This is a genomic window from Kamptonema sp. PCC 6506, from assembly GCF_000180455.1.
Classification (GTDB): domain Bacteria; phylum Cyanobacteriota; class Cyanobacteriia; order Cyanobacteriales; family Microcoleaceae; genus Kamptonema; species Kamptonema formosum.
The window spans coordinates 1-57,671 of sequence record NZ_CACA01000305.1 but is presented as its reverse complement, the minus strand read 5'-3'; the positions used below and the strand labels follow the sequence as shown (position 1 = coordinate 57,671).

General features: G+C 41.6%; 52 protein-coding genes and 1 tRNA gene (1 of these 53 running past the window's edge). 23 read left to right on the top strand and 30 right to left on the bottom strand.

The features are described from left to right. The 5 genes from OSCI_RS18455 to OSCI_RS18435 all read right to left on the bottom strand — a co-directional run. Positions 1-538, bottom strand: partial view of an adenylate/guanylate cyclase domain-containing protein gene (locus OSCI_RS18455; protein ID WP_007356602.1) — the beginning only. 1,850 nt of this gene lie to the left of the window's left edge; the window shows 538 of its 2,388 coding nt (coding positions 1-538); its start codon is at positions 536-538; its stop codon lies beyond the left edge, outside the window. 80 nt (positions 539-618) lie between these two features. Further along, positions 619-2,217: a PAS domain-containing sensor histidine kinase gene (locus tag OSCI_RS18450; RefSeq protein ID WP_007356601.1), complete on the bottom strand. Its 1,599-nt coding sequence runs from the start codon at positions 2,215-2,217 to the stop codon at positions 619-621. Next, a complete protein-coding gene (locus OSCI_RS18445; protein WP_026103735.1) occupies positions 2,214-2,747 on the bottom strand; it encodes a Rab family GTPase in 534 nt (177 codons plus the stop codon). The genes OSCI_RS18450 and OSCI_RS18445 overlap by 4 nt, the downstream gene beginning before the upstream one ends. 2 nt (positions 2,748-2,749) lie before the next feature. Further along, entirely contained in the window at positions 2,750-5,698 is a 2,949-nt protein-coding gene (locus OSCI_RS18440) for an OmpA family protein (RefSeq protein ID WP_007356599.1), read from the bottom strand. A 19-nt stretch (positions 5,699-5,717) separates the two neighbouring features. Next, the gene (locus tag OSCI_RS18435; RefSeq protein WP_007356598.1) at positions 5,718-6,320 is read right to left on the bottom strand and encodes a hypothetical protein; all 603 of its coding nucleotides are present in this window, start codon (positions 6,318-6,320) and stop codon (positions 5,718-5,720) included. A gap of 617 nt (positions 6,321-6,937) precedes the next feature. On the opposite strand from OSCI_RS18435, the gene gatB reads away from it, so the two are divergent. Next, positions 6,938-8,422: an Asp-tRNA(Asn)/Glu-tRNA(Gln) amidotransferase subunit GatB gene (gene gatB, locus OSCI_RS18430; RefSeq protein WP_007356597.1), complete on the top strand. Its 1,485-nt coding sequence runs from the start codon at positions 6,938-6,940 to the stop codon at positions 8,420-8,422. Between the two features lie 82 nt (positions 8,423-8,504). On the opposite strand, the gene OSCI_RS18425 is transcribed toward gatB, so the two are convergent. Then, positions 8,505-11,045 (bottom strand): single-stranded-DNA-specific exonuclease RecJ, encoded by a 2,541-nt coding sequence (locus tag OSCI_RS18425; protein WP_007356596.1) that lies wholly within the window; start codon positions 11,043-11,045, stop codon positions 8,505-8,507. Between the two features lie 279 nt (positions 11,046-11,324). Here OSCI_RS18425 and OSCI_RS18420 point away from each other — a divergent pair, with 279 nt between their 5' ends. After that, the gene (locus tag OSCI_RS18420; RefSeq protein WP_007356595.1) at positions 11,325-12,113 is read left to right on the top strand and encodes a hypothetical protein; all 789 of its coding nucleotides are present in this window, start codon (positions 11,325-11,327) and stop codon (positions 12,111-12,113) included. An 84-nt stretch (positions 12,114-12,197) separates the two neighbouring features. Here the strand turns inward: OSCI_RS18420 and OSCI_RS18415 are convergent, their stop codons facing one another. Then, positions 12,198-13,016: a PD-(D/E)XK nuclease family protein gene (locus OSCI_RS18415; protein WP_007356594.1), complete on the bottom strand. Its 819-nt coding sequence runs from the start codon at positions 13,014-13,016 to the stop codon at positions 12,198-12,200. A 255-nt stretch (positions 13,017-13,271) separates the two neighbouring features. On the opposite strand from OSCI_RS18415, the gene OSCI_RS32060 reads away from it, so the two are divergent. The 4 genes from OSCI_RS32060 to OSCI_RS18395 all read left to right on the top strand — a co-directional run bounded on the left by OSCI_RS32060 (position 13,272) and on the right by OSCI_RS18395 (position 14,327). Further along, the gene (locus OSCI_RS32060; protein WP_026103734.1) at positions 13,272-13,451 is read left to right on the top strand and encodes a DUF6888 family protein; all 180 of its coding nucleotides are present in this window, start codon (positions 13,272-13,274) and stop codon (positions 13,449-13,451) included. After that, positions 13,448-13,660 carry a DUF6887 family protein gene (locus OSCI_RS18405; RefSeq protein ID WP_007356592.1) on the top strand — a complete coding sequence of 71 codons (213 nt, stop codon included), beginning with the start codon at positions 13,448-13,450 and terminating at the stop codon, positions 13,658-13,660. The genes OSCI_RS32060 and OSCI_RS18405 overlap by 4 nt, the downstream gene beginning before the upstream one ends. Before the next feature lie 101 nt (positions 13,661-13,761). Then, positions 13,762-13,989 (top strand): hypothetical protein, encoded by a 228-nt coding sequence (locus OSCI_RS18400; protein ID WP_007356591.1) that lies wholly within the window; start codon positions 13,762-13,764, stop codon positions 13,987-13,989. Continuing rightward, entirely contained in the window at positions 13,983-14,327 is a 345-nt protein-coding gene (locus tag OSCI_RS18395; protein ID WP_007356590.1) for a type II toxin-antitoxin system PemK/MazF family toxin, read from the top strand. Before OSCI_RS18400 ends, OSCI_RS18395 begins: the two co-directional genes overlap by 7 nt. Positions 14,328-14,432: 105 nt before the next feature. On the opposite strand, the gene OSCI_RS18390 is transcribed toward OSCI_RS18395, so the two are convergent. Both OSCI_RS18390 and OSCI_RS18385 read right to left on the bottom strand, forming a co-directional pair. Then, entirely contained in the window at positions 14,433-17,402 is a 2,970-nt protein-coding gene (locus OSCI_RS18390) for a COP23 domain-containing protein (RefSeq protein WP_007356588.1), read from the bottom strand. 122 nt (positions 17,403-17,524) lie between these two features. After that, entirely contained in the window at positions 17,525-18,856 is a 1,332-nt protein-coding gene (locus OSCI_RS18385; RefSeq protein WP_007356587.1) for an AAA-like domain-containing protein, read from the bottom strand. Between the two features lie 650 nt (positions 18,857-19,506). Here OSCI_RS18385 and OSCI_RS18375 point away from each other — a divergent pair. The 3 genes from OSCI_RS18375 to OSCI_RS18365 all read left to right on the top strand — a co-directional run bounded on the left by OSCI_RS18375 (position 19,507) and on the right by OSCI_RS18365 (position 22,765). Next, positions 19,507-19,767: an NfeD family protein gene (locus tag OSCI_RS18375; protein ID WP_007356585.1), complete on the top strand. Its 261-nt coding sequence runs from the start codon at positions 19,507-19,509 to the stop codon at positions 19,765-19,767. Positions 19,768-20,214: 447 nt separating this feature from the next. After that, on the top strand, positions 20,215-22,059 hold the full coding sequence (locus OSCI_RS18370) for a HAMP domain-containing sensor histidine kinase (RefSeq protein WP_007356584.1): 1,845 nt from the start codon (positions 20,215-20,217) through the stop codon (positions 22,057-22,059). A gap of 67 nt (positions 22,060-22,126) precedes the next feature. Next, on the top strand, positions 22,127-22,765 hold the full coding sequence (locus OSCI_RS18365) for a Uma2 family endonuclease (protein WP_007356583.1): 639 nt from the start codon (positions 22,127-22,129) through the stop codon (positions 22,763-22,765). A gap of 18 nt (positions 22,766-22,783) precedes the next feature. On the opposite strand, the gene OSCI_RS18360 is transcribed toward OSCI_RS18365, so the two are convergent. Both OSCI_RS18360 and OSCI_RS18355 read right to left on the bottom strand, forming a co-directional pair. Further along, positions 22,784-24,652, bottom strand: coding sequence for a serine/threonine-protein kinase (locus OSCI_RS18360; RefSeq protein WP_007356582.1), 1,869 nt, complete (start codon positions 24,650-24,652; stop codon positions 22,784-22,786). Positions 24,653-24,729: 77 nt separating this feature from the next. Beyond that, the gene (locus OSCI_RS18355) at positions 24,730-25,689 is read right to left on the bottom strand and encodes an aldo/keto reductase (protein WP_007356581.1); all 960 of its coding nucleotides are present in this window, start codon (positions 25,687-25,689) and stop codon (positions 24,730-24,732) included. 160 nt (positions 25,690-25,849) lie between these two features. Between OSCI_RS18355 and OSCI_RS18350 the strand changes: the two genes are divergently transcribed. Continuing rightward, on the top strand, positions 25,850-26,431 hold the full coding sequence (locus tag OSCI_RS18350) for a DUF1802 family protein (protein ID WP_007356580.1): 582 nt from the start codon (positions 25,850-25,852) through the stop codon (positions 26,429-26,431). A gap of 49 nt (positions 26,432-26,480) precedes the next feature. Here the strand turns inward: OSCI_RS18350 and OSCI_RS18345 are convergent, their stop codons facing one another. Both OSCI_RS18345 and OSCI_RS18340 read right to left on the bottom strand, forming a co-directional pair. Continuing rightward, positions 26,481-27,119 (bottom strand): ABC transporter permease, encoded by a 639-nt coding sequence (locus OSCI_RS18345; RefSeq protein ID WP_007356579.1) that lies wholly within the window; start codon positions 27,117-27,119, stop codon positions 26,481-26,483. Positions 27,120-27,180: 61 nt separating this feature from the next. Further along, a complete protein-coding gene (locus OSCI_RS18340; protein WP_007356578.1) occupies positions 27,181-27,936 on the bottom strand; it encodes an ATP-binding cassette domain-containing protein in 756 nt (251 codons plus the stop codon). A gap of 581 nt (positions 27,937-28,517) precedes the next feature. Between OSCI_RS18340 and OSCI_RS18335 the strand changes: the two genes are divergently transcribed. Further along, the gene (locus tag OSCI_RS18335) at positions 28,518-29,558 is read left to right on the top strand and encodes a glycoside hydrolase family 104 protein (protein ID WP_007356577.1); all 1,041 of its coding nucleotides are present in this window, start codon (positions 28,518-28,520) and stop codon (positions 29,556-29,558) included. Between the two features lie 234 nt (positions 29,559-29,792). Here the strand turns inward: OSCI_RS18335 and rodA are convergent, their stop codons facing one another. After that, positions 29,793-31,046 carry a rod shape-determining protein RodA gene (rodA, locus tag OSCI_RS18330; protein ID WP_007356576.1) on the bottom strand — a complete coding sequence of 418 codons (1,254 nt, stop codon included), beginning with the start codon at positions 31,044-31,046 and terminating at the stop codon, positions 29,793-29,795. Positions 31,047-31,181: 135 nt separating this feature from the next. Between rodA and OSCI_RS30135 the strand changes: the two genes are divergently transcribed. The 4 genes from OSCI_RS30135 (at position 31,182) to OSCI_RS18315 (ending at position 32,481) form a co-directional block, all read left to right on the top strand. Then, positions 31,182-31,325, top strand: coding sequence for a hypothetical protein (locus OSCI_RS30135; protein WP_168371097.1), 144 nt, complete (start codon positions 31,182-31,184; stop codon positions 31,323-31,325). Between the two features lie 253 nt (positions 31,326-31,578). Beyond that, positions 31,579-31,866 carry a DUF433 domain-containing protein gene (locus OSCI_RS18325; RefSeq protein WP_007356575.1) on the top strand — a complete coding sequence of 96 codons (288 nt, stop codon included), beginning with the start codon at positions 31,579-31,581 and terminating at the stop codon, positions 31,864-31,866. A 164-nt stretch (positions 31,867-32,030) separates the two neighbouring features. Further along, on the top strand, positions 32,031-32,222 hold the full coding sequence (locus OSCI_RS18320) for a type II toxin-antitoxin system HigB family toxin (RefSeq protein ID WP_007356574.1): 192 nt from the start codon (positions 32,031-32,033) through the stop codon (positions 32,220-32,222). 13 nt (positions 32,223-32,235) lie between these two features. Next, positions 32,236-32,481: a helix-turn-helix domain-containing protein gene (locus OSCI_RS18315; protein ID WP_019487334.1), complete on the top strand. Its 246-nt coding sequence runs from the start codon at positions 32,236-32,238 to the stop codon at positions 32,479-32,481. Positions 32,482-32,589: 108 nt separating this feature from the next. Here the strand turns inward: OSCI_RS18315 and OSCI_RS18310 are convergent, their stop codons facing one another. The 6 genes from OSCI_RS18310 to OSCI_RS18290 form a co-directional block, all read right to left on the bottom strand. Next, a complete protein-coding gene (locus tag OSCI_RS18310; protein ID WP_007356572.1) occupies positions 32,590-32,928 on the bottom strand; it encodes a type II toxin-antitoxin system PemK/MazF family toxin in 339 nt (112 codons plus the stop codon). After that, the gene (locus tag OSCI_RS18305) at positions 32,915-33,142 is read right to left on the bottom strand and encodes a ribbon-helix-helix domain-containing protein (protein WP_007356571.1); all 228 of its coding nucleotides are present in this window, start codon (positions 33,140-33,142) and stop codon (positions 32,915-32,917) included. The genes OSCI_RS18310 and OSCI_RS18305 overlap by 14 nt, the downstream gene beginning before the upstream one ends. 118 nt (positions 33,143-33,260) lie before the next feature. Then, positions 33,261-33,440, bottom strand: coding sequence for a hypothetical protein (locus OSCI_RS18300; protein ID WP_007356570.1), 180 nt, complete (start codon positions 33,438-33,440; stop codon positions 33,261-33,263). Between the two features lie 3 nt (positions 33,441-33,443). Then, complete coding sequence (locus OSCI_RS18295; RefSeq protein ID WP_007356569.1) at positions 33,444-33,917, bottom strand: type II toxin-antitoxin system VapC family toxin; 474 nt, start codon at positions 33,915-33,917, stop codon at positions 33,444-33,446. Continuing rightward, entirely contained in the window at positions 33,914-34,099 is a 186-nt protein-coding gene (locus OSCI_RS30130; protein WP_148288863.1) for a hypothetical protein, read from the bottom strand. The genes OSCI_RS18295 and OSCI_RS30130 overlap by 4 nt, the downstream gene beginning before the upstream one ends. A gap of 73 nt (positions 34,100-34,172) precedes the next feature. Continuing rightward, entirely contained in the window at positions 34,173-35,759 is a 1,587-nt protein-coding gene (locus OSCI_RS18290; RefSeq protein ID WP_007356568.1) for a choice-of-anchor K domain-containing protein, read from the bottom strand. A 163-nt stretch (positions 35,760-35,922) separates the two neighbouring features. On the opposite strand from OSCI_RS18290, the gene OSCI_RS18285 reads away from it, so the two are divergent. Continuing rightward, complete coding sequence (locus tag OSCI_RS18285) at positions 35,923-37,572, top strand: ATP-binding protein (RefSeq protein ID WP_007356567.1); 1,650 nt, start codon at positions 35,923-35,925, stop codon at positions 37,570-37,572. 60 nt (positions 37,573-37,632) lie between these two features. On the opposite strand, the gene rimO is transcribed toward OSCI_RS18285, so the two are convergent. Beyond that, positions 37,633-38,952 carry a 30S ribosomal protein S12 methylthiotransferase RimO gene (gene rimO / locus OSCI_RS18280; RefSeq protein ID WP_007356566.1) on the bottom strand — a complete coding sequence of 440 codons (1,320 nt, stop codon included), beginning with the start codon at positions 38,950-38,952 and terminating at the stop codon, positions 37,633-37,635. A gap of 128 nt (positions 38,953-39,080) precedes the next feature. On the opposite strand from rimO, the gene OSCI_RS18275 reads away from it, so the two are divergent. From OSCI_RS18275 to OSCI_RS18260, 4 genes are all read left to right on the top strand, one after another. Further along, positions 39,081-39,983 carry a DUF4351 domain-containing protein gene (locus OSCI_RS18275; RefSeq protein ID WP_007356565.1) on the top strand — a complete coding sequence of 301 codons (903 nt, stop codon included), beginning with the start codon at positions 39,081-39,083 and terminating at the stop codon, positions 39,981-39,983. 47 nt (positions 39,984-40,030) lie between these two features. After that, on the top strand, positions 40,031-40,297 hold the full coding sequence (locus OSCI_RS18270; RefSeq protein WP_007356564.1) for a DUF4351 domain-containing protein: 267 nt from the start codon (positions 40,031-40,033) through the stop codon (positions 40,295-40,297). Positions 40,298-40,490: 193 nt separating this feature from the next. After that, on the top strand, positions 40,491-40,631 hold the full coding sequence (locus tag OSCI_RS30825) for a hypothetical protein (RefSeq protein ID WP_007356563.1): 141 nt from the start codon (positions 40,491-40,493) through the stop codon (positions 40,629-40,631). Positions 40,632-40,769: 138 nt separating this feature from the next. Continuing rightward, positions 40,770-42,596 (top strand): ABC transporter ATP-binding protein, encoded by a 1,827-nt coding sequence (locus OSCI_RS18260; protein ID WP_007356562.1) that lies wholly within the window; start codon positions 40,770-40,772, stop codon positions 42,594-42,596. 281 nt (positions 42,597-42,877) lie between these two features. On the opposite strand, the gene ligA is transcribed toward OSCI_RS18260, so the two are convergent. Together ligA and OSCI_RS18250 are read right to left on the bottom strand one after the other, a co-directional pair. Continuing rightward, positions 42,878-44,950: an NAD-dependent DNA ligase LigA gene (gene ligA / locus OSCI_RS18255; protein WP_007356561.1), complete on the bottom strand. Its 2,073-nt coding sequence runs from the start codon at positions 44,948-44,950 to the stop codon at positions 42,878-42,880. A 307-nt stretch (positions 44,951-45,257) separates the two neighbouring features. Further along, positions 45,258-46,238, bottom strand: coding sequence for an Npun_R2479 family HD domain-containing metalloprotein (locus OSCI_RS18250; protein ID WP_007356560.1), 981 nt, complete (start codon positions 46,236-46,238; stop codon positions 45,258-45,260). A 243-nt stretch (positions 46,239-46,481) separates the two neighbouring features. Here OSCI_RS18250 and OSCI_RS18245 point away from each other — a divergent pair, with 243 nt between their 5' ends. After that, a complete protein-coding gene (locus tag OSCI_RS18245; RefSeq protein WP_019487753.1) occupies positions 46,482-48,200 on the top strand; it encodes an alpha/beta hydrolase in 1,719 nt (572 codons plus the stop codon). Positions 48,201-48,517: 317 nt separating this feature from the next. On the opposite strand, the gene OSCI_RS18240 is transcribed toward OSCI_RS18245, so the two are convergent. The 5 genes from OSCI_RS18240 to OSCI_RS18225 all read right to left on the bottom strand — a co-directional run bounded on the left by OSCI_RS18240 (position 48,518) and on the right by OSCI_RS18225 (position 55,386). Then, the gene (locus OSCI_RS18240) at positions 48,518-51,331 is read right to left on the bottom strand and encodes a BPTD_3080 family restriction endonuclease (protein ID WP_007356558.1); all 2,814 of its coding nucleotides are present in this window, start codon (positions 51,329-51,331) and stop codon (positions 48,518-48,520) included. A 168-nt stretch (positions 51,332-51,499) separates the two neighbouring features. Then, on the bottom strand, positions 51,500-52,108 hold the full coding sequence (locus OSCI_RS18235) for a Uma2 family endonuclease (protein WP_026103840.1): 609 nt from the start codon (positions 52,106-52,108) through the stop codon (positions 51,500-51,502). Positions 52,109-52,194: 86 nt separating this feature from the next. Further along, the gene (locus tag OSCI_RS30125; RefSeq protein ID WP_007356556.1) at positions 52,195-52,362 is read right to left on the bottom strand and encodes a hypothetical protein; all 168 of its coding nucleotides are present in this window, start codon (positions 52,360-52,362) and stop codon (positions 52,195-52,197) included. After that, positions 52,340-52,681, bottom strand: a complete 342-nt coding sequence (locus OSCI_RS18230; RefSeq protein ID WP_007356555.1) for a DUF433 domain-containing protein — start codon at positions 52,679-52,681, stop codon at positions 52,340-52,342. The genes OSCI_RS30125 and OSCI_RS18230 overlap by 23 nt, the downstream gene beginning before the upstream one ends. Before the next feature lie 86 nt (positions 52,682-52,767). Continuing rightward, positions 52,768-55,386 (bottom strand): site-specific DNA-methyltransferase, encoded by a 2,619-nt coding sequence (locus OSCI_RS18225; protein WP_007356554.1) that lies wholly within the window; start codon positions 55,384-55,386, stop codon positions 52,768-52,770. Here OSCI_RS18225 and OSCI_RS30120 point away from each other — a divergent pair. After that, positions 55,375-55,548 carry a hypothetical protein gene (locus tag OSCI_RS30120; RefSeq protein ID WP_155523424.1) on the top strand — a complete coding sequence of 58 codons (174 nt, stop codon included), beginning with the start codon at positions 55,375-55,377 and terminating at the stop codon, positions 55,546-55,548. The genes OSCI_RS18225 and OSCI_RS30120 overlap by 12 nt on opposite strands. Before the next feature lie 38 nt (positions 55,549-55,586). On the opposite strand, the gene OSCI_RS18220 is transcribed toward OSCI_RS30120, so the two are convergent. Continuing rightward, positions 55,587-55,660 (bottom strand) — tRNA-Val (locus OSCI_RS18220). 158 nt (positions 55,661-55,818) lie between these two features. Then, on the bottom strand, positions 55,819-56,244 hold the full coding sequence (locus OSCI_RS18215) for a photosystem I reaction center subunit II PsaD (protein ID WP_007356552.1): 426 nt from the start codon (positions 56,242-56,244) through the stop codon (positions 55,819-55,821). Positions 56,245-56,624: 380 nt separating this feature from the next. Here OSCI_RS18215 and OSCI_RS18210 point away from each other — a divergent pair, with 380 nt between their 5' ends. Beyond that, positions 56,625-57,662: a DUF2278 family protein gene (locus tag OSCI_RS18210; RefSeq protein ID WP_007356550.1), complete on the top strand. Its 1,038-nt coding sequence runs from the start codon at positions 56,625-56,627 to the stop codon at positions 57,660-57,662. The last annotated feature ends 9 nt before the right edge of the window (positions 57,663-57,671 follow it).

Here is a 57,671-nt window from a genome sequence, read left to right as displayed (position 1 = left end):
CGGTTTCAGTATATCCGAACAAAATTTGAGCTGCATGATTAACTTTTTTTATTCTACCCGATGGCGTTGTTACTAACAATGCCTCTGCCATTGAAGTGATAATTTTATCAATATAATCTTTGGCACCAGCTAAGGCACTCAATAAAAGATTCATTTCATTAGTAGCCTGGACTAATGTCTGTTCCAGAGTCATCCTGTCTGTTACATCTTCAAAAAAAATAATCAGGATATCAAAATTTTTTTCTTCTTGGTACTGGACAATGTAGAGATCGAAATAGAGAATAGAATTATTGTCTAACACCCGCGTAATTGCTTTCAGCTCAAAACTAGGTAAATTTCCTACTAAAATGTCCGCTAAAATTTCCTCAGTTCCTATAAGTTCAGGAAAACCAGTGCGAACATCATTTCCCGATGTAATATTTCCAGATTCAGCAAATCGCTGCACGTTGGAGGATGTCTCTACAATCGTTAATTCCCGATCCACTGCTAGGTATTCTAGGTGGTGAGGAGCTAAGAGTTTTTTAAAAATGCTCTTCATGAAAGATAGAGTTATAATAAGTTAAGAGGACATAATTAAACGTAAAATACCGATAACTGAAAAGCAGGCGATCTAAGCTTTTATCTCTTGTAGCGAATGCCTTCTGCTTTCTCTCTATCTGATTTCTCTATCTGGCTATTGCCCTTTAAAGGAATTGCAACTCTGAAGGTAGTACCCGCGCCAACTTCACTGCTAAAAATGATGCTACCGCCGTGCAAGTTAACGCACTCTTTGACAATGGCTAAGCCTAGTCCCGTACCCGATATTTTACCCACATTGTGCGCTCTATAAAACGATTCAAATAGTTGTTCTTGGTCGGCAATCGGAATCCCAATTCCTTCATCTTTTATTGTAAAAACAGCCTCTAGAAAGCTTTGCTCAAATTCAAAGTAAACAGTGCTACCTTGAGGAGAATATTTGATCGCATTTAGCAGCAAATTACTAAGTATTTGCCGCATCATCTTCGCATCTAACAATGGTAAAATTTCCGCCTGTTGACCATCTTCACCGGGATTTTGTGCGGATTTTTGAGTGGGTACAAATTGAATTATGTGGTTCCTACCCGCAGCAATTTTTATTTCTTCTACTAGATCTGAGCAAAATTTTGTCAAATCGATGGGTACAGGATTAAACTCTATTTTTCCTAACTCTGCACTGCTGATAAACCGCACGTCATTTAACAGTTCAATCATGTGTTTAGAGGCGGTTTTAATATGAGTGAGATATTGGATTTTTTCTGCTTCTGTTGTTTCTAATTGGTGTTCCTTAAGTATTTCAGTAGACATTAAAACTGTATTCAAAGGATTAGCAAATTCGTGAGCAATCATTGAAAAGAATCTAGATTTTATCTCTCTAAGTTCTTTTTCTTTTGCCAAAGCGGTACGAATTTCAATTTCTTCTCGGTTGCGTTCTGTGATGTCGCGACCAATATAGACAAAATCGTGTAATCCCTGTATTTCTGTCTGAATAGCTGAACAGGAAAACTCTACCCAGATTTCCTGTTTGGTTTTCTTACGACAAAGTAGTTTTATATCAAAATTCGATAGTTCCCCTTGACATAAAATATAACGGTGACGAGCCTGAGATAACAATTTATCTTCATCTGTAATCAGCGAAATCGACTCGCCAATCAATTCACCTTCACTATAACCAAACAAAAATTGTGCAGATTGATTAACTGTTTTGATAGTTCCGGCTGTTGTGGTTACTAACAAAGCATCACCCATTGACTTGATGATTTTATCTATATAATCCTTGGAAGCTGCTAATGCACTTAATAAAAGATTAGCTTCGTTGGCTCTCTGGATTAAGACTTGTTTGGCAACCATCTTTTCTGTTACATCTTCAAACAGAATAATTAATCTATTTTCAATATGGTCTTCCTCCCGATTTTCAAAGGCATAAATATCAAAATATAAAGGCTGACTGTTATCTACAAATCGCGCAATCCCTTTTAACTCAAAATTAATTTTCTGCCCTAAAAGGACGGAGATTAGAACATCTTCAACTCCTATTACTTCGGGAAAGGCAAGACGAACATCTGCACCTATTTTCAACTCCCAGGGACGATCGGCAAAGCGTTCTACTCCAAAAGATTTTTCTAGAATGGTGAACTGTTGATTAATTGCTAAATACTCCATTTGGCGGGGGCCAAGTAGTTTATTTAAAAGATGATTCATGCAGGTTCTACCATTTTGTAAGCTAGTTTGTGAAAAATATCATCAACGTCTTTGCCTGTCTTTGCGGAAGTTGTATAGGTTGCCAATACTCGCTCTGGAGCGGTGGCCTCAGCAATTTCTACCATTTTAGCTAATTTTTCTTCATCAACCAAGTCTAATTTATTTAAAGCGATGACGATCGCAGCTTTGGGATTGACGGAAGTAAAAAGCTGAATATGTTCGATTAACCTTTCAATGGTTTCGGGGCGGCTAACATCAGCAACAACTAATGCACCACTAGATCCTTGGAGGTAAGAGGGTGCGATCGCTTTAAATTTTGTATGACCTTCTAAATCCCAAATCAAAAGTTGTACGTCCTGTTTTGCCTGCTGTTTTACCCCCAACAATTCAATGTTTTTACGGGAGATTTTCACTCCCACTGTAGAAAGATATTGATCGCTGAATTGACGATCTACAAAACGGCGGATTAGGCTAGTTTTACCTACTCCAAAGTCACCCACCATGCACATTTTTTTTGAGATTGTTGACATAATTACTTGGTTTTCGCTCTCTGAGTTATTGGCTCAAAGATTACACATCTACTTAACAATAGGGGTTGACTGGACTCTACATCAGCAGGAGGGTTTAAACTCGCTACAACTTGCAACCGTCTAGGATCGACACCTTGCTGCACTAGGGCAACTCGTACAGCTTCAGCTCGCTTCCGAGCTAACTGTTGATTGATAGCAAGATTGCCTTTGCGATCGCTATGACCGATTATTTTAAGATGTTTCTGAGGGTATTGCTTCAAAAACTCTTTAATATTCCCAATTACTTCTCCGTATTCTGAGTTTAATGTTGCCGAACCCACATTAAAGTAAATGCGCGTTGTAATTTTCAGCGGATTTAATTTCACAGTGCTAATTACAGACTGTACCCCTGGAACTTGCTTCATAGATTGGGCGATTTTCTGAGCATCTGTCATTTGCATTACTGTTCCTTCCACTGTAACTTTGCGCTCTCCATATCGGCTAGAAATAGACACCCCTTCTATCTGATTTAAGACAGCAGTTACTCGCTTGACTTCCGCCGCTACTGAGGCGGGATCGGGAGGTACATCAATGGCGATAATTTTATTATCTACCTTCAGGTTTGGTGCAGTTGCTTGAGCAATTTTTTCGGCTTTAGCGCGTAACCCTTGATTTGGTAAATTTCCTGTGAGTTTTAGGGTATTTTTTTCAACATCTACTCTCAGGCGATATACGGCTAAATCGGGAGCAAAACTTAAAGCTGTGGCTGTATTTGCTTCTACTCGGCGCTCAATTCTCTGGCGATATTCATACATTCCCCAAGGCACTAAAAATAGGGACGAAACAACTAAGGAAATGGCTAAAAGAGCTGTTGGCGGTTTAGACTCTTTCTCCTTTGAAACTTGCTTAAAAATTCTTTCAATCAGTGTGTGAACTTGCTCTGGAATTTTATCGGGATCGCCGTCATAAAACTCTATCGGTCTACCATACTTCATAATAATGGTACTGAGAGTTTCCCGCATTTTGTTGACAAAATCTTGGGGTTGTTCTCCTTTAATCACCACCGCTAAGTAACAGTAGCCTGCAACTTCAAGAATAATCTTAGAATCGCCGTACTCAATCTCGTTGAGTTCAGAAACTTCTCCCGACTGGGCAATACAATCATTAACAAAGCTGCGAATAGCTGTCAGCATCCCCGCCACCATATCCGATTCTAGCTGTTGCTTGTTTGCTGGCTGCACTTCTGCAATCACTAACCCCGAAGCTTTGTGAATTAAAAATACAGCTTGAACCGAAAAGGGAACCGCTTCTTTCAGAATTAATTCTGCTTCAGATACTCCCTGCATTTGAGCTTTAATTTTGCGTTGAACTCCTTCTATGCTAAAGGCATTTGCCACCTTTTCATTGATGGTTTTAATAGCTTCCCCTAGATATTTAGCAATAGTATTACCAATTACAGGGTAGAGAGCATCTACCATTGCGTCTCGCTCTAGTTCAATTTGGGCTTTAATAGCTTTGCCCATTTCTGGCGCTAGAGCTTCAGCAATTGATTCTTGATCGAGGCGAATTTGCTCTCTAATTGCTATTGCTATTTCTGGCGCGATCGCGTTCGCCATTTCTTGCGGAGAATTCTTGATCTGTTGCGAAATCGCCTCTGGTAGCAAATCCGCAATAGCAGCACTCATTGCCTGTTTATCTTGCTGAGTTTTTGCCTTGATCACCTCATCAATGATCGGCACCATTACCTTGATAATTTCTTCCCTTGACTCTGATATTTTTAGACTCAGAATTTCACCAATCCAAGGCAATAACAGAGCAATTAATTCTTGAGGATCGTAAATTTGATGTTCGAGATTTCCCAGTTTGTGTTCAATCATTTTCATCAAATGCCGTACCCCAGGCAAATCACTTTCTGCTAGCAGAGTTTTTACATCGTCTAATTCCGATATTTTTGAGCCGAAAATTAGGTTCTGTAACTGTTCTATAGCTTCCAATGATTCCTCTGAATTTTCTACAGCATTCGGAGCTGTTTCTGCTTCCAATTCGAGGGACTGTTTTTCTTCTAACAGTCTTGGCAAGTCTTCAGGTGAACTGATTAAAACATCTAAATTCTTCGATGGTGGTGATGTTATTAATTCTTGGGATGTGAATTCTTGAGAAATTAATTTTTCGGGGATCTCAGGACTATCCTCTAGTAAGTTTTCTAACCCTGTAACAGCCGTCACCAAAACATCTAAATATTCACCATCTAAATATTCGCTTTGTTTTGCCATCGCTTTGGTGATGGTAACTGGCCGCACAAAATCCTCCCTCTGCGAAACTTTAGCCGCCTCAGAAGGAATGATTAGATCTTCTTTACTTTGCTCCTTGGTAACTGAATCATCTATAAAAACTACGTTAGCGTTACTCGTAACGCTGTCCTCACTAAAGTTTGTTGATGGCTCTAGGTTAGACAGTTCTTGGCTGTGTAAATCCCTGTCAAAGTCCGCCTCTAATTCAGGTGCGGCGCTGGTCGAACTTTCTTTGCTGATGGGCAAAAAAGACAGAATTTTCTCCACATCAACCACATCAGATACAGCAGCTTTTTCTCTAGGAATATGCTGCTGTAAAACGATCGGTTCTGTGAGTTTTTCGAGCTGCAATAGCAAATTTTCTAAAGGATCGGACTCCTCCTTGATAATTCCCGATCTCAAGTTGTCAAAGTTACTATTATTTGGTGCGATTGAAGTCTCTGCTGTTGGGGGACTAGCTGCTGAGCAAATAATATTATCAAAGACAGCTTGAGCTGAATCCTTGGCGGGTTGACCAGGCTGAAGTTTAGATTTTTCAGCCTGCTCTAAAATTTTCAGATCGGTCAGTAGATGCACCAAGGGTTGAAGCTGAGTTGCGGGTTGAGCACGAGCCTTTTTTGCTTCAGAAACAAAACCTGCTTGCTGATTTAGGTCAGCTAGATTTTCTTCCGATAAAGCCATCTGCTTTTACCTCTTTAATTTAATGATGACGGTCTGGCAATAACAATCCTGTATCTAAATTACTATCAGCAACTTCTTTGAGTTCGGGAACAAATTCGCTCCCTTTTAACCTCATGCCAAGTTCAAACAATATTTCTGCCATGTCATCCCTAGAAACTTTAACTTCCCTGAGAACAGAGAAGCGTCTGTCTAGTTCTTCAAAAACTTGAGTTCTTAGGCTACGGATATCTTCTTGGATCTGATCTCTGCTCTGGGAAAAATCATCCCGAATTGCTCCGGTTTGGTTGTCTATCGCTTCATCTAAAGCTTCAATGCTGCTCGAAAACTTTCTATTTACTCTGTCGATTTGTTGCCGAATATCGGTAGTATCTTCTTGGACTGTGCTGTTGATAGATTTGAGCTTTTTTTCAAAGGAGTCAAAGGCCGCCCTTAGCTCAGTTGTCAGCACTGATTTTACCTGTTCTAGGCGAGTTTGGATATCTTGCTGTAACAATGAGATATCGGACTCTATTCTATCAAACCGATTATCGTATTCTCTTAACTGAGCTCCGAATATGATGTCGCGAATTTGATCGATATTACCCAGCCTTTCGCGCATTTCTTCTTTGGTTATTTCTGCCATGTTTGCACCTCTAGTTTCTGGTTATTAAGAATTCGATAAAGTAGTACACCCCTAGAAAACCGCTAGTTGACCTTTTGAAACAGAGTCTTCAAAAGTACCGCGCTAGTTTTACGGTTAATTTTACGGCAATTTCGTCTTTAGTTGGACTTGAGTCCTATTTTGTCACGTTTGTGGAGGTAAATCTGCTTTTGAGAGGGTGATGCCTGTCGCTAGCTACGCTTAAGCGCTTGGAGGCTAAATCTGATGCCTTTGCTCCTTGGGCCTTTGCCGATCGCGGTAGAAAAGCAGCAGTATTACCAACCACTACGGTTGCATTGTAGCAAGAGTAGGAAGCAAGCTGGAAGCATCAACCTTGAGGCTAGGCGAAACCTACCCCGGTTCTGGGATTGCTCGGAAACCCTTGCCATGACAAGCAAACACTAGGTAAGCCCTAGTTAATTATGTCCATTTAGCTAAGACTTTAGCTAAGACTAAGGAAGTAAAATTAGCAGATGTGTGACACACCCCTGACACATCATTGATTCTAAACTCCAAACAATACTAGGTATTCACGGCAAGCGCAAGTCAAGAACAGCTAAAATATAGCAAATAGTTGCTCCCTAAGCTTTGTCTAGCCTATGACCACTGCTGCACCAGTTAAAACTCAATACGAAGCCATTATCGGTCTGGAAACCCACTGTCAGTTGGGTACTAAAACTAAGATTTTCTCTAGTTCCTCTACAGAATTTGGTGGTGTCCCGAATTCCAATATAGATCCGATTTGTATGGGAATGCCGGGAGTGTTGCCGGTACTGAATCAGAAGGTGCTGGAGTATGCTGTGAAGGCAGGGCTGGCGTTAAAGTGTCAGATTGCACCCTATAGCAAGTTTGACCGCAAGCAATATTTTTATCCAGATTTACCCAAAAATTATCAAATTTCTCAGTTCGATTTGCCGATCGCGACTAATGGCTGGCTAGAAATTGAGTTGATTGATGATGGGGGTAACTCTACACGCAAAAAAATTGGGATTACTCGCCTGCACATGGAGGAGGATGCAGGAAAATTGGTTCATGGCGGCAGCGATCGCCTCTCTGGTTCGACTTATTCGATGGTAGACTACAACCGCGCTGGGATTCCGTTAATCGAAATAGTCTCGGAACCGGATTTGCGATCGGGTGCGGAAGCTGCCGAATATGCCCAAGAATTGCGCCGTATCGTCCGCTATCTCGGTGTTAGCGACGGTAATATGCAGGAAGGTTCGCTACGCTGTGACGTGAATATTTCCGTGCGTCCCGTTGGCAGAGAGGAGTTTGGCACTAAAGTCGAGATTAAAAATATGAACTCCTTTAATGCTATCCACCGGGCGATCGACTTTGAAATTGAACGGCAAATTCAAGCTTTGGAAAATGGCGATCGCATTTTCCAAGAAACCCGGCTCTGGGAAGAAGGCAAGCAGTGTACTGTGAGTATGCGGCTCAAAGAAGGTTCTAGCGATTACCGCTACTTCCCAGAACCTGACATCCCCCCGATTGAGGTATCGCCGGAACAGTTAGGGCACTGGGAAGCGGAACTTCCAGAATTACCAGCTTCTAAACGCGATCGCTACGAAAATAAAATCGGTCTTTCTGCCTATGATGCCCGCGTATTGACGGACGATAGAGCAGTGGCTGAGTATTTTGAAGCCGCGATCGCAGCAGGTGGTAATCCTAAGCAAGTCGCTAACTGGGTAATGGGTGACATCACCGCCTACCTGAAAAATGAAAAGCTCAATATTACCCAGCTACCTTTTAAACCCGACGGTTTAGCGGAACTGATTTCTTTAATTGATGCTGGCACGATCAGCGGCAAAATCGCTAAGGATTTGTTACCCAAGTTATTATCTGAGGGTGGTTCTCCGAAGCAAGCGATCGAAGCGGCGGGCGTTACCCAAATCTCCGATGCTGCAACTCTAGAAGCTGCGATCGATCGCGTCATCGCTGAGAATCCCAAGGAACTAGAACAGTACCGCAGTGGCAAAACTAAGCTGTTGGGCTTTTTTGTCGGCCAGGTAATGAAACAAACTGAGGGACGTGCCGATCCCAAGCTTACTAATCAATTGTTGAACAAAAAACTCAATGGTTAGGTGAATTCTCAGTAAGCTAACGGGGCGATCGCTCCTTTAAACTTAAGAAAGCGATCGCTCTATAGATAGCCCCTAGCCCCTCTTAGAAAGGAGTAGCTGAGGAATCGAGGTCATTTAAAAGGGTTTCTTGGGCCATAGCCTGAATGGTAGCAAAGGAAACTTCGCAGAAATAGCGGCGGCGAAATTGTTCTTCTGAAACTACAGCTAAGAATCGTTCTATGGAGTGGGAAAGCGCTTCAGAATGGGACATTGAGACTTGGTGAGAATGGGTTGGGTGAGATAAAGTTACTGATGGTTTTTCTAGGGGATGTCTGGTGATGTGAAAGGCGCGATCGCGGTAAGTGACTTGGAAACCGAGATGGGTTAAAGTTTTGAATCCCAGTTGTAGGGATACGTCGCTGATGCCTAATTTCTGTCTTAGTTGTCTGCGGGTAACTATTTGGTTGGTACGACTGAGGTATTTGGCAATTCCCACTAGCTGTTGCCAGATTTGGATAGGGGGCGGGGATGGTGGGAGACTGTAGGCGATCGCCAGTTTCTGTTGTGAGTGGAGTCCCCGCCTAAACCATGCTTGTAATTCGCCCCAGCTAGTGGGACATTCTGCAATTATCAGGGGTGAAGGAGAGAGGGCGATCGCTGACTCGTCTTGGTTTTGGCTATTGCGCCAGTCTAATATCCAATCAATTTGGGCAGGAATGTTTACGGGCGCATTTTCGCCATTTGGTCGCAAAGCAATCAGCCGCACTTCATAGCGTTTTTTATAAGTATTGAAGTCAAGCTCGACTATAGCATCGCAGGGCCCTGTGGGAATTTCATCTTTGTAGTGTCCCCACCAAATCCCAGGAAATGCGCGATCGCTAGATTCGTCTCTAATTTCAAAATCGGTTTTGATATATTGTACTTTATTACCTCTTAAATCCTTCTGGTTGCAGTGCCATGTATTTTCAAACCAACAGTTTTGAATCAACAATTTAGGCGCAGGATTCCCCATGCCGCAAGGTTCGAGGAGTTTAAGTTCTTGAAATAACTCTCGCCCCAATTCAGAGACTGTAACAATCAGGTCAGCTTGGATAGTTGGGGAAGGTAAACCATTAACCATTTGCCCTCGCAATTGTTGATTAATTGCATCTGTAAATAAAGAAATATTTTCAACGGGCAAACTTAATCCAGCAGCAAAGGGATGACCGCCGAAACGGTGTAATAAATGAGCTTGACTTTTCACCAATTGGTAAAGGTCAATTTGGCTAACTGAACGGGCAGAACCTCTGGCTAAAATTGGGTAATTGGTAATTGGTAATTGGTAATTGGTAATTGGTAATTGGTAATTGGTAATTGGTAATTGTTCCCCATCTCCCCCGCTCCCCATCTCCCCCGCTCCCCATCTCCCCTGCTCCCCCGCTCCCCCGCTCCCCATCTCCCCCGCTCCTTCTGTACTGAGTAAAATGGTAGGGCGACCGTATTCTTGCGCGACTTGACCTGCTACTAATCCTAAGACACCGACAGGCCATTGGGAGTCCGCTAAAACAATTACACTGGTAGTTGACAAATCAAGTTTAGCTAATTTTTCATTGACATCTTTAGCAACATCTTTCTGTATAGATTTGCGGCGAGTATTAGCTAATTCAGTTGAAAGTGCTAGTTGGTCGCAGCGTTTTCTATCCTGGCTAGTCAACAATTCCACGCAAAAACTAGCATCACCTTGAATGCGGCTAACTGCGTTAATTCTAGGGCCGAGTCCGAAAGAAATATCTGTAGGGCGATCGCCACTTCTTTTGCACAATTCTAATAGTTTAGTAATCCCTGGTCGAGTAGAATTTGTGATTTGTTTCCCTAGACATTCTATCCCCTTTTGTGCTAAGTAACGGCAGTCACCTGTGAGTTGCACTAAATCAGCAATTAAACCAATAGCTACTAAAACTAATAGGTCTTCTAAAGGGCGTTGAGGAACATTGGGCAAACTTTGATAAAGTGCTTCAATTAGCTTGTAAGCAACTGCTACACCAGAGAGGTGAAAAAGTTGGTGGGTCGAGGGTAAATAGCGGGGATTGATGATAGCTACTACTTGAGGGCGTTCTTCTGGTAGCGTATGATGATCTGTGACAATAATATCTATTCCTAAACTGCGAGCATAGTCAATTTCTGCTAAATTTGTGCTGCCCGTGTCGCAGGTGATAATTAAAGTAATTCCTGATTTGGCTAACGCATCAATTCCAGGGTTATTGAGGCCATGAGATTCAGTGAGACGATTGGGAATATAGTAAGTAAGTTGTTCATTTTGAGAGAAAAACTGCCCTAAACCATCCCAAAGAACAGAAGTTGAGGTAATACCATCTGCGTCAAAATCTCCCCAAATAGCAATATTTTCTGCATTATTACGTGCTTGCAGAACTCGCTCTACGGCAAGATTCATTTCTTGCCCAAATTCAAAAGGACTTGCTGGTTGATAAAGATTGGGGTTCAAAAAACCAGCTATTTGTTCGGGGTTTTGAATTCCCCTTGACATTAATAGTGAGGCCGCATAATGCCCTGGCAATTCAGGGGCGTGACTTTTGACGGCTTCAATTAACCAAGTTGGCGGGTGAATTGGGGGCTGAATTTGCCAATTTTGAGGTTGTTCCGGCATTTAGGAATATCCAAGGACTAAATGATTCCTACATTTCTATTTAATCTTATTTTATGTAGTTTTTTTTGCTAGCAAGCTAATTCTATTCCTTTGGTGGTACTCAAAGGATCACTCTAAGGGTACAGTCTGCTTATGCGCCGATCAGTTAGAGTGAATACAAATGAAGAAAAAAACCAAGGTTCTTCAAATGTCCTAACAAGGAAACTTTTAACTCAAGTTTTCAAATAAGGACATCTCCTACAAAGAAATATTTTTTGAATAGTTGTGACGAGGATAATTATGAAACCTAACGAAGAAAATAGCTTTAGCCGTGAAATTCATCAAGAGGTTCACACCGATGGAACTAATGGTCACGTCAGTACAACGCGAACTACTTCAACAGTTCCCAGTACAACAGCAGCTCACCATAAAGGTTATGTAGAGGGCGAAGTTGCAGAAAGTCACCGCAAAAGAGAAGTTCAAAAAGTTAGAGATAATGATAATGCTGCTCGCGGGTTGCTGTTAGGAATTATTCTGGCTTCTTTAGTCGGCTTGGTTCTCGGAACTGTATATTACTTGAATAGACGTGATGAAGCTCCTATTCCTGCTCCTTTGATTGTACCTGTACCGAGAGCAAATCAGCCTTCAACACCACCTGCTCCGACTAGGACTATTGAGAGAGAAAAGACAATCATTGAAAAGATTGTTCCAGCTCCTCAACCGTCTCCAGTTCAAAGAGCTACGCCTGCTCCTCAACCAAGTCCAGCTTCTCAACAACCAGCGCCTAATATTAATATTACTGTTCCCAATTCCCAGCGTCAAGATCCACCCGCTCCGCAAGCAGCACCAGCTCCATCTTCGCCATCAAATAATATCAATATTACGGTTCCAAGTCCCCAGAGGGAGCCAGCTTCAGCCTCGCCAATTCCAGCACCTCAGAGTTCAACTGCTCCATCCTCCAATCAAAATGATAGCGGTTCTGGAGTAGGGACAGGCAGTGGAAGTAATACAGAAAGCGGCACTGATTCTAATCCTAGTAATACGGCTACACCTGGTAGTAATTCTGGTGCAGATGGTTCACAGCAATAGAAGTCTGATGTTTAATTAGTATCCAGGGTTCAAATCGCTGACTCATAATAGTTAAAGTCCTCTAAGGGGGACTTTTTTTATGGTTTAAATAGATATTTCTTCAATCATACCTAGATTCGGTAGCCAATCTGGGGGTGCAGTTACCGTAATGTTGCTTAAGGTATTTTCTTCAGTTTCGGGACTGCGATCGCAGCGAGTGATAAACTGACAAAAATCGCAATTGTTAGATGTAATTTCTACTTGGGGAAAGGGTTCGCCTTCTTCATGATATAATTTCAACCATTTTGTTAGTTGGTTTAAGATGCTAGTTAAATCATTTCTAGTTTGTTCATGCTGTATATTGTTGTAAGTAAATTTGAGGCTTTGCGGTTTATTTTCACCTTCTAATTGTACGAACCAATAGGTCATAGAAATTTGTTCAGGTAAATAGTTGCTCGTTTCTGCTAAAACATATAAATAAAGACGAGTTTGCCAGTTTTGTGCTAATAATTTATGGTTTTGAGGACGGGGGTAGGTTTTCCAGTCAAAGATTTGAGCTTGTGTTGCTTCGGCTATGAAGAGGTCATAAATTACGGTAATTAAATAGTCTTGGAAGATGAGGGTACGAGGATGTTCAGCTTGGCGGAAAGTGAGGTTACTATTTTCTGGGGGGGGAAAAAGTTCGGGTGTGGCATTTATAAAGGCAGTGAGGCAATTGTGCATTTCTGCGTCTTCTTCAATCAAGGCTTCGATTGGTAATCCGATTTCTCGCTGCTGCATTAACAGGTGAAATTTGCTACCCCAGGCGAGTTTTTCTTGTTGTTCTGGGGTATAGGGGGTTGCTAGTTGTTCGAGGTAGGTGTGTTGAAATTTGCGGGGGCAGGTTGTGAGTAGGTTGAGTTGGCCTTGGGAGAGTCTAAACATTGTGTTTTTTTGTTTGGTGTTTGTTAAATTGTAGGCGATCGCGCTTGGTAAATGATATCAAATTTGGTTTAAAAAATCGAATTTCCGGGCGATTAGAAATCGCAGCTATACAAACAAAGTCCGCCTACGCGGACTAAAATAAAAAGAGGGAATAAAGCCAAATTTGGTATGAGGCGATCGCGCTTGGCTAAGTTGTGCTAATCTAATGTCAGTAGTATATAATTACACTCAAATAATTATTTTAAAGGAGGAACTATTCTTCCAACAGCAGCGCAAGGGTTAATTTGCATCAGCTTATGTCAATCTTTGACTAATTTTTACCACTCAGTCGAAATATTGCGTTTTGATGAGCGCGATGGCACGATTTTTATTTTTGCAGGGGAAGAACTGCAAATCCAAGTTTACCGTGATGGCACATGGGAGTATTTAATATGAAACCTGATTTTGAGACGATGAGCAAGGCTGAGTTACGAGCTTATTTCCTCGCTCACAGGGATGATGATGATGCTTTCTATACACTTGTTGACCGTTTGAAGGCGGATAATAAAGATGCTGTAAGGTATCCGTTTCCCGATACTCCAGAGTTGCTGAAAGAAATGGAGGAGAATATTCGCGATCGCATTAAGAAGCTAAAGGAATCATAGTTTTTTGGGTTGGGGTTGAGAGGGCGATTGTGCTTTTTTGGGGAGGTGCGATCGCCTGAGCATTGGGTATAATATTGGTAGTATTTAAGAAGGAATGAAAAATGAGTGTTCGAGACGAAACTATTGCGAAAATTCATCAACTGCCAGAAACACTTGTTCAACAAGTAAATGATTTTGTAGATTTTTTGATGAAAGATGATAGGTATGAGGTTAATTTGTGGAGTCAATTTACTGAAGGGAGAGATCTGGCTGAATTAAATTTTTCTGATTATTTGCAGAATTTAGAAGCTTATGAAGAACGTTTGGCCAGAGGTGAGATCCAATGGTAGAGATTAATCGAGGAGATGTGGTTTTATGCGATCTTAATCCAGTAGTAGGGACGGAACAATCAGGCATTCGGCCGGTTTTAATTCTACAAATAGATCGGGCTAATGCCGTCAGTCTGCACACGATTATTGCTCCGTTTACGACAAAAATTAGGCGTGTTTTATTATCTTCTCATGTGTTTGTTCCCGCAGGTATAGGGGGATTAAGTCAGGATTCGGTACTGCTTTGTGAACAGATTAGAGTTAGTGATAAATCGAGGCTAATTAGGGTGCTTGGCAATTTGGATGATATCTATATGCAGGAGGTGGCTAAGGCTGTGTGTGCAATTTTAGGTTTATAAGGGTGGCGAAGTTCAATCTTCATTAATTTATAGAGTGCGATCGCGCTTTCAATTTCACTGATGACTAGCACTCTTCCTTTTATCAGGACAGTAGCTACCATCGCTTCATAAATATAGTGGTCTTGAAGAAGCTCCAACTCTTATATTTAATAGATGATTAAGAGCTAAGTTAGCATCAGTACCAGAAGGGAGAGCTACTAACACATTATTTGACGAGCATAAACTCTCCCTGGAATCTGTACCGCATATAACAGATTGACCACTAACCGTCCCGGCTTTAAGATATTTTAATTGACCAGATCTATTAAGTCTTTCAAATCTAGCAGAAATTTCCTTGCAGCGACGCTCAGGAGTCCAGCCCGATGCAGTATATTCCTCATTAGTCCAGATAATAACTGTCATCGGCCCTCTCACAGTACGAACAAGGGTTGCTGGGTTTCCCTGACTCATCCCGCATAAGAATATCCTATTGCTGATATTTGATGGTTGATCAGATAAAGGAACTGGAAGTAATGTTACAGGTGTTGCAGTAGATAGCTGTTGTGCTTGTAATTTCTCAAATGTTTTAATCGGAACGCCGTAAATTCCTACCATTTGCTTGGTATTTTGATTTATATTAGCTTTCCCAGAAATTCCTACAACCCTACCCTTAGTATCGATTATCGGACCGCCAGACATTCCTGGTATCCCAACCCCATTAAATGCTAGTTCATAACCGTTTGTCTGCATTGGCAAACGCTCAGTAATACGAGCGCTAAGAAAATAATAAAGGCTTTCTGGAACTATTAATCCTGGGCTAGAATAGCCTGCATAATAAATCCTTGTACCTTCCTTCAATTCGTCAGAATTGCCTAATTCAGCAACTCGATATTCTTGATTGCTGGTAAATGCTAATACTGCTAAGTTAACCTCTTTTAGCACATGACCAGAGTAAATAGGATAGCGTTCTCCATCAGGTGCCTGAATTTCAAATCCCCCAGGTTGAAAAATTACATCGTAGGCTGTGAGTACAAGATAAGTGTCATCTTGGCGGCCAATAATCACCCCTGACCCACGACCATCTTCTGTACCAATTAAAACCGTAAATTCTCTAGCATTTAGTTCAATCTGACCCGAATTTAATTCTATACTTAGCTTTTGTAATTCTGTCTTGGCAAGAGTAGCTTCTTTGCTGAATTTTGCTATTTTTTGCTCGTATTCTTTCTGTTTCTGAGTTGCCTCCTGAGTTTTTTGCTCTGCCTTAGCTGCCTGTTGTTGCGCTGCAATTGCTTGTTCTTCTGCTATTTTCTGACTTTGAGCTGCTTCCTGACTGAGCTGCTGTGCTTTGACAGCTTCTTGTTGAAGATTAACTTTTTTTCCCTCCGCAATGCTCACTCTTTGCATCGCTTCCTGACGCTTACGTTCTGCATCTTCTCTAACTTTTTCTAGTTCAGTTTTGGCAGCAGCTAGCTCCTGATTAGCTTTTTGCATTTCCTGCTGAGTTAATTTTGACTGTGCCTCTGCTTCTTTTAATTGATCCTCAGCAAAACTTCTAGTTTTTTCTGCCATTTTGACTTGTTTCTGCGCCTCAACTGCCTTTTGGTTAACATCAGCCATTTTTTGCTCAGCTTGCTCAGCTTTCTTGATTTGTTGCCACGTCTGTGTAGCTGCGATAGCGGCAACAATTAACATAATTAATAGTACAGCCGACCCAAATCCTATGCTGATATTGGCTCTTTTAATTTTTCTATTTGCTTCCTCATTAGCTTTAGCTAGTATGCGACTTTCTTCTTCTTTTAAATCTAAAGCAATTTGAATTTCTCGCTTATCCAAGGCCTGACTAGCAGCTAAAAACTGATAATCATGATCGCTCAAACTTTTACCAGTTCCCCAGACAAGTGCATCCTGTAAAGCCTCCCCTCGCAACAACCGCGATTCATCCTGACAACTAGAAGCCAACCAAGCCGAGATTGCCTCACTATAGGGACGTAAATTAGCTAATGCCTTCTCTACCCAACTCGCATTAAAAACAGATTGATAAATTAAATTATAAACCCTTAACTTACCCTGATGTTTAACCACTAATCCCGATAACTGCAACTCCATTTGTTCAGCACAATAACTAGCTTCTATTCCTCCCCGCTGCAAAATTTGCTGATACAATCCCAATAACCTACTGGTGAGTTCTTTACTATTCAGGATGCGATCGCGTATTGTCCTCAAATGCTCCGGTTCATCCTGCGATTCCCAATTGTCAATAATATATTGTGTAACTAAACTCTCAATATTCGGCATTCTACTTTCTGCCTTATCCACAACCAGTTTACACAACTTTTGAGTAAGAAAAGGTTGCCCTCCCGTCCAATCTAATAACTCTTCTAAAATCATTTCAGGATAATCTACTTTAGCCGCTAACCCCTGAGTTAATGATAATTTAGCTTCCTCTAACTTAAACCCTGTCACCTCAATTGCTCGACCAATATTAAACGGCGTGCGTCTCTTATCAGCAATTAAATCTGATGGCGTTGCTACTCCTAATAAACAAAATGCAAGGCGATGGTATTCAGGATTATCTACCCGTTGATTATAACACCATCGAATCAAGGCAAAAAAATCATCAAGACAAAAATTTAAACTGAGAACGCTATCAATTTCATCCACAAATATAATAACTCTTTCGCCGGGAACTTTGACAAGTAGCACATCTTCAATAAACCGACTCAATTGCTGAACTGGCGATAGCCCCTCTTGTTCGCTTCTCCAAGTTTTTAAATTGACTTTGCCTAATAAATCTAACCCTCGGATCAACTCAGAAATAATCCCTTTATACCACTGATTTGCTGTAACTTCTTTGCTGCCAATTTTCGTCATATCGAGGGCTGCACAGGCAAATTTTTCGGTTTTCAGGCGTTGCATAGTTCTAACTCGTAGAGAAGATTTACCCATTTGTCGCGAGTTCAAAACATAGCAAAATTCACCAGCTTTCAATGCTTCTAATAATTCAAAATCAGCACGGCGAGTTACATAACTGGGAGCATCCGGTGGCAAACTCCCACCAACTTTATATTCATATTCTACTTTTTGTGCTGTATTCATAATTATTTCCTTACATCTTTATACCAAACTTGGCTTAAATATGCCTCTTATTTCTTAGTCCGCGTAGGCGGACTTCGTTTGTGTAGAAGCGATTTCAATCGCCGAGTAAAATAGCTTTAGTATTACAAGCGATCGCAAAAATATCGACGATACAATTCACAACTTGACATCACCTCATCTCCCTTCAATTTCACTAGCCCCATACTCTCTAATTTATAGGCTTGCCTTGACTCTAACTGTACACTTTTGTCTGATTCTACAACTCTTTTCATCGCCGCTATCAATTCCGGCTGCTTTTGAAAATATCCTAAGTGTCGTCGCAAATGATCGCTATAAATTCCTGCTTGGGTAGCAGCTTCAGACAGCAACTTTTCTAAAGTTAGATCCTGACGTTGCAGGTGATAAAAAGCTAGTCTTACTAAAAAAGGATGTCCGCCAACTATCGCCATTAATTGTTTAATTTCCTCGCTTTTTAACTCAAGTTTGTGAATTTTTGCTAAATCCTCTACTTGCTTTTCTGTAAATTCTGGTAACTTAATAGGTAGCCCGACATTAAAAGGTGAACGATTGATATTTAATGGGATATAAACTTCTGTCGAGTGCGTTACTACTAATCGTAACCGCCGCCATATTTCCAGATTATTAGCTTCTTCGTGAAACTCTCGCAATAGTGGCAAAAAATCCCCGGCAATATCGGGATAATGAAAAACTCGATCGACTTCATCGAAAGCTACAACTAAGGGACTATCTATTTTTTGTAACAAATGAGCTTGGAAATATGTAGTGCAGCTAATTTTACTCCCAATTTCTTCATCCCAATAATCATCTAGCATTGGTTGTAGCCCTAATTGCCGACTAATATTGGCACAAAGCCACCGCAAAAGTTTATCTAAGTTAGTAAAAACAGTAGCTTCTGCTTGTTGTAAATTTAATCGCACAGTTCGATAGCTATATCTCTCAGCATGAGCTAAAATTCTTACCATTAAAGATGTTTTCCCCATTTGATTCGGGGCTTTAATCCGAATTAGGGAACCGGCTTTTAAAACCTCTTTATAGCAGTCATATTCGATGGGTTGACGCTCAACATAAAATCTTGAGTTTAGAGGTACTTGACCATCTGGATATTCTAGGGGTTCTTCTAATGGAAGTGGTGAGTTAGGTGCGTGCTTTCGCCGTTCTGATTCTCTCTTTAAGGCTTCTTGAAATTTCTTTTTTGTTACCTCTTCTGCTAACGCATTAGAAAGTTTTTCCCATAATTTACTACCCACATCAGCTCTGATGTAGTTTACAGAATAACCAAATTTTTCGGCGATTTGCTCGTAACTGTCACTATCCCAAGCACCCCGCAGCACTTTGACCTCGATATCACTAAGGTGGTTGCCAGTTTTTTCATATACGGCTGCATCGGCAACTTTTAGCGCTTCATCCCAGGTGAATTGTGATTCTGAATTCATCGTCTTTCCCAGTTTCACTACTTACATATCATATATCAATGGTTAATCTCAGACTAGAGCTTGAGAGCAATCCTGACTTTTCCCTACTTTTTTGGCAAGCCACCTAACTAAACCTGACTTTTTCCTGTTTATTTTAGGAATACTAGATGTTTCAAGTTGGAAATATTACCTATTATTTCAACTTTATCGCTTGATAATTACCTGAAAAAATATACAGTATCAAGAAAAAAGTTAGCGCTAACTGGCTTTTCTATTACTGAATTTATCGGGGAAACGAGCATGAAACTTGCTATTTCAATTGTATTGCTGTTGATGCTAATCGCGGCGATTAAATCTACCTTCAGGATGCCAGTATCTTTAACGAAAATTGATCGGGAACATAACAAATACGCTAGTTGTAAGGTATGTGATAGCCCAGACGGTAAAACTTGCTGTACGCAATAGACATTAGAAAGATGAACCCTACTCTTGAACAATATTTCTGATACTCAGCGTATAGGTTCTGACAATCCCGAACTTACAAAATTCTAATGTAGTGCGTTAAGAAATGTGTAGATGTAGCCAGCCGTAGGCATCGCACTCCTCAATCTGCATAAAAACAGCCCCTCACCCCAGATAGCTTTATAGAACTGCTCAGGAGTCATCCACTAATGTTTAACCTAGCCAACCTTTTCCGTATCAAAACCACTGGCACATCCTTCTCCTGCCAAAAGGTAGTTAACCACGATTTCAATGAAGAAGCGATTGTTGATGAACCGATTTATGCTCGCCGAACAGGTCGAGTCTATTTCCAAAGTAGCTGGTGGCCTGCTCGGTGCGACCAAGAAATTACCTTAGAAACAGGTGATATTGTTTACGTTATTGGTATTGATAATATTACTCTGTTGGTTACACCTGCTCCTTTTTTATAAGGGTGACATGACTTACGCAAAAATATCTCTAACGCGACCAAATGTCGCGCTAAAGTCACCGTTTTTCTGATAATATTCGGTGGGATTGGTGGGGATCTGTCAAAGACGGGCAATATCTGCCCTAGATATGGTTACAGCAAAAGAAATTTGAACTATACTAAATGAATAGTGATTAAAGGAGGGATGGTATCAGAAGCGAATACCTTGCTGTAAGAGTGGAGATAGGCTGACAGATACACAGTAATTCTAAGTGCGATTCGTTGAAGAGTGAATTACGGTGAAAGTCCGTAGATAACTCCTCCAGCCACAAAACTGAACTCTCGGTCTATCGGGGTGCAAGCGCCTTTTACCAGACTCAGGTATAATTCCCTATTTCTCTACACTAACCAAGCTCAATGTCCCTTCAAAAGCTAATTCTGAAGCTAAATAGATCGCAGCTTTGCTCCTATGAAGCCTGAAAATCCCAAAAAATCTTTCCCAAATGCTGTTCCTACTTTAATAGAGCCTCAGCCGACTTCGTGCCGTCATCTAGGCGTTTCAGGTAGTCTCTTAGAAAAGCTTGCACAGAGGTTTAGCAACCTCAGTATCCGCAGCAAGATTCGTGGCGGCTATACAGTTGCTATTGGCGTTGCTGTTGGAGGAATAATAACGGGGCTGACATTAAGCAATTATTATTATCATAAAGCGGCACAGGAAGTAGATATCGATTTGGAAAGTCGCCGCTTAGGAGATTTACAAACAGCTTTGCTGCGGACGCAAATTTACCAGCAGCGCCTTGTTTATTGGCTACAGCAGCCAGAATTGTTAGCTCAAAAATATAAGCAGCTAAAACAATATACTGACACCTTGAAAAATCTGTTATCTGAACTTCAATCTGAGGTAGATATAGCACAGGTAGAAGGAGTCAAGCCTTTTATGCAAACTTACGAGCAATCGCTAGAAGTTTATATCCAAAAACTAGAGATAATTCTCGAGCAAATTGCAGTTTTGAAAAAGAGCAAGGCTGGGGTAGCTAAAGCTGAGAAATTGCTATCGGATTTCACTAAGGATAAAATCGGATTTGAGCTAGATAATCTGGCCGATGATTTAGCAGCACTTATTGAGGTTGCTGACAAACAAGAAGATGTAGTACAGGCGGCTTCAGTTGAGGCAGAAATGCTGCGATCGCAGATACTTACTTACAGTATGATACTATCAGTTCTGATGGCAGTGCTGTTAGCTAACTACACTAGCTACGCGATCGCACGTCCCCTGAAAGCAGTAACTAAAATTGCTCAAAGGGTAACTGAAGAGTCTAATTTCGACTTGCAAGCACCTGTTACGTCAGAAGATGAATTGGGAGTTTTGACAATTTCGCTTAATCAATTAATTCTTAAGGTAAAACATCTTTTAGCAGAATTACAAGCTGAAAAAGAATCCCAATTGCTTCAGAGCGAAAAAATGGCGAGTTTGGGGCGAATGTTGGCGGGTGTGGCTCACGAAGTTAATAATCCTATTAACTTTATCTATGGTAATATAGATCCGGCTAAAGATTATATTGATGACCTTTTCTCACTGCTAGCAACCTACGAAGCAGAAATTCCTAAACCATCTCAAGCACTCACAGAGCAGGCTGAAAGAATTGATATCGATTTTTTGAAAGAAGATTTGCCCAAAATCTTACAGTCGATGAAAGTAGGTACAGAACGAGCAACGGCTATTATCTTAAGTCTCAAGGACTTTTCTCGCCTAGATCAGGCGATGCCTCACCCTGTTGATATTCATGCTTGTATTGAAAGTACACTGCTCATTCTTAACAACCGGGTTAAAAAAGGGATTAAAGTTATTCGGAATTATGGCGATATTCCTAATATTGAAGGGTACATGGGTTTACTTTATCAGGTATTTATGAATCTCCTAAGTAACGCTCTTGATGCTTTAGAAGAAGCCGAAGAAAGAGGGGAATATAACTTAGGTGAAAATGTCAATAAAATCCAAAATTCACAAGAAAATCTCCAGAAAAATAGCTTTTTGCCTACAATTACTATCACTACAGAATCTATGGATCTAGATTTTGTACTGGTGAAGATTGCGGATAATGGTACAGGTATTGCAGCAGTTACTCAAGAGAAAATGTTTCAAACTTTTTTCACGACCAAACCTAGAGGCGTGGGAACTGGGTTGGGTTTGGCAATTAGTCGCAATATTATAGTAGATAAACATGGGGGTACAATTAATTTTTGGTCGGAAGTGGGAACAGGGACAGAGTTTATAATTGCTTTACCTGTTAAACCTGATACCAATTTAATATGAAGCTGTATAGAATAAAGTTTCAAAAATGAAATTGAAGGCATATAATCAGTTAGGAGGTATAAATTTTATGTTTGCAGTTGTCACACCAGAAAAAATACACTTGCCCCCCGGAACAGTTATAAAATTGCCGGGAAACTGGCAATTTTACCAAACACTCGTACAACAATTGGGAGATCGTCAAATTCCACGCATTAAATATCGACCAGGAGAAATTTTATTAATGTCCCCTTTACCCATACATGGAAAACAAGCAAATATTATTGCTGATGTCGTCAAGGTTTTACTAGATTACTTAGGGGTAGATTATGAAGCATTTACCCCAATTACGATAGATTTGCCGGAGGTAAGAGGGATTGAACCAGACTATTGTTTTTATATTGATAATTGCGCGGCAATAGTTGGCAAAGATAGAATTGGTTGGGGTGTTGAACCGCCGCCGGATTTGGTAATCGAAGTCGATGTAAGTAGCTATACCGATGTAGATGATTATTTGCCTTATCAAATCCCGGAAGTGTGGCTATTTAAAAAGAATAGGTTAATAATTTACTCCTTGCAAGATGACCGATACAGCGAAAGTTTAACCAGCCGTTATTTCCAAAATTTTAATGTATCAGAAATTGTGGCGGAATGCTGGCAAATGTTGCGCGATCGCAGTACAAGTGCTGTAATTCGAGAGTTACGGCAAAAATTAGAGAAAGACAATTAAATTACTTCTACCATCCTATCAATCGCACTGCCAAAGCTTAATCGTCTTATCACTACTCCCACTGGCTAGATATTCCCCATCAGGACTAAAAGCTACAGAATAAACTGAATTAGCATGGCCAGTTAAATTACAAACTTCTTGACCATCTTTTACCCGCCAAATCTTGATAACTTGATTACTACTACTCGCTAAAAATTCTCCATCGGGGTTAAAAGCAATAGAATCAATATACCAGGAATGCCCACCAATTGTCAAAACTTCTTGCCAATCTTTTACCCACCAAAGCTTAATAGTATTATCGTGGCTACCACTAGCAAAAAACTCGCCATTGGGACTAAAAGCCACGCAGCGCACGCAATCTTTATGAATGGTAATAGTGCTAATCAGCTTCCCGTCTTTTACTTGCCAAACTTTAATAGTTTTATCCCAACTGCTACTAGCAATAAGTTGTCCATCGGGACTAAAAGCCACAGAGTAAACTAAATTAGTATGACCCATTAAAGTGCGAATTTCTTGACCGTCTTTCACCCGCCAAATCTTGACACTTCTATCCCAACTACTACTTGCAATTAACTCTCCATCAAGGCTAAAAGCTACAGAGTAAACTGCATTAGTATGACCTAGAAATCTGCGAATTTCTTGACCATTATTAACTTGCCAAAGTCTAATCGTTTTATCGTGGCTGCTACTAGCAATATTTTTTCCATCAGGACTAAAAGCCACACAGTAAACTGAGTTATTGTGTCCATGAAGAGTGCAGATTTCCTGCCCATCTTTTAATTGCCAAAGTTTGATTGTCTTGTCATCGCTACCACTAGCGATAATATCTTCATCAGGGCTAAAAGCCACAGAATAAACTAAGTTTTTATGACCGATGAGGGTGTTAGTGCATTTCCAATTCTGTATTTTAGGCTGAGATTCAGCAATCATTTTATCTTCTGTAATTTGTTTGTAAATTACTTGCGAATTAATAATGACTTGTGGAGTTTCTAACTTGAATGCGGCTTGAGGATTTAAGTCTTTTAATACTTCAGTGGCGGATTGATAACGGCGATTAGTAGCATTTTCAATCATTTTATCGAGAATTTGCCCTAGCTCGTCGTTGATTTCATTGTTTACTAAATATTGTCGCCAAATCCAGCTATTTTCACCAGGATCGAAAAGATCGAACGGAGAAACTTGAGTTAACAAATAAATACAAGTTACTCCTAAACTATATAAATCACTAGCAAAAACGGTCTTACCTCTTGCTTGTTCGGGGGCAATATATTCGGGGCTGCCAATACTTGTTCCTGTTTTCAATAAGGCTGTACCTGTGGCAAATTTAGCTGCACCAAAATCGACTAAAACTAATTCTCCATTTTGGCGACAAATAATATTTTCTGGCTTAATATCTCGATGAATAACATTATGGCTATGGATAAACTGAAGTAGAGGTACTAAACTATTTAGTAAGTCGCGAATCTGAGTCTCGTTGAATGTTCCTTGCATTTGTATAACTTGAGCTAAGTTATAGCCGTCGATAAATTCCTGTACTAAATACTGGCGATTGTTTTGAGTAGTATAGGCGAGGAGTTCTGGAATTTGAGAATGTTTTCCTAATTCATCAAGGCGTTTTGATTCTTGTTCAAATAGTTCTGATGCTTTCTGGGAATTATTTCCTCTAACGTGGTTTTCTATTGGTAAAAACTGTTTGATTACGCAGCGAGGTTTAGATGGCTTGTCTTCGTCAATTGCTAAGAATGTTCTGCCAAAACCACCTTGTCCAATTGGTTTTAGGGCGCGATATCGATCTTTTAACAGTAGTTTCGATCGACAAGTTTGGCAAAGTTTAACTTTGGTAGGATTTTGTGGCTTCTGGCAATCAGGATTTAAACAGTAACTCATGGAATTATTGATTATATTTTACGTTGTAACGCCGCCCTCTGGACGGTATTTAAACCGCTTAGAGGGCGGCGTTACGATTAAAATTCCCACATAACGGGGTTTTCATCTAAATAATCGGTGACAGTTAGACCAATTTTGTCAATTTCTTTGAGTTCTTCTACACTCAGTTTAATCTCAGCAGCTTTGGCATTTTCTACTGATTGTTCAACATGACGAGCCCCGACAATTGCATTAGTTTGGGGTTGAGCAATTAACCAAGCTAAAGACAAATTACCCAAGCTTACTTGATGTCTTTCAGCAATGGGACGCAGTTGATTTAATGCTAACTGTACCCGCGCATAATTTTCTGGCTTAAATAGCTTGCTTTTTGCTCGATGATCGCCTTCTTCAAATTTATGATCTGCCCCAAATTTACCTGTCAATATCCCCTGAGCTAGAGAAGAATAAGCAATTATGGTGATATTATTTTCCACACAGTAGGGCATTGTTTCTTTTTCAACCCATCGCCAGAATAGAGAATAAGGAGGCTGTAAACTATCAATACGTCCATATTTTGCAGCTTCTTCTATTTGAGCGCTGTCAAAATTAGAAACACCGATCGCTCTAATTTTACCTTGTTCTTTCAATTTGTTAAGTGCGCTCATGGTTTCTTCTATGGGAACTACTTCACTATTCCAGTTACCCGATGGCCAATGGATTTGATAAAGGTCGATATAATCAGTATTGAGGTTTTTGAGGGAGCGATCGCACGCTTCTATTACTTGGTCATATTTCAAATGGTTGGCAAAAACTTTAGTCGCATATACAGCGCGATCGCGTACATCAGACAAAGCTTGCGCTACAATTTGCTCAGAATGTCCTTCGCCGTAAACCTCAGCCGTGTCAATGGTAGTAATACCAGCCTCAAAAGCTGCTCGTATGGATTTAATTGTCTCGGAATCCTCAATTCCTACCCACATCCGCTTACCAGCTTGCCAAGTCCCCATAATAATCGGGGTGATGGCAATTCCAGATGTGCCTAGTTGTCGGGTTTCCATATTGACCTCCTGAGTTTGATTGCTACCCTTACCATTACATATTATGCAACAATTTTAAGATGAAAATATAATATTTTCCCCTTATTGGCGGTAATATCGCTATCAAATATTTTTAAGATGACCAGATTACGACTAACTTTAAAATTGTAGGAAAAATACTATGGAATCAACTGTTAGCGCTTTGAAAGAATGGAATGTTGCTATTAATGCCTTAGAAAAGGGCAAAACAATTATGCTGTTGAGGAAAGGCGGTATCCGCGAACAAGGGGGACATTTTAATCTGATTCACAAGCAGGTTTTGCTATATCCTACTTTTGAACATCAACAGCCGGATTTACTAAAACCTGAGTATGCAAGTCAGGTGAAAGTTGTAGCATCAGGTTGGCATCCTGAAACGGTTAGAATTGGTAGTTGGGCCAACATAACTGATGCTTTTTTACTCGCTTACGAACCTGCGATCGCGGCTTTATTTCCTTATCATATTTGGAATCAGAAATTTGTCAACGATCGGCTAAAATGGAAATCTAATCAGCCTATTTACATCTTATTACTGCGAACTTATCAGTTAGCGGAACCACAGGAAATTCTCTACCGCCAAGAATACGGAGGCTGTCGCTCGTGGATTGATTTAGCCGAACCAATTGCTATTGATAATTCTCTACCAATTTTAAGTGATAGAGATTACCTTCAAAAGGCTAATGAAATTCGTAATTCGATCGCAAGTTCGGAAAGTTTTTCATAGTCATAATAGTCATAAAAGGAGATTTTAATTAATTGAAATTCCTAAATATTTAGCTATTCGTGTGCGTTTTATTTAGATAGAGTTCGACCCAACCCAGAGCAAAATCGGCAGCTAATGCCATCATTGCTGCTGGAATTGCACCCGCAAAAAGTAACTGATTATTCCCTGTAGCCACACCCCGAAAAATAAATACTCCTAACCCTCCTGCGGCGATAGCAGCAGCAATAGTGGCTAAGCCAATTGCAAATACTGTCGCCACTCTAATCCCAGCTAAAATTACACTCATTGCTAAGGGAATTTCAACCTGAAATAGAAGTTGCCAATCTGTCATTCCCATCCCCCGCCCAGCTTCGCGAATAGCTGGATCTACACCTATAATCCCAGTATAAGTATTGCGGATAATCGGCATTAATGAATAGAGAGTTAGAGCAATAATTGCCGTTCTTGCTCCTATTCCGCCCACAACAGGAACAGGAATTAACAAGCCAAATAATGCTAAACTGGGGATAGTCTGCATTACATTGGCAAAACCTAAAATTGGCTGGCTAAATTCAGGTTTTCGCGTGACTAAGATACCGAGAGGAATACCAATTAAAACAGCGACAAAAATTGAAATTGACACTAAAATTAAGTGCTCAATTGTGTGCTGAATCATTTCCGATCCATAGCGATTTAGGAATTCATTCATTGGTAATTGGTAATTGGTAATTGGTAACTGGTAATTGGTGATTGGGAATTGACAATCACGATCAGGTGTTAGAAACTAATTGCAAACATTCAATAAAAGCGCGAGCTTCTGCGTTTTGGGAATTTAGAAATTCACCAGGTGAGTTTAACTCTACTAAACGCCCATCTTGCATCAAGCCAATTCTAGAAGCTAGAAAAAAAGCTTCTTGAATATCATGGGTGACAAAAATCACAGTTTTGCCTAATTGCTGTTGTAATTGCCGAAATTCCCGCTGCAATTCTAGGCGAGTAATGGGGTCTAGAGCACCAAAAGGTTCATCCATTAATAATATAGGAGGATCGGCGGCAAGAGCTCTGGCGACACCGACTCGCTGCCTTTGTCCGCCGGAGAGTTGATGGGGATAGCGTTTGGCAAATAGTTGAGAATCTAGCCCAACTAATTCTAACAGTTGATGGACGCGAGATCCAATGCGATCGCGTTCCCAACCTTCTAGTTTTGGCACTAAACCAATATTTTGCTCAACCGTGAAATGCGGAAATAAGCCAATTTCTTGAATTACATAACCTATTCGTCGCCGTAGTTGGATTGGGTTCCACTGTGTTGTCAGTTTTCCCAATACAATCACTTCCCCACTGGTTGGTGTCAGCAGATTGTTAATCAGTTTCATTGTAGTAGTTTTACCGCTGCCACTGCGTCCTAGTAATACTAAAATTTCTCCTTTTAGCACTTTAAAATTAAGTTTATCTACCAAACAGCGTCGGTTTAGGCGATAAGTAACATCTAGGCATTCGACAGCGCTCTCGTTATTTGATAACATGAAAAATTGCACAGGTTGTAGTAGAAGCCATAAATTTACTATAATTGATTTATTCAATTTAATTTGGCGACAGTAAGCTCGGCACTATCGGAAATTTCCCCAGTAGGCAAAGTAGTTTAAATATTCTTTACCTGGTCAGTTAACCCCTTGTTACTCGATCGGGACTTACGCAAGTCGAGGTCAGGAAGTGGGTTTCTTCATAGCTATCTAGCTGATAATCTTCAATTTTTCTAAGAAACCCGCGTCAAGGTCAGAAACCGGGTTTCTTCATAGCTATCTAGTTGATCGTCTTCAATTTTTCTAAGAAACCCGGTTTCTACGTAGATATCTAATCAGGACAAAAGCTTGACGGAGTGACCGCTTAGTATGAGGATTAACGATGAGGTATTTTCCCCCCTCTACCTTTCTCCCCCTATGTATCTATCCCCTCTCCAAGTCCCACTACGATCGCTCAACCAAAAACGATCCCCTACCGCCTAAATGCCTAAAGAATCCAAGTCAGACTCAAGTCAGTAAAATGCTTGCATCGTTTAGGGGTTCATCCATTGTTTAATTTTTAATTGCTTGTGAGGAGAGCTGTGATGTACGCACAACATCTAAAAAGCCAACGGTATCAGGTTTCTGACATAGAATTAATTCACCTGTGGGTGCAACGAAAAGCTCCCGCTCTTCAGCGCTCTTGCTGGCTGGCGGCTAACGAATTTCGACTGTTTGCAGGAAAACCTTTGGCACAAGTCACTCCGGGGGATATTAGAGCCTTCGCGATTTGCCTCAAACACCAGAAACTTGCATCCCAAAGCTGCAAGCAGAAGCTATCAGCAGTGAAGTCCCTCCTCACTTACGGCAGAAAAATGGGGATGTTGCCCACATTTCCCTGGCAAGCGAGTTCAACTCATAGCCAGAAGATGCGATCGCATTTGGTAAAATTTCTAGACTCACCTGTTGGCTTCGGATGTTCGTGGAGTTTGTGCGTTGGCTTATTTTTCACCTTGGGTTTGATGACGGTGCGACTCTTCGGTGAAGTTGCTCTTACAGCAAGTCCTCTTACCAAAAAAGAGGGAGAACAGCTAAGCTCAGTTCATCCCTCCGATCGCAAAGAAGAGGTTTTGAGCGTCAATTCATCAGGAAAAACAGTATCTCCCCTTTATCTAGCCCGCACTAAAGCTTTTCTCCACACGATAGCTGTAGCTGAAGGCACAGACAGTCCCAATGGCTACCGAACTCAGTATACAGGTGCTCAATTTTCTAGTTTTCGCGACCATCCCAGACAAGTCAAATGCAGCCGTAGGTACGGAAAAAAGCTGTGTTCAGACGCTGCGGGCCGATATCAATTTCTCAGCCCAACATGGGATCGCTTTGCCAAAAAACTTGGTATCAGGGATTTCACTCCCGCTAATCAAAACCGCGTGGCTTTAGAATTAATTCGCGAAAAAGGCGCTTTACAGGATGTCAAAGCGGGGAGATTTGAGATAGCCGCGAGCAAAGTTGCTCCTGTGTGGCCGTCTTTGCGGCGTTTCGGTAACGGCTCTCTAGAAAAGTCGATGCCTAAACTCAAACAAGTTTATCAAGAAAGGTTAGAGAACTCTCAACTAAACACGGGGCATAACTGGACAACCAGGTAAGTAGAAGGAAGAAGGAAGAAGGAAGATGGAAGATGGAAGATGGAAGATGGAAGATGGGGAGATTTTTACCCAATTATACCAAATCTGATTTTGATATTTCTTTATGCTTCGGCGATTGAAATCGCTACTACAAAAACGAAGTCCGCCTGCGCGGACTAAGAAATAACGGGGATATTTAACTCGGATTTGGTATTACCAGTTAACAATTAACAGTTAACAGTTAACAATTAGCAATTAAAACTTCAACCTCTGTCGATGATTAGCCACAGACTCCACCAGTCCCAGAGCAATAAAATTGCTCAGTAATGCCGCATTTCCATAACTGAGGAAAGGCAGCGGAATCCCGGTAACAGGAGCTAAACCGATGTTCATACCAATATTTACGAACACCTGAAAAACCAACATTGCTAGCATTCCAATCGCCAACAAAGAACCGAAGTTATCTTTAGCAGTTTGAGCGATAATCACCAAACGCAAGCAAATAAACCAAAAAAGTCCTAAGACCAAAATACAGCCAATAAAGCCGAGTTCTTCACCAATCGCTGAGAAAATGAAGTCTGTATGTTGTTCAGGGATAAAGTTAAGTTGAGTTTGAGTTCCCTGAAATAATCCCCGCCCGTGAACTCCCCCGGAACCAATAGCAATACGAGATTGGATGAGGTGATATCCGCTACCCAAAGGATCTTTCTCTGGGTCTAAAAATCCCGTCAGCCTAGTTTTTTGATAGTCTTTTAAGAGATTCCAATAGAAGTGTCCGACCTGACCAGAAATCACATTGATCGCTACAGCAGTAGGGGCTGTCAACCAAGACCAGGGTAATGTCCGCCAAGCGATCAAACCCATGCCTACTACCCAGAATAACCAAGTGGGTAAAAATACGTTGTTGAGGAGGGCGGAGATAATTGGAGATATTAGCAAGATTAGCCAGCCGGGATTAACATTACCCCAATAAAGCATTCCCATTGCGATCGCACCGAATACCAGCGAAGTTCCTAAATTAGGTTCCGACAACACCAACGCCCAAGGTACAGAAACTACTGCTAGCATCTTTAACATATCCCCAAGGGATGGGGAAGGTCGCGCTTGCAGAAGGGCTGCTAAGGTGATAATCACCCCTACTTTGGCAAATTCTGAGGGTTGAACGTGAAAGCCACCAATGTTAATCCACCTCTGCGCCCCCAAAGCTGTAATACCGATCGCGCGCACTGCGATTAGTGAAAAATTAATGAAGGCATAGATAATCCATTTCCACTGAATCAGCATCTCATAACGGCAGCGGGCGATTAAAATTGCCAGTACCAAACCTACGCCGCCAGTGGCCCAGTGCCGCCACCAGTCAATGCGCCCTTGGTTTAATTCGACGCTGTGAATCATTATCCCCCCAAACACGGTGAGACCGATACAGGCAGCGAATAGTGATAGGTCTACTTCCTGCCAAGGCTGCACTATGGATTTCCAGCGATTTCTGACCAGTAGTTTGTTCAACATGAAAATTTTAGATTTTAGATTTTAGATTTTAGATTATGGGGCGCTTTGCTTAAGTTGAAAGTTTTTGATGACCACCAACTATCCTCAATCTAGACGATTGTAGATTTTAGTTTAAATTATTCAGACTTGGGCGTGTTGCTTCCGGCTTACCTGTGCGATCGGATTTTTGGTTGGCGGGAGTTTCTACTTTGCGATCGTAACTTATCGCTAGGGGCTAGGGCGTGTTTTCAAACTACGATCGCCATAAAATGCAGGCGCTCGCGATCGGCGGCTGTATAATTTGCTACCAACGTGGGATGGTAAAACGGATACCTTGCCCCTGTGAGATATAGCAGGAGACAGGAGGCTCTTATGTAGGAGGAAAATGCGATCGGAGAAAAGATTTGGGCGAGCTAGAACGTTTTCTCCGCTTATAAAGCTAGTCGGAGGCTTTTGTTCATGCTCGAAATTTGTTTAAAGCGATCGCCCTCGATCTGTTTGTGCTAAAGTTAAAGAACTATAAACATTACCAATTAAAAGCATTTCACCTTTTATGTCTCAACAATCAGTCATCACAGAACATATTGAAATTACACCTGGGGTACTTGGTGGTAAGCCACGCATCGCTGGTCATCGAATTTCTGTAGCACAAATTGCTGAGATGTATCTGAAGATGGGAGAGTCTATAGAAGAAATTGCGAGGGACTATAATTTATCACCAGCCTCGGTTCATGCGGCGATGACTTACTATTACGATCATCGAGAAGAAATTGACCGCCGCACTTCTGAAGCAGATGCTTTGATCGAAGAGTTAAAACGTAAAAGTCCACCATCTCCTTAAATCATTGAAGCTTTGGTTTTGATTTATGAAGTGTATAGGCCTGAAGAAATGGTTGGGTGTGTTGAGTTTTTATGAGAAAGGGAAAGGGCGATCGCTATTTGCGCTTGACAAAATAAATTGGTTTAGCTAAGATAAAATTTGGTTAAAATTGCCAAATATAGCAGATGCACATAATCAGCTATCGGCGGATGCGTGAATATAGCGAAAGTCATGCTGATTGTCGGGAAGTCTTAGATAACTGGTTTAAAATTGCTACCAAAGCCAAATGGTCAAATTTAGTTGAGGTGCAATCTGTTTTTCCTAAAGCTGAAGCGGTAGGAAATTTTACAGTTTTTAACATCAAAGGTAATAATTGATGAGTTATATGAATTGTTGATTGTATTAATTGAAAGATTTGAGAAAGAATACTATGCACCTATAGTTACAGTTACACCTCATTCATTGTTACTATTTTTGATGGAACAGCGAGCGCTAAAACCTGCGGATTTGGTGGGAATTATTGGCGATGAAGCAGGAGTTTATGAATTGGTTAATGGCCAGCGAGATATCAGCAAAGAGCAGGCCTTGATTCTGGGTAGTTTTTTTTATGTGGAGCCGAGTTTGTTTACTAATTAATAGCTTTTTAACGGCAGATAAACGCTGATTGACACGGATGGAGGAGGTGCGATGCCTGCGGCTGGCTACGCCTACGCGCTTTTGGGGAAAGAGCGATCGCGAGGGAATTTAATCTAACTTTAAGTGGAGTTTGAGAGCCGCATCTACCAATTGCATGACTTCCTGACTCAAGTTTCCTAGTACATCCGCATCAATCCGTTGTTTAGAAATTGTCCGCACCTGCTGCGCTTGTACTTTGGAAGGTTTGGGTAAACCGCTATCCTCTGGATTGATTAAAACCTCAAAAGGGTAAACGCGAGTCACATTAGAGGTGATTGGCAGAATTGTAACTGTATCGGCGGCGCGGTTATTTGCATCGTTGCTTACCAATAGCACAGGACGGCGTTTATCCATCTCAGATCCAATCGCAGGGCTGAGATTTGCGTAGTAAATTTCACCACGTTTCATCTGTTAATCCATCGGCAATTGTTATATCCCAAGCGGAGTCAATTTCACTAGATGCTTGTCGATAAGCGGATTCTAGTTCCTGATTCTGCAATAACTCCAAAGCTACTTCAATTACTTGGGAGGGTGATTGGCATCCTTTAGTAATTTTGTAGGTTTCAATAAATTTTACTAGCGATGTTGGTAAGGAAATAGAGATTTTTTCAGCTTGCGTCATCTTAGCAATTGATAATTACGAAGATTATTGGTTGATTATAGCACGAGGGTGAAACAAGGGTCAATGCTACTATTCAGAGGGCGATCGCACTTTTTGGGGAAAGAGCGATCGCACTTTTTTAACCACAGATCGACGTGGTTTGAGTGCGTGGCTTGAGTGATTTTGAGATTATTTCCCTTCCACTTTCAGCCTGCTTCTTCTGCCAATCTGCAAACATGGCATCCAAGTCGTAGTTGAACGACTTGGCGTGTTCTTCACGAATTCGGTGGATTTCTTCCACGATCTCATCTTGCCACATGAATTAACCTCCTAGTAGTTCGTAAGGCGTACAAATTAGCGGTAATTGGTATCCGAAATCAAGACTAATTTCTGCAAGTTTTCTCTGAATTTGAGCGTTAGCGATATGCTTACAGTTCCATGTTAGCAGGTAATCTAAATCGTGAACGGTAGCTGTTGCAATATGAACTGCATCATCAGCAGCTTTGGGAGGAAGATTGCTGCGTGTGAGAAATTGTCCTGCTAAGTCTCGTACAGCTTGATTGAGTTCAAGCAATGGAAAGTCGCGAACTATCTCCAAACGTTGAGCCGCAATCTCTGAATCCCCTTGTGCTATTTCATCCAAAACAACTTGTGAGATGTAGAGATTGAAATTGCTTCGCCGAAATTCCCACCAATCTCGTGTTACCTCCATGTTTGCAGCTAGAATCAAGTTTTTGGTGTTTCTGGCGGTGAGGTAGCCTAAGATACTGGTTTCGATGTAGACAGTTTCACTCATACATAATGGATTGTGACAAATTCTATATTAATCATACCATGTTGTTTTTCTATTCTAATTTTAAGCGCGATCGCACTTATTTCGTAAGGGCGATCGCACTTTTTAGCAACTGCATATAGAAGCGGAGGGATGAAGGGCGATCGCGCTTTTTGGGGAAAGAGCGATCGCTCTTTTTTAACCACAAATAGAGGTGGATGGGGAAAAGGCGATCGCTAATATTGATGTGACGAACTATGGGGTAACTTTCCTACAGCGTCATCCTATCTGAGTGATTGGATCGTTTAGAGGAATAGTAAATAAGGCATTTTTCACAACATCTGGCTGCGTGTTGATGACGACACCAAAAATGTTTGTATAAACACCTATAATTTCGTTGGTTTCTGTGTACTGAATAATGGTGTCAGCAATACCATCTTGATTGACATCAGTAGGGCTGAAGGTAAGAATGTCAATTGGTACGCCTCCATTGATGCCAATTAGATCGCCTTCACTTGCATTGAAGTCAAGTAACCAATCAGCATTAGCAGGATTGGTTTCTTCTATACCTGTATCTGTTCTAAGGATAAAGATATCGCTTCCACCTCCACCAGTAAGGCGATCAGTTCCTCTTTCACCGATTAAGATATCCTCTCCATCATCACCAAAGATTTGATCGTTGCCTTTTCCTCCCCTCACTAAATCATCAGCAACACCACCTGAGACGAAATCATTACCTTGATTGCCTGAGAGAATGTCATTACTATCTTCTCCTAAAATGCGATCGTCACCTTTTCCTCCCAGCAAATAATCGCCATCACCAGCACCTTCAAGAGTGTCAGCACCCTCCGCAGCTAATACTACATCTGTCGCAGGTGAACCGATTATGTTATCGTTACTTTCAGTTCCCAGTATTCCTCCGGGATATTGATCCATTACTGCTTCAGTAATCTGAAAAGTTGAATTTTGCTCGGCTGACGCTTTTAAGTTTTGTGCAACTCGTTGCTGAGAAAGACCGCTAGGTAGACCCGTAAATTTAATGTACAGACCATCTAAAAAGCCTTTACTATAATTTGAAAGTCTGGTATTAAAATCATCAACCGTCTCTCCTATCTTATTTTTTATATTGTCCGGTAGCTCTTTTATTGCCTCAATCGTTCCTTCCGCTGCTTCTTCGAGAATAGATACGGGTTTAATTTTACCAATCAATAGAGCATCAGATAAACGTTGTTCTGGGGTGTTAAAAAGCCCTAGTGTTGTTTTGCCACCATCCGCCGAAAATCCTACTAACTCAAGTCTATATCCTGAAATTCCGGTTGAACCTGGGAACTTAATTATCTCTTGAGAAATGCCAGAACCAGAAAAGCGAAGAATATCTCCATCTTCAACAGGATCGCCAGTTGTATTTTTTGTAGCCGTCAAGTTAAATGAAAAATTGAATGTCTGATCGCTAGGCACAGGATTAGTGAGAGATAGCCTGACATTGAGAGGAAAATCACCTTCAGGTTCCGAACCGAAAACAGTAAGTCCATTGCGATAATTCAAATTGCCAAGGCTGAAAGGAATGTCACTGGCTGTACTAATTCCCTTGGCTTGACTAAATTCCTGTTCGTCACTAAATTCGTTGCTGTCACTTCTCCTGCCGTCAAACCGCACATAGCTTTCACTGTCTCCAGCAGTAGGAGTTCCTAAAGTTTTCTCATTTTCGCCGTTGTCAAAAGTGCCGGAAGTAGATCCTTCAAAGAAAACTTTAGTGGTGTCTACATCAATTCTCCCAGTTTCTGAAGAGTTTAACCTTGAATAGTTGAAGTTTGATCCATCTGACTGAGGAAATACATTTCTGTAGGTGAAAGCCTGACTCATCATTTCAGAATACTCCTGAATCCTTAGCTCTATATTGGCTCAACGGCTCAGCATTTGGCTCAACAAAAAAGGCTCATTTGTCTCATTTAGCTCATTTGTCTCATCTTTCGGCTCTCCAACCTAAGCTATACTTAAACTCGATCGCAATTGTGCTAAAGGACTAACAATGGCCGGCTTACTCAGGGCATCCGAAGAAGGGCTAAAAATCATTGATATGGTAAGACGCAATCTCGGATGGAATAAAACTGAGGATACTTGGTGTCTCGCAGCCTTAGTTTCAACAGCTACCTTAAAGCGGTTTTGGGCGAGAATAGGAATTAGACGAGAGAACTTTATCAATATTTGCAAAGCAGTAGAAATAGAAAACTGGGAATACATTGCTGAAGGCTACAAAATTAAGCAAACAGAACCACTTTTAGCCGCCGCGATCGCAGATATCCCCCTAGACTCTCAAAACGATAAAAACTTCCCCCTCCCTGAAAATTTACCCCCCGTGAGAAATTGGGTAAATCGAACAAAAGAAATTGACATCTTAAAAGCTACACTGATTAACTCAGATATCGCCGCCATCTCAATTGTCGGCTTACCAGGAATCGGAAAAACTGCCCTCATTAGCCAACTAATTCGTCAAATCCACACAGAAAATACCCCCTTCACCGCCGTTGCTTGGCAATCATTACAATCTGCAACAGGCAAAGCACTTCCTTTTGATTGGACGATAGACTCCCTACTATTCACCCTATCCAACGGCGACATCACAACAGCCGTCACTACTCAAGATGACTCTTTAAAAAAGATAGAAAAACTGATAAAAATTATCAAGACTAAACCTTGCTTAATTGTCTTCGATCGCACCGAAACACTCCTCAAAACTAAACAAGCACAAACCGCAGGCTACTTCGCAGACGACAGTGCCGAATACCCTTGGTTATTCCAACAACTATTAGAAACAGAACATCAAAGTAAAATCCTATTCACCAGTCGCGAAAGCTTAGCCGAATTGCCGCCAACTGTCACCCGTGAAATCCAGTTAAACGGACCAAACCAAGATGCCGCAATTACCCTATTGCAATCTTTAAATCTGACTGCAAACCAGGAAGAATTAGCCGAACTTTCCCATCGCTATCAAGGACATCCTAAAGCTTTACAACTGGTCGCTGCATTAATTCGCGATGATGACGAATTTCAGGGAAATGTCGGAAAATTCTTGCAGGATAGAGATTGGCTACTCATTCGAGACATTGAAAACTTAATTGATGAAATGATCCTCCGCCTCAGCGAATTAGAACAAACTTGCCTCAGCCGAATTTCAGTGTACCAAACTTCAGAATATCCCCTATCTTTTGCTGCAATTGCTACTCAAATGCCAGAAGTAAGTAAATATGAACTTAAAGAAAATATTATCCTTGCCCTCAAGCGCAGGCAACTGTTATATTATGATTACCAATGCGAATCTTATCAATTGCATCCGCTAGTCAAAGAAAAAGGCGATCGCTTATTAAATCAAAACTATGAAAATGTTCGCACTGCAAATTGTCAAGCTTACGATTATTTTATCAGCATTCCCCTCAAACCTGAATCTGAATGGCAAGATATTGAGGATATTAAACCACTAATCAGAGCGCACTATCATGCGTCTCAGGCAGAAGATTTAGATGCTGCAAAGGCGATAATTGCTGAAGTTTACAAGTATATGCAACAATGGAATTGCACAGAGAATTTAGGGGTAAATCTACTGTCACCATTATTGACTGAAACCCATAAACTTAAAGCTAGTGTAGATGAATATAGCGACCACTTCACGTCAAACTCTTAGTCCGACAGGGGTTAAAACCCCTGGCGGCTTAAGCCATTGCTAGGGGTAGTTTCCGCCCTCTCAAACAGTAGCTACGCTACCATAAAGATCGTAAATATCAGCATTAGTAATGTTTACGCGCACCATAGCCCCTAAAGAGGCCTCCCCCTCAACATAAACCAAGCCGTCCACATCAGGGGAAAAACGAGCCGATCGCCCGATTAATTCTCCTGTCTCTGGATTTTCCTGTTCCAGCAACACATCCACCACTTTACCTACAGACTTTTGATTATTCTTCAGCGAAATCGGTTGCTGCGCCGCCATCACTGCTTCCCGTCGCGCTTCCATTACCTCTTGCGGCAATTGATTGGGTAAATCGTGGGCGGGTGTTCCCTCTTCTGGAGAAAATGTGAATACTCCAACGTGATCGAATTCGTGACGCTTGACAAATTCTAATAAATGTGCTGCGTGTTCCTCTGTTTCCCCAGGGAAGCCGACGATAAAAGTTGTCCGCAAGATAGCATCAGGCATAGAGGCTTTAATCCGCTCAATGATGCTATCATTTACTCCTGCTTGAAATGGCCGATTCATGGCCCGCAAAATTTCCGGGTGGGAGTGTTGCAAGGGTAGATCCAAGTAAGGCAAAATATTGGGTGTTTCCTGAATTGCTGCCATTACTTTCGGGGTTAAACCGGTAGGATAGGCGTAGTGCATCCGAATCCAAGGTATATCAACTTTACCTAATGCGTGTAACAGTTCGGCTAATTTGGGTTCGCCGTAGATGTCTTTGCCATAATTGGTAGTAATTTGGGAAATTAAGATAATTTCTTTTACGCCTTCGGCAGCTAATTGTTCGGCTTCGGCGACAATAGATTCGATGGTGCGCGATCGCTGATTTCCGCGCAAATGAGGGATAATGCAAAATGCACAGCGATAGTCGCATCCTTCGGCAATTCGCAAGTAGGCGACAGCTTCCGGTGTAGTGCGGTAGCGAGGGGTGTTTTCATCGGCGATGTAGGTAGGTTCAGCGGAAACTAAGGTAACGCGATCGCCTTTTTCCACTTGTTCAATTACACCAACAATTTGATGATAATCCCCAGTGCCAACCAATGCCACTGCTTCTGGCAATTCATTGAGTAAATCTTGTTGAAAATGCTGTGCCATACAGCCAGCAATCACAATTTTTTTATTAGCTTGAGCTAATTCTACCAAAGTGCGGACGGATTCTTCCCGCGCTGCTTGGATAAAACTGCAAGTATTAACAATAACGTAATCGGCTAACTCTTCATTGGCATCAACTTGATAGCCTGCTTGTGCCAATAAGCCAATCATGTGCTCGGTGTCTATGCGATTTTTTTCACAACCGAGGTGAGTAAATGCGATCGTTGGCTTAGTTGCCATATAGGATTTATCTTTAGGAGATTTCTACAAACGTTTTAGTATAGCACACAAGTTGACAATTGACAATAAATGAGGGAAGATTACCTGAAAAATCTATATTAAGTGCAAAACTTTTTAAGCGATCGCCTGTGACATACGATAACATTTGTAAATATCTAGCAGAAGAGTATCCTGTTTCATTTGTCCGCTGGCTACTCCCAACTAACACCGAGGAAATTCAGGTACTCAAAACTGAACTCAGCCTCGAACCTATTAGAGCAGACTCGGTGACATTCTTGCAAGTAGCAAACCAAATTCTACACCTAGAATTTCAAACTGAGCCTGCTTCCGAGCCACCAATGCCGCTCAGAATGTTAGACTATTGGGTGAGGCTGCATCGTCAATATCGGTGCGACATCGAACAAGTCGTGATTTTTTTAACGCGCACGAGTTCCCAAACTGCCTTTACTAATCAGTTTACTGCTCGTAATACTCAGCACCGCTACCGAGTAATCCGAATGTGGGAACAAAACCCCGCACCTTTACTGGCAAATCCTGAACTTTTACCCTTAGCTGTGTTAGCGCGATCGGATAATCCCAATACTTTGCTACAACAAGTAGCAGAACAAGTTGCTAGCATTGAAGCACCGGATGAGCGGCAGAATCTTTCAGCTTGTATAGAGATTTTAGCAGGTCTGCGGTTTAATACAACATTGATTCGCCAACTATTCAGAGAGGAGATTATGCGTGAATCTGTAATTTATCAAGAAATCATCCAGCGAGGAGAGCAACAAGGACTACAACAAGGACTACAACAAGGATTGCAACAAGGATTGCAACAAGGATTGCAACAAGGATTGCAACAAGGATTAGGAGAGGAAGCGTTAGCATATACTATGCGCTTGCTAAATCGTCGTATTGGTGAGATTAATACTCAGCTACAAGCAAAAATTCGTCTGTTATCTGTTGTGCAATTAGAAAATTTGGGTGAGGCGTTATTGGATTTTTCTGATGTTAGTGATTTAGTTGCTTGGCTAGATACTAATCATTAAGAATAACCAGTTTTTCAGTTGTTCACCAATGATTCAGAGAGGACATTATGCGTGAGTCTGTAATTTATCAAGAAATCATCCAGCGAGGAGAGCAACAAGGTCTCCAACAAGGACTACAACAAGGACTAGGACAGGAAGCGTTAGCATATACTATGCGTCTGCTAAATCGTCGTGTTGGGGAGATTAATGCTCAGCTACAAGCAAGAATTCGTCTGTTATCTGTTGTGCAATTGGAAAATCTGGGTGAGGCGTTATTAGATTTTTCTGATGTTAGTGATTTAGTGGCTTGGTTGGATGCTCATCAGCAAACATAACTAATTTTTTGAATATATTGTAGGGTAGGCAAAGCCGACAATCATTTATAACTATTCAATCTCAGCTTGTTGTAGCTTTGTCTACCCTATATTTAACAAAATCTTAATTATTATTTTACAAATATACTCCAAGTTAGATGTTAGAAAATAGAGTGTTTGCTACAATCAGCGTAAGAATTAGGACTACTGTACTATGTCTGACTTAAATCGCGGCATCATGAAATTTAAGGGAGCCGATAGCCCAACGGCGATCGCAGTCTCAGCGATCGCGATTCTGGGTGGTATCAGTTTCCTGATCTGGTGGGCACTACAATCAGCCTACGCTTTAAGCTAATCACCCAGTCGGGTGAGTCATCTGGATGAAGTTGGACGCTCCCAGCGGTAATACTCTTGTAATATAGTTGTAGTAAAGACGCGCAATGGTGCGTCTTTACTTTTGATGGCCCGATGGGCCGTATTACAAGTAAAACCTATGGCAAGCTTTCGGGACATCCTCAAATATTACGAGGGCTATTGGAAAACTTCTGTCCTCAGTATAGGAGCATCCAGCGCCTTTGAACTAATCGATCTGATTGTTCCCTACGCAATTGGTCAAACTTTAAACGTTTTGTCGGGTAAACCGCCAGATGCGATCGCGCAAAATTTAATAAATGCGATCGCCTCCGCCACTCAACAACCCGTCAATCAGACATTATCCCTATCAGTATTGCTGGGCTTAATTTTCCTAGTCACCGTCTGTAAAGCCCCTGTACAGACTTGGCTTGGCCCCTGGTTTCACTGGGTAATTGCCTTAAAAGCGCGTCGGGATCGCACGCAAGGCGCGATCGCCAAAATCCTCACTGTACCCCTAGAATTTTACGACGAAAACAACCCTGGACGCATTGCCAGCCGCATTGCCAAAGGACTAGCAAACCATACCTGGACATACCCAGAAATTGCCGGTGAACTAATACCCGAAGTTGTGCGATTAATAGGCATCTTTGCCATAATTTGGCTAATAGAATGGCGGATTGGCTTATTAATTTTGGTTTCTTTCCTATTTATCCTGAGTATCACCCTCAAAAGTCTTAAAACCCTGACTGATAGAGAAGAAATACTCGATAAATATAGCGAAGATACCGAAAGTCGCAATTCAGAAATTATCACTAATATCAAAACCGTCAAAGCTTTTGCCACCGAAACAGTCGAACTACAACGACAAACAACACGGCTTAACCGCGAGTTAAAAGTTGTCATTGACCGCATCCATCGAGGATATGTGAACTTGGGAGTATATCAGAGAACAATTACTCAGTTTTGCCTGTTCTCAGTTCTAGGTTTTAGCCTAGCAGCAACGGCTGACGGTCAGATTTCTCTGGGATACTTCGTTACGACTTATACATTAGCAAGCATGGCTTATTCACAAATAACTCCGATCAGTAATCTTGCGGAAGTATTTGCTCGCCGCTATTCTTCAATGATGCGGTTTCACGAGTTTATACAGTTGCCAGATGGTGCTGATGGGGTAAATTTGGAACAGGAATTTACAGCCGAGTTAATACGTCCATCATACAAATTTACTGGCAAGGTTGAGTTTTCTCATCTTACTTTTGGGTATGACCTCGAAAAACCGGTGTTACAGGATATTGATTTGTTAATTCATCCCTGTCAAACTGTAGCTTTAGTAGGTAAATCGGGCTCCGGTAAGTCTACTTTGGTGAAGCTATTATTTCGGTATTTTGAACCGAAAGCAGGTCGCATTCTCATTGATGGTGACGACATTCGCACATTAGATGTGACTGCTTACCGCCAGCGTTTGGCGATCGTTCATCAAGAAGTTGATGTTTTCAATGGTACTTTGTTGGATAACTTGATTTATGGCAATCGGAAAGCTACTTTTGAACAAGTTGAGGATGCTTGTCGGATTGCGAAAGTAGATGAGTTTATCCATCAATTGCCCCAAGGTTATCATACGGTTGTCGGCGAACGCGGTGTGCGGTTGTCAGGTGGTCAGCGACAGCGGTTGGGAATTGCGAGGGCGCTATTAGTCGATCCAGATGTGCTAATCTTTGACGAAGCTACTTCTAGTCTGGATTATGAATCAGAGCGATCGATTCAGCTAGCAATGAAAAATATCTTGGGGACGCGGACGACGATTATTATTGCCCATCGGCTGAGTACGATTCGCGAGGCGGATCGGATTGTGGTTCTTGACCAAGGTCAGATTGTGGAAGTTGGTACTCATGAGGAGTTGTTAAGCCAAGGAGGGATTTATCGGCGATTACACTCGCTACAAGAAACAGGCGAACTAATTGCTTAGGTTTTTCTCCCTGGGTTTGCAGGTTATGTGTCTACAGGAGTATAGGATGCAGTTGAGCTAGAGTGCTATTCAGTAAGGATAGCACTTCTGCCTGTTGAGTCTGGGGAAAATCTCGTTATATCAACCTTCTTGGTAGTTAGGACGTTCTGAGTTACTGAAACTCGCTGATTCTATTCCCTTCTTTCCCACTTCCCCATCTCCCCCATCTCCCCCCTCTCCCCATCTTCCCCTCTCCCCCACTCTCCCTAGCCCCTAGCCCCTAGCCCCTTCTTTTCTTCTTTCTACTTAATCATTTCTAATAATTGAGCTTCTGAAAGTTGCACAATTCCCAATTCTTGAGCTTTTTCTAACTTAGAACCGGCATCTTCACCTACAACTAAATAGTTAGTTTTAGCACTAACAGAATTTGTAACTTTTCCCCCAGCTTTTTGAATCAACTCTTTCGCTTCATCTCGCTTTAGCGTTGGCAAAGTTCCCGTAATTACAAAAACTTTACCTGCCAACAACAAATTTTTACCTTCTACCTTGTTGCTAGTTGCTTCTGACTTCAGTTGTAACCCCGCAACTTTCAGACGTTCAATTAAATTCTGATTTGCAGGTACTTGAAACCATTGATATACAGACTGGGCAATTTCTGGGCCAATACCATAAACTCCCTCAATAGTCGCCGCAGATGCCGCTGCTAACTGTTCGACATCGGGAAACCTTTCTGTTAACAATACGGCATTAACACTGCCCACATGACGAATGCCTAAACCGTACAATATCCTTGACCAAGGTTGAGTCTTAGAATTAGCAATTGCCCCAACTAATTTATCGGCTAACTTCTTGCCCATTCTTTCTAAATTCATCAATCTTTCCACAGTTAAATCATAGATATCTGCCACAGAATGCACTAAATTACTATCAACTAACTGCTGCACTAATTTTTCACCAATGCCATTAATATCTACTGCATCTCGGCTACAAAAATGAATCAGCGCACCCCTTAAAATAGCTGGACAAGATGTATTAATACAGCGAGTAACCGCCTCACCTTTTTCTCTGACAACTGGTTGGCCGCATTCTGGACAGCAACTAGGCATTTGAAAGGATTGAGCACCTTCCGGGCGCAGTTCAGGTAAAACCCGTACTACTTCCGGGATAATTTCACCAGCTTTGCGAACAATTACTGTATCGCCAATGTGGATATTTAAGGATAAAATGCGATCGCTATTGTGTAGCGTCGCCCTGGAAACAGTTGTACCCGCTAACTGCACCGGTTTTAACTCTGCAACTGGCGTTAGCGCCCCGGTTCTCCCTACGGAAACTGCGATTGACTCAACTAAAGTAGGGGCTTCCTCAGCGGGATACTTGAGGGCGACGGCCCAGCGGGGGAATTTCTGAGTAAAACCTAGTTGTTTTTGCAATCGTAAGTCATTAATTTTAACAACAACTCCATCCGTCATATAAGGCAAGTTTCGCCGTTCGATATCCCAATATTGGTAATATTCCCGAACTTCATCCAAAGCAAGACAAAGTTGCCGATTGGGATTGACTTTAAACCCCATTTGTTGCAATAATTCCAAAGATTTACACTGAGTATCTGCGACCTCAATATCTTCTTTACCTGGTATTTGTAGCGTATAAGCAAAGAAATCTAAACGGCGTTTAGCCACAATTTTTGAATCTAATTGCCGCAATGTACCTGCGGCGGCATTGCGAGGATTAGCAAATAGGGAATCGCCAGATTTTTCTCGTTCTTGATTGATTTCTTCAAACACAGCTAAGGATAAAAAGGCCTCTCCTCGAACTTCTACCAATGGTGGACAATCTTCTAATTGTAGTTGTAATGGTATCGAGCGAATTGTCTTGACATTTTGGGTGATTTCTTCACCAGTAACGCCATCTCCGCGTGTTGCACCTCGGACTAAAATGCCATTTTCATAAGTTAGGGCTAAAGCAGAACCATCAATTTTTAACTCGCAAACATATTTGGAGACTGGGGAGGTTTTTTGACTTGATTCCAGAGTGTTTCCTGTTGCCAATTCCCCCTCATTAGTCCCGATTCCCCTCTGCCAACGTTCCTCCCATTTGATAAATTCCTCAATATTGAAAGCGTTTTCTAAACTGTAGAGAGGGATATTATGTCTAACGCTGGAAAAGTGGGTGGCTGGTTTTTCTCCAACTCGCTGAGTGGGACTTTCCAGGCTGATTAATTCGGGATGTTGGGTTTCTAGTTCTTGTAGTTCGCGATAGAGGCGATCGTACACCTCATCTGGCATAATTGGCGTATCCAGAACATAGTAAGCATAGCTAGCTTCCTGTAATTGTTTTCTCAATTGTTGGACTCGTTGCTGAACTTCTGGCATCATAATCAATTTTAGATTTTAAATTAAATAGATGGACACAATGAAGCGTAGGGTGGGCGCTCGCCTCTCTCAAGAATTAAAAATGTAAAATTAAAAATTAAAAATTTAATTGATTTCCTTTTTGATTTTTAACTTTTAATTTTTAATTGGATTTAGCTATGATTTACAGGCTGGTTGCGGCGAGCGCCCACCTTATGTTTAATTATGTCCGACTACTTAAGGAATAAATAAGGAGTCAGAAATCAGGAGAAAGTATTTCATCCTAAAATTGACTCCTCTTCTTAGTTGAATCTAAATTCTGACTAATTCCTCACAAATTCAGATTCGAGAAGTCACTAAACTTACGGGTTTCAGTGGCGACACTCGCAAAACCATCACCATTTTCACTGTCACCATTCAAACTGCCATTAGTTTCCGGTTTAAAGAGTTCTTCAACAGCCGCACGTTTCAAAGCTAGGGGTTCTGCGTGTTCTACCTGAAATACATTCGCGTAGAGATTGGCGATAATTTGTTTTCCTCCTTGAGTCAATTCTAAGTAACTCAAAGCGGCAGGGATGTAAGGAAAAACGCCGTTCCAGTAAAATTTGGCATAATTCCGCCGCAAATCTCCGGGGGATTTATAGCCTAAGATTTTATTAGTGCCGACTTCTTCAAACTCGTAGAAAAGAGCACTAATTTTTCGCAAATAATTCGGATCGCTAAGTTGGCCAATTAAGTCAGCGGCGCGAGCAAGTCCCGAATAATTATGCCGATCTTGATGAGTTTCACCAGCAGGTACAGGGAAGCGAGTCAGTTCAATATTGCGTTTAATTTGTTCGGCATCAATTAGTTTGTGGCCACCAAAACGCTCATCGATTACTAATTTACCTCGGTCAACATGATAAGGTGTGAGACTGGCAGAAGTTGCACCAATTGGTATCGAAACCATTCCTCCATCAATGCCAGTGGCGTAGAGTCCAACAGCTTCTTGGTCTTGGCGGCAAACACCTTTGACATAACCGATGTCGTGAGACAACAAAGAAATGATATAGTGTAGCCAGTCTTCAGGGGAGACACCCCCTTCGCGGATGTGTTTGCCCCGGAGGATGTCCTGTCCTACTAGGGCAACTAACATACTGTGTTCGACATTGTGATAGAGAGCGTCGCAATTAGCGATGTTTTCCAGAGCCATGTTCCCCGCCCAGGCAATGATATCGGGGTAATCCGGCTTATATTTACCGTAGGTACGGCGGTATCCAGCCTGTAGCTCTTGCACGAAAGCGTCAATTAGGATCGCAGTTGCATTAAACATTGTGATTTCTCTCACTCAAGCTTTAAGGGCGAAAATCAATCAGGAAGTTTTAGGTAGTTGCATAAATAATAATTGGCGATCGCGTATAAGTTGACATAAATCGGATTGAGTAGTATTTGCGAACTACCGATGCACCAGAGAATATTTTTAGAGTTATATACTCACCATAACCTAAATCCCACAGAATCTCATCTGGCTCTGTACTATTAGATGATGGTGAGAGAACTGCTAGGTGTCAGAGTTATGAACCGTCTGTTAAGGAGTCTGTCTGAAGGAGCAAAACGCGCGGTGCGGCCGATCGCCCTGAGATACTTGGGGTTGTGCAGCATTGCGGTTCTGGCTGCTGCCCCGGCCTTGGGAGCACAGCGAGTTTACGTGACTTATGGCCCCCTGGAAATTTCAGTGCCCATAGAGTCTTTAGAGCTGTTTGTGCAGACAGGCGTAATCGATCACACTTGGGATGGCTTCGCTCAGTACGCCAACCAGCAGCAGCTAGCTCAGTTGCGACAGGCACTGCAAGCAAAGGCCGAAGTCAGCCCCGTGACTATTTCTCAGTTCCTTTACACCCCCCAAGGTGAAGTGTTGCTGGAACGTTTGGGGCGAGTCGTGCAGACAAAGGGGCGACAGCCTGGTTTTTATGCAATTCGAGCGGCGTTAATTCTAGCAGCGGCAGATGCAGAGGGTTTGACACCGATCAATGTGCTCAAAAAATTTCCGACTTATGGGATTCGGATCGATATTGCACGGGGGTTAGAACTGGTTAATCAGCTAACGGCTTTGGTAAATAGGTCAAACCGAGCGATCGCAGGAGTAATCGAGTTGGCAAACGCCCAAGCTGCATCGGAACCAGCAGTTAACCTTTCCGAGTTCCAAACTCCAGACCGACGGGGGGCGCTGAGTTGGGAAAAAGTTTCTCTGACAATGATGAGTAAAAACCGCCAGGGGCGTAGTTTTCCCTTCGATCTGTATTTGCCTACAGGCGGGTCATTACCGGCACCATTAATTGTCATTTCTCACGGTTTAGGCTCAGACCGCTACTCCTTTGCCTATTTAGCCGAACATTTGGCCTCTTACGGATTTGCCGTTGCTGTCCCGGAACATCCCGGTAGCAGTTCTCAACAGTTGCAGAACTTGGTGGTAGGTAGAGCAAGTGAGGTGGCCCAACCTACAGAATTTGTCGATCGCCCTCTAGATATTAAGGATCTGCTCGATTTCCTAGATACCCTTCCTGCATCTGACCCCAAATATCAAGGAAAAATGGACTTGCAGCGAGTGGGGGTAATCGGTCAGTCTTTCGGCGGCTATACAGCTTTGGCTTTAGCGGGGGGAGGGATTAATTTTGAGCAACTAGATAAGGATTGCGAGCAAGAGTTCGATACTTGGAATATTTCGTTACTGCTTCAATGTCGCGCTCAAACTCTGCGCCGTCGGGATTACAATTTGAGCGATAGCCGGGTTAAAGCTGCGATCGCCATCAATCCGATTGTCAGCAGCATTCTAGGCGAATCAAACCTCAGCCAAATTCAAGTCCCTGTAATGATTTTAGCTGCCACTGCCGATACAGTTGCACCAGCGGTGCTCGAACAGATTCAACCCTTTACCTGGCTAACAAACCCTGAGAAATATCTCGTACTGCTCAACAACGGCACACATTTCTCGACGATCGATGAATCCCCTGAGAGTGTTTTCCGGGTTCCTACTAATGCTATTGGCCCCGAACCGGCCTTAGCTCGTCGCTATCTTAACGGATTGAGTGTGGCTTTTATGGAAACCTATCTGGCTAACGACCAAAATTTCCGCCGTTATCTCCAACCTTCTTATATCAAAGGAATTAGTAAAGATGTGTTGGGCCTAAGTATTTTGCGATCGCTGAGTAAGGAGCAGCTCGAGCAGTTGCTCAGCGGTAAAAGCAGCCCCACTCTTCCTGCATCTCCACCTCAGCCGGCCCCTGCGAAGCCTTGAGGGTCAAGGTATAGCAACCGCCAGGGCGGTTACGATGCTCAGGGCTAGGGGCTAGGGGCTAGGGAAAGAAGAGAAAGAAGGGAAAAGGGGGAAGAGAGTCAATGGTTTGAGCCATGAGCAAGTGTCCTAACCGTTGTGGCGGTTGCTATATTTGGAATTAGCTGACACTACTTTACAGATTAAGTGGGAATTTTAGCGATTTTGGTGGGATGCGATCGCTTTAGGTGCGGTGATTAAGCGGATGAACAGGTTTATAACCGCTTTAGGTCAAGTCATCAGTTTGGGAAAGATAATATTTTCCCCAAAAACAAGTAAATTTATCTCGACTGAAATGCAGTTTTCTCCAAAATTAGCCTAACGTCAGATGGATTTCTTGAGACTTCAAGTTGCCAATAACCAAAGCCACCATGCTGATTAACAGCTTGAATCCACCGATCTAAAAATCCCCATTTAGCCTCATCTTGGCGAGTTGGTTGTCCTTTGGTTTCCAAAATCAAGAAATTGCCATTTTTCAGTCGGATAATGAAATCGGGGCGATATTTACGCACAATTCCATCAAAAATATACAAAATTTCAAATCCCAGATGATCGTTTTTCACCCAAGCATCAACATAGTCATTCCGATCCAGTTCAAAAGCTTCGCTGGCTTCCCATGTACTATCAAAAATGCAACAATTAATATGGGATTTTTGGGTATACTCGCAAGGTTTACCTGTATGCCAGGGACGCATATCAGATGTAGAACGGATGGGATGTTCTGGATCGAATACTGGTTCAATTACTTCTGTATTTTCTAAATAAATAGCTTGCCAAATGTGCTGAACAATTTTACTCATATTGAGAGTAATCAGAATCCGCCGTTTAATTTCATCCAAACTAAATAATGGTGGATTAATTTCGATGAAATCTGACTGGATAAATTCTTCGACTAATCGAATCAGTTTGGCTAGTAAGTATTCTCGATTACCTTGCCAACCAGGTTTCATCTGGTCAAAAATATCTCTGGCAGCTTCAAAAGCAATTTTTTGCATCCGAAATTTTTCACCCAAATCTTCTAAGTTGATCGTCTCAATTCTGGTCACATCCGGTTTACCATCCAAAATAGCGGCGAGATCTGCTTGTGTGCTATTGTCATAGGCATCTAACTTTAAAGGTTTAATCTGACTCAAATCGAGTTTTAGTTCTGGTTTATAAATATAATCAATGCGGACAATATTGGGAAACCTCATTTCAAACTGCTGTTTTTCAGGATCGGGTTTAATTTCAGTTTTAGGATTAGGTGGTGGGGGTGGAGTTCCTTCGGTAGATTCGTGGGGAAGAAAGGTAAAAGGAACACCAAAAATATTAACATATTCGGCTTCAAGTAGGTTTGTTTCTGGGTTGATGTCGTAAGTAGTTCTCCGTAAACCTCTACCTACGACTTGTTCGCAGAGAAGTTGGCTGGTGAATGCGCGAATCCCCATAATATGCGTTACAGTTTTAGCGTCCCAACCTTCAGATAACATCCCAACAGAAATAACATTTTGAATTTGTTCCCCAGGCTTTCCAAGTTGACCAACTGTATCAACTGTTTTTCGTAAAAGTTCTGCTTGTTCTTTCTTTGAAAGTTTGCGAATAGGTTCATCCTCAGAGTTATCATCTTCGCTATTTTCTGCGGCTGTATCTTGGATTTCGGTACTTTCTTCTTGGGATTCTGCCATTTTTAAAACATTAGAATCAATGTGTAAAGTGCGTTCTGAGTTACAGAGTTCTTCGATATGAATTTTGTGATGATCGAAAGCATATTTAATTCTAGCCGCAGTTTCGGTACGGTTAGCAATAGAAATCATGGCTGGTGGAACTTTATGCCCCGATTCTTGCCATGATTTCGCCGTTTCTAGCCAATCTTTTCCGAGTAAAAGATAGCCGTTAGCCAGCAAATCCGGGAGGGATTCATCAGGTTTAGCTTTACGATTGATATCATCATAAACTTCGGGATCTCGATAGAGATGATAAAGGCGAGATTTATAGTCTTTTGTTAATTTGCTATCGTCACGAATCACCACGCGAGGAGTTTTAACTAAGCCAGATTCAATGGCATCATTTAAGCCAAAATCGCTAACAATCCAGCCAAATAAAGCTTCTTCTGAACTCTTTTTACCAGAGGGTGCAAAGGGTGTGGCAGAAAAGTCAAAACAGGTGAGAATTTTTCTAGCTTGATGAATGCGATCGAGTCCACCAACCCATTTTGTAGCCTCGTCTAATTCTTCTTTACTAATACCTTTAATTTTGGATTCAGCAGGTATGCGCCATGCGTGGTGTGCCTCGTCGTTAATAACAATAATGTTGCTAGAATTGGCAACTTCTCCTAATACTTCTCTAGCGTAGGCTTCGTTACTTTTTGCACCGCGTTTATCAACTCCTTTCTTCTTTTTTATTTGTTCTTCAGTTTCCCAATTCAAGGCGTGCCAGTTGCGGATTAAAACTTTCCCTTGACGAATTTTATCGAATAATCCCAGAGGCACAATATTGAATATTTCATAGTAGTTATTTTCCGCAGAGGGAAGCAGAACTTGTAGGCGATTTCTAACAGTTAGTCCAGGTGCAACAATAAAAATGGCTTTAGAAAAACGGGGATCTTGGGGATAGGTAACTTTATTGATAATTTGCCATGCAATTAACATCGCCATAACGATAGTTTTGCCCGAACCTGTTGCCATTTTGGAACACAGGCGTTTGAAGTTTCCGCCATCGTCAGGAATATCAATACCAACTTTTGCAGAGGGTGGGGATTCTGTTAGCCAGATTAGGGTTTTTATGGCTTCTAACTGACAGAAAAAGAAGGGAAAATCCCGTTCTTCTGATTTGTCCCAGTGTTCTAGCAGACGCTTGGTAACGCCTGTGACACCGGGGTATCCATCATCGCACCAAGCTTTGACGCGGGGACGAATTTGGTTAACTAAAGGAATCTCGACAAATTTACCGGCATCGTCGGAAGTTTTAGAGTTTTCGGAAGCAATAATATAGCCTGCGGGTCGTCTTCCTGCTGCTAGGTTGAATAGGCGAGAAGTGCGATCGTAGTGCCAATATTTTTGCGGTTCTTCGTAGGGAGAATTGATAATGAGTTGATCGATCGTAGTTTTTGATGACATAATGCTTCAATTTGTTGGACGTATCAACCAGATCGCATAATTGGGTAACTGCGGGACAAAGTTTGAGGTTTTCCTGTCTTATGTTATTCCAGTGAAATAAGACGGCTGGATCGAAATCTTATTATAGTAAAACGCTTTTTAGTATAATAAGATTGATCGTCTGAATACTTACTCACCATTAAAAATCTGCACGGCGGTCAAATTCAACCCAGGAAACACTAAAGACTCAACTCTTTCATCTCCTCGAAATAACTTAATTTGATACTCACCATCTACTAGCTGATAAACTGATAAAGTAGGCTGTTTCGGAGAACCTATATAACGGCTACCACCTAAACCTAAATAATCGACTATCCAATATTCGGGAATGCCTAATGCTTCATAATCAATCATTTTATGTGCATAATCATCCCGCCAATTTGTGCTGACAACTTCAACAACTAACTTTATGGAATTTCCTTGAGTAATAACGGATTCTTTTTCCCATCGAGATTCATTGGCTGCTACGGCTTGTTTATCTAATACAATGACATCTGGATCGTATCCAGAGTTATCGCAAAATTTAATTGTACATTCCTTGGGAATAAAGTAAGGAAGCTGTAGTCGCCTGATTTCTAAACCAAACTCGACGGCCTGAAAACCCGCGATCGCAGAATGTTGACCAGTTGGATTTGGCATTTCAACAATAACTCCGTTATGTAATTCATAATGTCCGTTTTCTGGTTTCCATTCCAGAAATTCATCAAAAGTTATTAACTTGGATATTGTTTGAGTCATTGGAAAAACCTCCAACTTTTTAATGTAGTTATCTAAAATTACATCTTTTTTATTGATAGCCAGAGTCATAGTTATATTCTCCACAATTAAATACCTAAAACCATACACCATTCTAAAATTTCCGGGTCTTTAGTTCCTTTTGCTGGTATAGAAGGTTCGCCAATAACCCGAATTATTAATTCCGGTTGTCTAATCCGAAGTTGAGTAGGATAAATCGGGTCAACATTTTCATCAATAAGATACTTGAGTGCCATTTTTTTTCTGTCTTTCCATCTTAATTTGTTGGAGTCTTATCGAAGCTGGATGAGGGTTTAATTCTTGGGCTTTTCTTTGTTGATGTGACCATTCTAACCAGTCTTCAATATATTTATTTACGGCTTCTTTATTGGTTAAATAATAAAGGATTGTCGCGTAAATTTGATCGAGAGTTAGAGTGGAAAAGTGTTTTAATATTTCCTCTGGTGAACGTTGACGATAAATATATTCATAAAGGATGCTTTCTATTCCCACTCTTGTCCCTTTTACTCGAATGTCATCGGGTGCTAAAAAATCAAAATATTCTTCTATTAGCATGGTTTATTTCTCCATTTATTGATTAAGGTTTGATTGATATTCAAAGTCATAGTTAGATTATAGCACTCACCCAGAAACCGGGTTTCTTAGGTTAACCGAATAATCTTCAAACTCTCAATTCCCCGATCGTCCACAATTTTAACAGCAACCTGCTGATATTCTCCCATTTCAAAAGGCAAGGAAACAGTCCCCTGATAAGACTCGATTAAATCCTCGTCAATTTCAGCTTTTAAATTCTTAGCTAAGCGCGACCAAGCATCTTTTTCTCCTGCCATCGGGAAGAAAACCTGACGGGGGAAAATACTTCTCCCATCATAATCAATATCTAACATCCAAACCGCAATTTTTTCCACACTACCAGACTCAATATTTCCGGTTTTTGTGTTATAATAATCAAAGCCAAAAACTTCGACTTGCCACTTATCTTTATTTTCTCCTTTCTCGATCCGCCGCAGCGCAACATCTGGCTGACCAATCAACCAAAAACTCTCATTACTAGCCCGTTTTTTCTTCAAATCTTCTGTTAGTAAATCGGCGTTCATTTGCGCTTTTAATAATGTGACTCCCGGCCAATTGGTTTCTTCGATATCTTTGGCGGCTTCCGGGTCAAATTGAAAAGCAGCAAAGACAATTAATTTGGGTTTGGGAACTAAAGTTTGTGCTTCTTCAATGGCTTGGGTGACTTGTCTTTGTTCTAAAGGTGCGTGTTGTGACCCGAAGGAAATTACCACTCGCATTGGTTGACCATAACTACCACCAGTTTCTTTTACTGTATTAGCGCCCAGGTCATTTGGTTTAGTTTCGGCATCGGCATGAAGCCAACGAGTTCCGGGTAAAGATTCGACTCTGGAGAATAAAATATATTGCCCGTTTTTACCACGAATCCCCGTTTTTAGCAGTTCATCTCGCCATTCTGATTGGCGTAAAGTTTCGCCAGAACGGGCGATTGAATTGTCAGGAATGGGGGGATTGATAATATCGTCAATTGGTTTTACTGTGGGTGCGGGTACGGCTTCGACGGTGAAGGGGCCAGTAACTCTGGCTTTGGATTTGTCTAATAATGGTTGGTCGTAAAGTGTTTCTTGGCCTGCGTATTTATTAATGGCTTGTTCGATTTCTATGCGATTCATGCCTTCCCGAATTTCGGGGTTATTGGCAATAGATTTGAGGGTGATATGAGGGACAGTTTTGTATTTGAATCCATCGCTTACGCCTGCTTGGGAATTTGCTAGTTGATAATAGTCAAAGGTGGCGGTCATTAACCTTTGTTTGGCTAGGGTTATTGCTACTCTTGAAGTATCGCAAGTTATCCATCTGCGTCCCCATTGTTCGGCTACGTAGGCTGTTGTACCGCTACCGCAGGTGATGTCTAGGACTAAATCACCTGGTTTAGTTGTCATTAAAATACAACGTTGAATCGCAGTTTGATTAGTTTGAACAACATAAATTCTATTACTTACGCCTCCTAAATCATCCCAGTAATTTGATAATGGAATTACAGGATAATCATCGAAGTACCTCTTTAAATGTATTTGATTACCCAGTGCAACAATACGCCCTTGTTTTGCTACCTTTTGTAAATCCTCTGGTGTAACTCCCCAGTGACGGTTACTACCTGGATGATACTTTCTGCCTTGAAATTCAAATTCAATAGTAGTTGTTGGTCTGAAGCCATCTGACGTTAGCGGATAAGCTCTCCAAATTTTGCTACCTGCTGGTAATGTTTCTAAATCAGCAATTTCATCATTAGTTAGAGGTCGATCTGTTTTATCTGGTAGTTCAACCATTGAATAACCAGTACCACCAGCACTTCTCAGCTTCCGTTGAATAAATAATTTTTTAAAGCTTTTTGCTGCTTGCTGAAAATCCTTGACATACCAAAGTAGATAATCACAATTTGATTGAATAAAAGCTCCCGTAGAACTACCTGTTTTTTGAATTGAAATTATAACTATAAATTTATCTATTCCAAAAACCTCATCCATCAATTCCCTAACATGATGCAAGTTTTCATCCGAAATCTGCACAAAAATACTACCAGTTTCGGACAATAACTCCCTCGCCAATAACAATCTATCTCTTAAATAAGTCAAATAAGAATGAATCCCCAATTCCCAAGTATCCCGAAATGCCTTAATCATTTCCGGTTCTTGAGTCAAATCCTCATCTTTCCCATCTTTGACATCGCGCTTATTCACAAACGGCTGAAAATTGGAACCATATTTAATCCCATAAGGCGGATCGAAATAAATCATCTGCACTTGTCCCGCCATTCCCTCTTTTTCTAATAGGGAGTTCATCACTAAAAGCGAATCTCCAGCTACTAAGCGGTTACTCCAATTATGCTTGTGCTTGTAAAATTCGATCGCCTGTCGAATCGGCGGATTTTCCTCTGCTATTTCAAACAGAGATAACTGCACACCCTCGCTTTGATTTTGCTTACGAACTGCTTCTATAATGGTGCGAGGATCGATGCGTTCGTGAACGTGCAATGATACAGTTGGCACTTCAAAATTAGTATGTTCTGCCTTACCCGCCCAAACTAATTGGGGGTCAAGGTGCGGATCGTAGCTATAATTTTTATTATCCCCATCAGGATCGGTTTCTGGCGTAACCAATCCCACAGGTGGGTTATTGACTCGTTGCTGATTTTCGTGATTATATTGATCGATCTTTCTTTGGTCAGGTTTCTTTTGCCTTGCCATGCGACATCCTCTAGTCAAAGTCTTTACTTTACAATTTATCTGATCGCACAGGTTTACCAGATTTTAAGGATGCGATCGCACTCTCTCAATCAAACTCTACCACTTGCCACCTCAGCGAAAGTCGCGATCGCCCTCACTATTTTCTATTCCGCCAGAGGATAAACTGGGAAAACCTGATTTGTTAACTCTGGTTTTTTCAATGGACACAACAGGACTCGAACCTGTGACCCCTACGATGTCAACGTAGTGCTCTAACCAACTGAGCTATGCGTCCGCACCATTTATAAATTTAGCACAGCTTTTTCCTTAATGTCAAGTCTTTTTTACCTCTATTTATTTCAGCCCCAGCAGGATGAACCCGCTAGGGCTGAATTTTGAGCAATCCCTTAACAACTGGGAAAAATCCCAAAGAAATTGGCTCTGATACCCCTTTTAGGGATCAAAAGTCTTCTTACCGCTAAATTTCAAAGTAGCCGGATTGGGATTACTACCGATATTACGTTCAACGCTACCTACTTTGGGGCGGCCTTCATTCACCTTCTCAGGGAAAACGCCATCCTTGGGATGCAGGTACTCCGTCGAACCGTCGGGAAAAATGCGGTAAATCTTGTAATTCGTGATTTTGAACTTGGCTCGCAGTTGTTGACCGCCTAAAGCGATGCACTGCTCTTTACGAGGTAAATACAGCAGATTGTCGCCTTGACGCATAATGGCCGCGCCGCCAGTAGGCATCTCAAACACTTGCTCCTTGGGGCTACTCCAAGTAATAGCGTACTTTTCTTCGACTAGCGCCTTGGTCAGCAAGCCGCCGGTGCTGCCGCCGAAAATGGGGGGTTGTCCAGTGAGTTGTTCTGCCATAGATATTTCTGAAGATTTTTACGGCATAGTATCACTCAGAGGTTCCTTGTCTGTTCAAATCGTAAGGAACTGTAACAGTTAGGTGCGGAGCGGGAGCATGGGGGCTCGGTGGCCCGGAGTGGAGGAGAGCGCACAGAGGAACCGGGAAGAGGTGAGAATGGGTCTACATTCTATCCTGAAAAGCTGATTCACTTTCGGATTGTAGTAGAACTGAGTAATAATCTTGAGAGCTTTTTTCTACCAGATTAAATTATCTGCTTTCTTGCTGACTAGACTTATATACTAATAATATAACGCCGCATCTGGCTGGTAACTCTACCGCGAATAAGGCGGGTTATCAATTAATTAATCAGTTCTATTCCCTACTTAAGGAGAAACTCATGCCGCTAAAAAATTATGGTGTTTTAAAAGGTCGGCCTGTAGGCAGCCGTTTAGCTAAAATCTCTAATGCTCATTATCAAATCCATCTAGTTTCAAAAGATACGGACTACCGCATTGCTATTAATGTTCAATCCAAACTAGAACCATCTGAACTTGAGTATTTAGTAGATGAAAATTTCTCTCACCCCCTATTAACTGGTTTGTTAGATTTGCCTTGGGGATTCAATGCTGTGGAAAGAAAGCCTGGGGGTTTAGCTTTGGATTTTATTCGCGGCAATTTATTCGATCGCAAAAACATGATTCCCCTGCCCTTTGATATACCGGGCGTTGACAATGATTTAAATGAAAAAATTGACAAGTATGTAGAAAGAGCGATGGCCGATGAAAATGCTCTGATTTATGCTTTTGGTGAAAAGTGGGGCCCCGAAACTATTAAAGATAAAATCTTTGGCTTTTTGCCTGGTAATGGGATTCACGATATCCACATGAATCAGGGTAATGTTGGTAAATTTATCGCGGATGATGGCGTGTGGCAAGATGGGGGAATGTTGATACATTTCCCCTCGGATAATCGCTGGGTGGCTATTTTTCTAAAGTTTCAGTCGCAAACTTGGCACACTGATGATACAACTGGACACCAAATTGAGACTATCGCTGCACCGATTTCAGGCGGGTTTTTGGAGAAACCGCAGCAGATGGCTAAGGTGGAAGAACATGATGATGTGATTCGGATTGTGGCGGCTTTGGTAAATCCCATTGGTACTGATGCTGGCAAGGAAACCGTAACTTTACTTAATACTTGTTCGCAGGCGATTGACTTGAAGGGATGGGCGATCGCAGATAAGTTTAAGAATAAGTTTACTCTCTCTGGTACTGTGGCTGCGGGTGCAACTTTTGTGGTGACGCTGCCAGCTAATGTACAACTTAGTAGCAAGGGTGGTATTATTACGTTATTGAATAACCAAGGCTTAAAGGTTCATGGAGTCTCCTATACTCAGCAGCAATCAGAGCGTGAGGGTTGGACGATTGTATTTTGATTGGTAATG

What these genes read in the sequence shown, in the direction of transcription:
- OSCI_RS18450 (WP_007356601.1), bottom strand. Translation starts at nt 2,217, where the DNA reads ATGAATCATCTTTTAAATAAACTACTTGGCCCCCGCCAAATGGAGTAT.
- OSCI_RS18445 (WP_026103735.1), bottom strand. Translation starts at nt 2,747, where the DNA reads ATGTCAACAATCTCAAAAAAAATGTGCATGGTGGGTGACTTTGGAGTA.
- OSCI_RS18440 (WP_007356599.1), bottom strand. Translation starts at nt 5,698, where the DNA reads ATGGCTTTATCGGAAGAAAATCTAGCTGACCTAAATCAGCAAGCAGGT.
- OSCI_RS18435 (WP_007356598.1), bottom strand. Translation starts at nt 6,320, where the DNA reads ATGGCAGAAATAACCAAAGAAGAAATGCGCGAAAGGCTGGGTAATATC.
- gatB (WP_007356597.1), top strand. Translation starts at nt 6,938, where the DNA reads ATGACCACTGCTGCACCAGTTAAAACTCAATACGAAGCCATTATCGGT.
- OSCI_RS18425 (WP_007356596.1), bottom strand. Translation starts at nt 11,045, where the DNA reads ATGCCGGAACAACCTCAAAATTGGCAAATTCAGCCCCCAATTCACCCG.
- OSCI_RS18420 (WP_007356595.1), top strand. Translation starts at nt 11,325, where the DNA reads ATGAAACCTAACGAAGAAAATAGCTTTAGCCGTGAAATTCATCAAGAG.
- OSCI_RS18415 (WP_007356594.1), bottom strand. Translation starts at nt 13,016, where the DNA reads ATGTTTAGACTCTCCCAAGGCCAACTCAACCTACTCACAACCTGCCCC.
- OSCI_RS18405 (WP_007356592.1), top strand. Translation starts at nt 13,448, where the DNA reads ATGAAACCTGATTTTGAGACGATGAGCAAGGCTGAGTTACGAGCTTAT.
- OSCI_RS18400 (WP_007356591.1), top strand. Translation starts at nt 13,762, where the DNA reads ATGAGTGTTCGAGACGAAACTATTGCGAAAATTCATCAACTGCCAGAA.
- OSCI_RS18395 (WP_007356590.1), top strand. Translation starts at nt 13,983, where the DNA reads ATGGTAGAGATTAATCGAGGAGATGTGGTTTTATGCGATCTTAATCCA.
- OSCI_RS18390 (WP_007356588.1), bottom strand. Translation starts at nt 17,402, where the DNA reads ATGAATACAGCACAAAAAGTAGAATATGAATATAAAGTTGGTGGGAGT.
- OSCI_RS18385 (WP_007356587.1), bottom strand. Translation starts at nt 18,856, where the DNA reads ATGAATTCAGAATCACAATTCACCTGGGATGAAGCGCTAAAAGTTGCC.
- OSCI_RS18375 (WP_007356585.1), top strand. Translation starts at nt 19,507, where the DNA reads ATGTTTAACCTAGCCAACCTTTTCCGTATCAAAACCACTGGCACATCC.
- OSCI_RS18370 (WP_007356584.1), top strand. Translation starts at nt 20,215, where the DNA reads ATGAAGCCTGAAAATCCCAAAAAATCTTTCCCAAATGCTGTTCCTACT.
- OSCI_RS18365 (WP_007356583.1), top strand. Translation starts at nt 22,127, where the DNA reads ATGTTTGCAGTTGTCACACCAGAAAAAATACACTTGCCCCCCGGAACA.
- OSCI_RS18360 (WP_007356582.1), bottom strand. Translation starts at nt 24,652, where the DNA reads ATGAGTTACTGTTTAAATCCTGATTGCCAGAAGCCACAAAATCCTACC.
- OSCI_RS18355 (WP_007356581.1), bottom strand. Translation starts at nt 25,689, where the DNA reads ATGGAAACCCGACAACTAGGCACATCTGGAATTGCCATCACCCCGATT.
- OSCI_RS18350 (WP_007356580.1), top strand. Translation starts at nt 25,850, where the DNA reads ATGGAATCAACTGTTAGCGCTTTGAAAGAATGGAATGTTGCTATTAAT.
- OSCI_RS18345 (WP_007356579.1), bottom strand. Translation starts at nt 27,119, where the DNA reads ATGAATGAATTCCTAAATCGCTATGGATCGGAAATGATTCAGCACACA.
- OSCI_RS18340 (WP_007356578.1), bottom strand. Translation starts at nt 27,936, where the DNA reads ATGTTATCAAATAACGAGAGCGCTGTCGAATGCCTAGATGTTACTTAT.
- OSCI_RS18335 (WP_007356577.1), top strand. Translation starts at nt 28,518, where the DNA reads ATGTACGCACAACATCTAAAAAGCCAACGGTATCAGGTTTCTGACATA.
- rodA (WP_007356576.1), bottom strand. Translation starts at nt 31,046, where the DNA reads ATGTTGAACAAACTACTGGTCAGAAATCGCTGGAAATCCATAGTGCAG.
- OSCI_RS18325 (WP_007356575.1), top strand. Translation starts at nt 31,579, where the DNA reads ATGTCTCAACAATCAGTCATCACAGAACATATTGAAATTACACCTGGG.
- OSCI_RS18320 (WP_007356574.1), top strand. Translation starts at nt 32,031, where the DNA reads ATGCACATAATCAGCTATCGGCGGATGCGTGAATATAGCGAAAGTCAT.
- OSCI_RS18310 (WP_007356572.1), bottom strand. Translation starts at nt 32,928, where the DNA reads ATGAAACGTGGTGAAATTTACTACGCAAATCTCAGCCCTGCGATTGGA.
- OSCI_RS18305 (WP_007356571.1), bottom strand. Translation starts at nt 33,142, where the DNA reads ATGACGCAAGCTGAAAAAATCTCTATTTCCTTACCAACATCGCTAGTA.
- OSCI_RS18300 (WP_007356570.1), bottom strand. Translation starts at nt 33,440, where the DNA reads ATGTGGCAAGATGAGATCGTGGAAGAAATCCACCGAATTCGTGAAGAA.
- OSCI_RS18295 (WP_007356569.1), bottom strand. Translation starts at nt 33,917, where the DNA reads ATGAGTGAAACTGTCTACATCGAAACCAGTATCTTAGGCTACCTCACC.
- OSCI_RS18290 (WP_007356568.1), bottom strand. Translation starts at nt 35,759, where the DNA reads ATGATGAGTCAGGCTTTCACCTACAGAAATGTATTTCCTCAGTCAGAT.
- OSCI_RS18285 (WP_007356567.1), top strand. Translation starts at nt 35,923, where the DNA reads ATGGCCGGCTTACTCAGGGCATCCGAAGAAGGGCTAAAAATCATTGAT.
- rimO (WP_007356566.1), bottom strand. Translation starts at nt 38,952, where the DNA reads ATGGCAACTAAGCCAACGATCGCATTTACTCACCTCGGTTGTGAAAAA.
- OSCI_RS18270 (WP_007356564.1), top strand. Translation starts at nt 40,031, where the DNA reads ATGCGTGAGTCTGTAATTTATCAAGAAATCATCCAGCGAGGAGAGCAA.
- OSCI_RS30825 (WP_007356563.1), top strand. Translation starts at nt 40,491, where the DNA reads ATGTCTGACTTAAATCGCGGCATCATGAAATTTAAGGGAGCCGATAGC.
- OSCI_RS18260 (WP_007356562.1), top strand. Translation starts at nt 40,770, where the DNA reads ATGGCAAGCTTTCGGGACATCCTCAAATATTACGAGGGCTATTGGAAA.
- ligA (WP_007356561.1), bottom strand. Translation starts at nt 44,950, where the DNA reads ATGATGCCAGAAGTTCAGCAACGAGTCCAACAATTGAGAAAACAATTA.
- OSCI_RS18250 (WP_007356560.1), bottom strand. Translation starts at nt 46,238, where the DNA reads ATGTTTAATGCAACTGCGATCCTAATTGACGCTTTCGTGCAAGAGCTA.
- OSCI_RS18245 (WP_019487753.1), top strand. Translation starts at nt 46,482, where the DNA reads ATGAACCGTCTGTTAAGGAGTCTGTCTGAAGGAGCAAAACGCGCGGTG.
- OSCI_RS18240 (WP_007356558.1), bottom strand. Translation starts at nt 51,331, where the DNA reads ATGTCATCAAAAACTACGATCGATCAACTCATTATCAATTCTCCCTAC.
- OSCI_RS18235 (WP_026103840.1), bottom strand. Translation starts at nt 52,108, where the DNA reads ATGACTCAAACAATATCCAAGTTAATAACTTTTGATGAATTTCTGGAA.
- OSCI_RS30125 (WP_007356556.1), bottom strand. Translation starts at nt 52,362, where the DNA reads ATGGCACTCAAGTATCTTATTGATGAAAATGTTGACCCGATTTATCCT.
- OSCI_RS18230 (WP_007356555.1), bottom strand. Translation starts at nt 52,681, where the DNA reads ATGCTAATAGAAGAATATTTTGATTTTTTAGCACCCGATGACATTCGA.
- OSCI_RS18225 (WP_007356554.1), bottom strand. Translation starts at nt 55,386, where the DNA reads ATGGCAAGGCAAAAGAAACCTGACCAAAGAAAGATCGATCAATATAAT.
- OSCI_RS18215 (WP_007356552.1), bottom strand. Translation starts at nt 56,244, where the DNA reads ATGGCAGAACAACTCACTGGACAACCCCCCATTTTCGGCGGCAGCACC.
- OSCI_RS18210 (WP_007356550.1), top strand. Translation starts at nt 56,625, where the DNA reads ATGCCGCTAAAAAATTATGGTGTTTTAAAAGGTCGGCCTGTAGGCAGC.